This is a genomic window from Roseofilum sp. Guam, assembly GCF_017746735.1.
GTDB lineage: Bacteria > Cyanobacteriota > Cyanobacteriia > Cyanobacteriales > Desertifilaceae > Roseofilum > Roseofilum reptotaenium.
Genome location: NZ_JAGHZN010000058.1, coordinates 1 through 41453, shown reverse-complemented (window position 1 = coordinate 41453; position 41453 = coordinate 1). Strand labels below are relative to the sequence as shown.

At 45.0% G+C, this 41453-nt stretch carries 37 protein-coding genes; 14 read left to right on the top strand and 23 right to left on the bottom strand.

The features are described from left to right. Window positions 1-212: 212 nt before the first annotated feature. From J7529_RS20190 to clpS, 4 genes are all read right to left on the bottom strand, one after another. Window positions 213-1292 carry a hypothetical protein gene (locus J7529_RS20190; RefSeq protein ID WP_318730455.1) on the bottom strand — a complete coding sequence of 360 codons (1080 nt, stop codon included), beginning with the start codon at window positions 1290-1292 and terminating at the stop codon, window positions 213-215. 33 nt (window positions 1293-1325) lie between these two features. Further along, on the bottom strand, window positions 1326-2306 hold the full coding sequence (locus J7529_RS20185) for a hypothetical protein (protein WP_318730454.1): 981 nt from the start codon (window positions 2304-2306) through the stop codon (window positions 1326-1328). Window positions 2307-2456: 150 nt separating this feature from the next. Further along, window positions 2457-2792: a DUF2103 domain-containing protein gene (locus J7529_RS20180; protein ID WP_318730453.1), complete on the bottom strand. Its 336-nt coding sequence runs from the start codon at window positions 2790-2792 to the stop codon at window positions 2457-2459. A gap of 19 nt (window positions 2793-2811) precedes the next feature. Next, the gene (clpS, locus tag J7529_RS20175) at window positions 2812-3138 is read right to left on the bottom strand and encodes an ATP-dependent Clp protease adapter ClpS (RefSeq protein ID WP_278003107.1); all 327 of its coding nucleotides are present in this window, start codon (window positions 3136-3138) and stop codon (window positions 2812-2814) included. A 164-nt stretch (window positions 3139-3302) separates the two neighbouring features. On the opposite strand from clpS, the gene J7529_RS20170 reads away from it, so the two are divergent. The 6 genes from J7529_RS20170 (at window position 3303) to J7529_RS20145 (ending at window position 10205) form a co-directional block, all read left to right on the top strand. Beyond that, window positions 3303-3545: a hypothetical protein gene (locus J7529_RS20170; protein ID WP_271940571.1), complete on the top strand. Its 243-nt coding sequence runs from the start codon at window positions 3303-3305 to the stop codon at window positions 3543-3545. Between the two features lie 17 nt (window positions 3546-3562). Further along, window positions 3563-4144, top strand: a complete 582-nt coding sequence (locus tag J7529_RS20165; protein ID WP_318730452.1) for a hypothetical protein — start codon at window positions 3563-3565, stop codon at window positions 4142-4144. Between the two features lie 163 nt (window positions 4145-4307). Further along, the gene (locus J7529_RS20160; RefSeq protein ID WP_318730451.1) at window positions 4308-5969 is read left to right on the top strand and encodes an ABC transporter substrate-binding protein; all 1662 of its coding nucleotides are present in this window, start codon (window positions 4308-4310) and stop codon (window positions 5967-5969) included. 230 nt (window positions 5970-6199) lie between these two features. After that, a complete protein-coding gene (locus J7529_RS20155; RefSeq protein WP_318730450.1) occupies window positions 6200-7018 on the top strand; it encodes a TlyA family RNA methyltransferase in 819 nt (272 codons plus the stop codon). Between the two features lie 26 nt (window positions 7019-7044). Continuing rightward, window positions 7045-7752, top strand: coding sequence for a hypothetical protein (locus tag J7529_RS20150; protein WP_318730449.1), 708 nt, complete (start codon window positions 7045-7047; stop codon window positions 7750-7752). Window positions 7753-8552: 800 nt separating this feature from the next. Further along, complete coding sequence (locus J7529_RS20145) at window positions 8553-10205, top strand: glycoside hydrolase family 10 protein (RefSeq protein ID WP_318730448.1); 1653 nt, start codon at window positions 8553-8555, stop codon at window positions 10203-10205. Window positions 10206-10537: 332 nt separating this feature from the next. Here the strand turns inward: J7529_RS20145 and J7529_RS20140 are convergent, their stop codons facing one another. After that, window positions 10538-11641 carry a quinone-dependent dihydroorotate dehydrogenase gene (locus J7529_RS20140; protein ID WP_413038943.1) on the bottom strand — a complete coding sequence of 368 codons (1104 nt, stop codon included), beginning with the start codon at window positions 11639-11641 and terminating at the stop codon, window positions 10538-10540. A gap of 150 nt (window positions 11642-11791) precedes the next feature. Here J7529_RS20140 and J7529_RS20135 point away from each other — a divergent pair, with 150 nt between their 5' ends. Continuing rightward, entirely contained in the window at window positions 11792-14662 is a 2871-nt protein-coding gene (locus J7529_RS20135) for a GAF domain-containing protein (RefSeq protein WP_318730446.1), read from the top strand. On the opposite strand, the gene J7529_RS20130 is transcribed toward J7529_RS20135, so the two are convergent. The 6 genes from J7529_RS20130 to J7529_RS20105 all read right to left on the bottom strand — a co-directional run bounded on the left by J7529_RS20130 (window position 14659) and on the right by J7529_RS20105 (window position 22408). Then, on the bottom strand, window positions 14659-15825 hold the full coding sequence (locus tag J7529_RS20130) for a nucleotidyltransferase family protein (protein ID WP_318730445.1): 1167 nt from the start codon (window positions 15823-15825) through the stop codon (window positions 14659-14661). The two genes, J7529_RS20135 and J7529_RS20130, sit on opposite strands and share 4 nt — an antisense overlap. Window positions 15826-15843: 18 nt before the next feature. Continuing rightward, window positions 15844-17658, bottom strand: a complete 1815-nt coding sequence (locus tag J7529_RS20125) for an ABC transporter ATP-binding protein (protein ID WP_318730444.1) — start codon at window positions 17656-17658, stop codon at window positions 15844-15846. Window positions 17659-17662: 4 nt separating this feature from the next. Beyond that, window positions 17663-18811 (bottom strand): 50S ribosomal protein L11 methyltransferase, encoded by a 1149-nt coding sequence (locus J7529_RS20120; protein WP_271940543.1) that lies wholly within the window; start codon window positions 18809-18811, stop codon window positions 17663-17665. Continuing rightward, on the bottom strand, window positions 18804-19790 hold the full coding sequence (locus tag J7529_RS20115) for a hypothetical protein (protein ID WP_318730443.1): 987 nt from the start codon (window positions 19788-19790) through the stop codon (window positions 18804-18806). The genes J7529_RS20120 and J7529_RS20115 overlap by 8 nt, the downstream gene beginning before the upstream one ends. Window positions 19791-20006: 216 nt before the next feature. Continuing rightward, window positions 20007-21893 (bottom strand): asparagine synthetase B family protein, encoded by a 1887-nt coding sequence (locus tag J7529_RS20110; protein ID WP_318730442.1) that lies wholly within the window; start codon window positions 21891-21893, stop codon window positions 20007-20009. Between the two features lie 224 nt (window positions 21894-22117). Beyond that, window positions 22118-22408 carry a PqqD family protein gene (locus J7529_RS20105; protein ID WP_318730441.1) on the bottom strand — a complete coding sequence of 97 codons (291 nt, stop codon included), beginning with the start codon at window positions 22406-22408 and terminating at the stop codon, window positions 22118-22120. A gap of 185 nt (window positions 22409-22593) precedes the next feature. Here J7529_RS20105 and J7529_RS20100 point away from each other — a divergent pair, with 185 nt between their 5' ends. Further along, complete coding sequence (locus J7529_RS20100; protein ID WP_318730440.1) at window positions 22594-23232, top strand: restriction endonuclease subunit R; 639 nt, start codon at window positions 22594-22596, stop codon at window positions 23230-23232. A gap of 126 nt (window positions 23233-23358) precedes the next feature. Here J7529_RS20100 and J7529_RS20095 read toward each other — a convergent pair whose 3' ends face one another. After that, window positions 23359-25086, bottom strand: a complete 1728-nt coding sequence (locus J7529_RS20095) for a diflavin flavoprotein (RefSeq protein ID WP_318730439.1) — start codon at window positions 25084-25086, stop codon at window positions 23359-23361. Window positions 25087-25301: 215 nt separating this feature from the next. Between J7529_RS20095 and cobO the strand changes: the two genes are divergently transcribed. After that, window positions 25302-25925 carry a cob(I)yrinic acid a,c-diamide adenosyltransferase gene (gene cobO / locus J7529_RS20090; protein ID WP_271940527.1) on the top strand — a complete coding sequence of 208 codons (624 nt, stop codon included), beginning with the start codon at window positions 25302-25304 and terminating at the stop codon, window positions 25923-25925. A gap of 234 nt (window positions 25926-26159) precedes the next feature. On the opposite strand, the gene J7529_RS20085 is transcribed toward cobO, so the two are convergent. Beyond that, entirely contained in the window at window positions 26160-28541 is a 2382-nt protein-coding gene (locus J7529_RS20085) for a CHAT domain-containing protein (RefSeq protein ID WP_318730438.1), read from the bottom strand. A 50-nt stretch (window positions 28542-28591) separates the two neighbouring features. Next, window positions 28592-28822, bottom strand: coding sequence for a hypothetical protein (locus tag J7529_RS20080; RefSeq protein WP_318730437.1), 231 nt, complete (start codon window positions 28820-28822; stop codon window positions 28592-28594). Window positions 28823-28998: 176 nt separating this feature from the next. Here J7529_RS20080 and J7529_RS20075 point away from each other — a divergent pair, with 176 nt between their 5' ends. The 3 genes from J7529_RS20075 (at window position 28999) to J7529_RS20065 (ending at window position 33012) form a co-directional block, all read left to right on the top strand. Then, window positions 28999-29208, top strand: coding sequence for a hypothetical protein (locus tag J7529_RS20075; RefSeq protein WP_318730436.1), 210 nt, complete (start codon window positions 28999-29001; stop codon window positions 29206-29208). Further along, window positions 29180-29950: a DUF928 domain-containing protein gene (locus J7529_RS20070; RefSeq protein ID WP_318730435.1), complete on the top strand. Its 771-nt coding sequence runs from the start codon at window positions 29180-29182 to the stop codon at window positions 29948-29950. The genes J7529_RS20075 and J7529_RS20070 overlap by 29 nt, the downstream gene beginning before the upstream one ends. A gap of 275 nt (window positions 29951-30225) precedes the next feature. Then, window positions 30226-33012: a CHASE2 domain-containing protein gene (locus tag J7529_RS20065; protein ID WP_318730434.1), complete on the top strand. Its 2787-nt coding sequence runs from the start codon at window positions 30226-30228 to the stop codon at window positions 33010-33012. 225 nt (window positions 33013-33237) lie between these two features. Here the strand turns inward: J7529_RS20065 and J7529_RS20060 are convergent, their stop codons facing one another. Continuing rightward, the gene (locus J7529_RS20060) at window positions 33238-34047 is read right to left on the bottom strand and encodes a pentapeptide repeat-containing protein (RefSeq protein WP_318730433.1); all 810 of its coding nucleotides are present in this window, start codon (window positions 34045-34047) and stop codon (window positions 33238-33240) included. Between the two features lie 132 nt (window positions 34048-34179). Between J7529_RS20060 and J7529_RS20055 the strand changes: the two genes are divergently transcribed. Then, the gene (locus J7529_RS20055; protein WP_271940517.1) at window positions 34180-34764 is read left to right on the top strand and encodes a phycobiliprotein lyase; all 585 of its coding nucleotides are present in this window, start codon (window positions 34180-34182) and stop codon (window positions 34762-34764) included. A 36-nt stretch (window positions 34765-34800) separates the two neighbouring features. On the opposite strand, the gene J7529_RS20050 is transcribed toward J7529_RS20055, so the two are convergent. The 8 genes from J7529_RS20050 to J7529_RS20015 all read right to left on the bottom strand — a co-directional run bounded on the left by J7529_RS20050 (window position 34801) and on the right by J7529_RS20015 (window position 40591). After that, the gene (locus J7529_RS20050) at window positions 34801-35775 is read right to left on the bottom strand and encodes a hypothetical protein (protein WP_271940515.1); all 975 of its coding nucleotides are present in this window, start codon (window positions 35773-35775) and stop codon (window positions 34801-34803) included. Window positions 35776-35843: 68 nt separating this feature from the next. Beyond that, window positions 35844-36467, bottom strand: coding sequence for a chromophore lyase CpcT/CpeT (locus tag J7529_RS20045; RefSeq protein ID WP_271940513.1), 624 nt, complete (start codon window positions 36465-36467; stop codon window positions 35844-35846). A 189-nt stretch (window positions 36468-36656) separates the two neighbouring features. Beyond that, a complete protein-coding gene (locus J7529_RS20040; RefSeq protein WP_271940512.1) occupies window positions 36657-37220 on the bottom strand; it encodes a phycobiliprotein lyase in 564 nt (187 codons plus the stop codon). A gap of 29 nt (window positions 37221-37249) precedes the next feature. Then, entirely contained in the window at window positions 37250-37822 is a 573-nt protein-coding gene (locus tag J7529_RS20035) for a phycobilisome linker polypeptide (RefSeq protein ID WP_318730432.1), read from the bottom strand. A gap of 164 nt (window positions 37823-37986) precedes the next feature. Continuing rightward, a complete protein-coding gene (locus J7529_RS20030) occupies window positions 37987-38859 on the bottom strand; it encodes a phycobilisome linker polypeptide (RefSeq protein ID WP_318719102.1) in 873 nt (290 codons plus the stop codon). 297 nt (window positions 38860-39156) lie between these two features. Continuing rightward, window positions 39157-39702 (bottom strand): phycobiliprotein lyase, encoded by a 546-nt coding sequence (locus tag J7529_RS20025; RefSeq protein WP_271940506.1) that lies wholly within the window; start codon window positions 39700-39702, stop codon window positions 39157-39159. Between the two features lie 19 nt (window positions 39703-39721). Then, window positions 39722-40303, bottom strand: a complete 582-nt coding sequence (locus J7529_RS20020; protein ID WP_271940505.1) for a phycobilisome protein — start codon at window positions 40301-40303, stop codon at window positions 39722-39724. Between the two features lie 72 nt (window positions 40304-40375). Continuing rightward, window positions 40376-40591: an acetyltransferase gene (locus J7529_RS20015; protein WP_271940504.1), complete on the bottom strand. Its 216-nt coding sequence runs from the start codon at window positions 40589-40591 to the stop codon at window positions 40376-40378. Between the two features lie 120 nt (window positions 40592-40711). Here J7529_RS20015 and J7529_RS20010 point away from each other — a divergent pair, with 120 nt between their 5' ends. Continuing rightward, window positions 40712-41371, top strand: coding sequence for a HEAT repeat domain-containing protein (locus J7529_RS20010; RefSeq protein WP_271940503.1), 660 nt, complete (start codon window positions 40712-40714; stop codon window positions 41369-41371). Window positions 41372-41453 lie beyond the last annotated feature (82 nt).

The window sequence follows — 41453 nt, the reverse complement described above, 5'->3', positions numbered from 1 at the left end:
CACTCATTTGGCAACATTTCTTAACCTTGCCAGCCTTCCCTTGAGTACAAGTACCCAATTTAGGCTGAACGGGTCGCACAGCGCGAAGCACTATGAAGCACTATATGGTGTGAAATCAAAAAATTGGGAATTGCTTTGCATCCACCCGCAATTGTGCAATTCCCAAACTACTCCCAAATCTGTAATCGTGAGGGTAAATACCCCCATCAAACTTATTTCCCTTTCATTTGTTTCGCTTGTTCCAGGGCAATTTCTTTGAGCGCCTCAGAAGATTTAAGATTTGAGGCTCCTTCAATGGCTTTGACAGCTAAATCTTGTACCTGTTTCAAGGCGGAATCCAATTGTTGGGAGAGATTTTGAATCCGGTTTTCTTGATTCTGAATGGTTTCGGATAAGCCTTGTAAGCGCAACTCATAGATTTTCTTCTGGCTTTCCATTTCTTGAGTGCGCAGATCGGCTTTAATTTTGACTTGATAGTGACCAATATTGCGACCGTTGTCCTTACCGCGTTTGGTGTTCTCTTGTAATTCTTCCGGAAAGGCTTCTACTTTGGCTTTTGCTTCAGTATAGGCTTTTTCCCGTTCGGCGATCGCCTTCTCTCGCTCTTGCCAGGTTTGCTCTTGGGTTTCCCGCAACTCCAAAAGCTCTTGCTCTAGCTGCTCTCGCGTTTGCTGATAGGTTTCTGTATTCAACTTGCGTTGGAGTTGCAAATTATAGTCATAGGTTTGTCCATCCCGGTCTTGGTGCGTCTGACTGGTGCGATCGCGCTCTTGAATGTCCCGTTGATGGGTTTGGCGTGCTTTGTCCCAAGCTTGTTGGGCTTCCGCTAAACTTTGCTCTAGGGTTTCTCGTTGCTCTTCCCATTCGAGTTCAAAGGTTTTTGCCTGGGTTTGATATTGTTCAATCAATTCGTCTAAGGTGGTTTCAGCCACTTCTAAATCATGTAACTGTTGCAATTGTTCTTGTTCTAAACGCACCTGTTCCTCAACTTCTTCGAGTTCACTCGCTTCTTTTAAAAGTTGATCGGAAAGCTCATTTAAGGCTCCGCCAAAGGTGGCTTGAATTTGTTCTAAATCTTGCAAGACTTTTTTCATAGGTTCTGTCACTCGGTGTACTGAGTTCTGGGCGCTGGGATGTTCAATTACGGGAGTCGGTTTTACCAAAGGTTGTGCTTGTTTTAGCTCGGCGGTTTGGGCGATTTTGTTTTCTAGATCTTTTTTCTCTTGCAGCAATTCTTGATAAGAGGCAAGAATTTCTGATTTTGTATTGCGACTTGTCAGTTTTTTAGCCATGGTTAAAATTCATCAATCGTGGGGACAGAGAAATTAATTATTATTGCCGGAACTAGAAAAGGCTCGCATCGCCAGTTCTTTAGCTTGATTAACGGCAGCTTGTAGTTGTTCAGAAAGAGCGGTGATTTGTTCAGTTTGCCGTTCAATGGTTGTTTCTAGGGATTGAACTTGCAATTCGTATCCCTGTTGAATGCCTGTCCATTCTTTTTCTAAAAGATCGGACTTGACTTTGCCTTCACGGTTGGCCTCTTGAATGGCTTCTTCTTTGGCTGTAGTGTAAGCTTGTTTGAGTTCTTCTTCGTAACCGGCAATTGTTTGACAAGATTCGGTGTATTCTGCTTCTTGATCGTTGAGGACTTTTTCGCGCTGTTGCCAGTCTTTATCGAGTTGTTGTTGACGCTGACGAAGTTCGTGTTCGAGTTGCCGTTTGCGCTCTTCATAGTCGTCTGATTCCATTTGCCGCAAGCGCTCTAATTCATATTGAAAATCGGTTTCTTCATGCTGGCGATCGCGGTTAATCTGTTCCGTTTTTTCCGAGAGAACACCCTCATATTCTTGTTGCTCTTTTGACCAGAATTTACGCACTGATTCCTGTTGCTTTTGTAAGGCTTCTTGCTGACTGGTAATTTGAGCCTCGAATGTATTCAGTTTGGCATTATGTTCTTGAGTCAAAAGATGCAGAGCATCGGCAACAATACGGACATTTTTGAGATCTTGTAATTGTTCCTGTTTAACGGCGATCGCCTGATTGATTTCCTTGAGCTTATCGGTTTCTGTGGATAACTTCTCGGTTAACTGCTCAATGGTATTGCCTAAATCTAAGTGAAGAGTGGCGAGTCCCGTAATCAGGCGATCGCGGCTATAACTCGAAACCTTAGCCAACACCTGCTGATTCTGTTCTCGTTGCGCTTCTTGTTCCTTCGTTTCTACCCGCGCATTCGGGGATTTCCTCTCATTGACAATCTTCTCAAACGCTTGCATTAAGTGACTTTTACTCGATGGTGTAGGGGTCATTACATCTGGCCTCACAGACTTGATATTTTCATCAACACCATCACTATAACCAGGATTGAATTTTAAGTCAACCCCATTTTTGATAGATTATGGGGACACTGGGAATAGCTCGATCTGATGGAATGAACCTTCTGGCTCAGAACGTATTCCTTATAAGATTGTAGCGATCGCCTCTTCCAGGTCTGCTTGAGATAAAGTCGTTACAATAAACACCTCCTGCACCGTCTTCCCTTGGCGAGCAATCAGCTTAAACCCTCCCCGAATAGGAACCGAAACCTTTAACTTCATATGGGGCATATGGCTTTTCACCCGACCAATAACCCCTGGCGTAATCGTAGAAATGCCTTCATAGGTCGTCAACTTCTCCAAAATTGGAATCAACCCCTCCAAATGAGTTGAATGATTCCACACCAAGCGACCCGATGATTCAGTAGACTTTGATGGAGCCTCAGAGCATTCTGACTTCTTTTTCTTCTTCTTGCCCATGCTCGTTGCTCCCCACCCCTTAAGCCTTTTCCAGGGGAGCCATCGTTAAACCCGCCCGACTTAACTGTTGATGATATAGTTCAGCCGGCTCTTGGGGGCCAACCCAAACCGTGGCTTGTCCTTCATAGTGAACTTGATTGGTTAACTCCCAAGCCAGATCGGTTGTCATGCCAGGAATATACTTCACCAGGCAATCATGAACATGCTGGAACGTATTGAAATCATCATTAAGAACAATGACTTTGTAATTCGGATAAGGCTTACGGATAACTTGGCCCGACTTTTCAGGGGCCTGGGTAGGAGCGGCTGCCATATTGCGAATCGGAGGCGAAAGTACCGGATGCATAAACCCTAATTTGCCAACTGATCGACAAAAGAGATCAAAATTTCTTGCACTATTTTATTATAGCAATTATAGGGTATCCAGGGCAAGAGTTGTAGAAGCAAATCCGATGTCCCTTCTCTTGTCCACCCTCACCCCTAACTCTTCCCTATTCCTCATTCTCTCACATGAAACCCTCCTCCTTTTTAATCAGTTTATTGGTCGTGATGACCGTTATTTTAGGCCTACTCTCATTGCCCAGTTTCGGACAGTCCGATCCACCCGAACCCCTTAATCGAGATATCCGTCCTAGTGAGGTACAAATATTGTCTCAAGAACTGCGTCTGCTCGATCAACAAGTCCGTCAGCTAGAATCCAAGGTACGATCTTTAGACTCGAAGGTGCGATCTTTAGAATTTTCCATCCGTTAAAATTCTGATTTGCGATTATGAATACGCCCAGCCACGCCATTTTAAACTTGACTGCTTTGGGAAAATCGAATTTCCCAGAGTACAATCTCTTAATCCTGTTGTCTGGAATTGTGCCAGATGTGCCAATTTTCCTATTTTACGGTTGGGCAAAACTGATCCAAAAGCTCCCTGAAGCTACCATTTGGTCAGAAGCTTATTATGCTCAAGGGTGGCAAACGGCGATCGCCCTTTTCCATTCCATCCCCTTAGCAGCAATTCTTCTTCTCATAGGCTATTGGCTCAATTGGCAACCCTTAGAAATCTTTGCCCTCGGTTTAATCGGTCATTCTCTCCTCGATTTACCCGTCCATCATGACGATGCCCATCGTCATTTCTTCCCCTTCAGCAATTATCGCTTCATTAGTCCCTTTTCCTATTGGAATCCTGCCCATTATGGAGTTTGGGTTTCAGCTCTAGAAATACTTTTAGTGATGGGAGGAACCGTGTATTGCTGGTCTTTTGTCCAATCGTGGCTCGGTAAAATCCTGATGGTTTTAGTCAATAGTGCCTATGTGATTTTGTGGTTTTTATTTTATTTTAGGTTAATTATTTTCTTGTAAACCTCTTATTATTGCAACGTTTGAGTTAAATGTGCCAAGCGATCGCCCGAATTGCTATCTTGTACAGCAACCCCCAAAGCGGTAGAGTAAAACGAGGTTTTCCCGATTTCTAGAATGCCTATTGCCTTCCTCTAGCGCACTGCACTGTACTATGATGAGAGCCATGGTCACGCAAGGAAGAGAGAAGTTGCTATTTACTTGGTTAAAACAATCGCAGCGTTTCGGTCAATTTTTGGCGATCGCGCTAGTTTGTTGTTTCATAGCGATCGCCTGCAATCCCCAGTCGAATAATACCCAAACTCCGAAGGGAGAAAATGAACCAGTAATTCTAGGCACTACACTCAAACTCCGTACCCTCGATCCAGCCGATGCCTATGAAATTCCCTCTCTCAACGTTCTCTACAATATCGGCGATCGCCTTTATACTTACCAGGATGGCACGTCAGACTTAATACCACAGTTGGCAACAGAATTACCGATTATAGGCGGCGATCGGCTCACCTACACGATTCCCTTGCGTCAAGGAGTCATATTCCACGATGGCACACCCTTCAATGCTGAAGCCATGGTATTTTCCCTCAAGCGGTTTATGGAAAACCAGGGCAGACCCTCTTTTTTACTCTCCGATATCGTGGAATCCATTGAAGCGACTGGAGAATATGAAATCGCGATCAAACTCAACCAACCCTTTGCGGGCTTTACCTCTCTTCTAGCATTTGCAGGACTTTGCCCCATTTCACCCCAATCCTATCAGATCGGTAGTGCTCAATTTCAGCCCGATACCTTTGTGGGAACCGGCCCTTATAAAGTAGCTAAAGTCACTCCCGATGTCCTCCGATTAGAACCCTTTGCTGACTATTGGGGAGATGTAGCACAAAATGAAGGCATTGACATTCAAGTATTTTCTTCTCCTGCCAACTTATTTAACGCCTTTCGTACGGGAGCGATTGACGTAAGTCTCGGTGCATTAGACAGCAATCAAATTGATAGTTTAGAGAAAGAAATGGATAAAGAAGGATGGCAAGAAATTGCTGCTGAAGGTAACACATTGAACTATATTATTGTTAATGTTCAATCCGATCCGCTCAATCAACTCCCCGTTCGCCAAGCCTTAGCCGCAATCACTGATCGCCCCACCATTAACAATCGCGTTTTGCAAGGGCAAGCAGAAATTGCGTATACCTTAATACCCAAAACCTTTGCCGCTTCAGAACCGGTTTTTAAAACTCTCTATGGCGATGGAAACGTGGAACTGGCGAAAAAACTGTTAACCGAAGCCGGTTATTCCGTCGATAAACCGGCAGTTGTGGAGATTTGGTATCCCTCCAGCTCCACCAAACGGGGATTAATTGCGAGTACCCTGAAGGCGATCGCCGATACTCAACTGGAAGGGCTTTTAGATATACAACCCAACTCCGTCGAATCCGCCACCGCATTCCAAAACCTAGATAAAGGCGTTTATCCCACATTTATGCTCGATTGGTACGCCGATTTCCTCGATCCAGATAACTATATACAACCCTTTCTCGAATGTACTGAAGGCTCAGAAACCGATGGCTGTAAAGCTGGCGCAAGTCAATATCACGGCTCCTTTTACTATAATCCCCGCGTCAATGACTTAATTGCCCAACAACGGCAAGAACAAGATCCAGAAAAACGTCGCTTGCTCCTCGTCGAAATTCAAGAGCGATTAGCAGAAGAAGTCCCCTATATTCCCCTCTGGTTTGATAAAGATTATATATTCGCCCAGAAAAACATTGGAGGCGTGATTATTGAAGCCAATCAATCCATTCCCTATGGGAAAATTACGCGAGTTAAAAGTTAGAGCTTATTTATAGTGCTTCGCGCTAGGGAATAGGGAATAAGGAATAGGATTGTCGTACAGGGCTTTGAGGATTCAACACTGTACTCCATAACATCGCCAAGCGCTGTATAAAGGATCAGAAACCCTAATTCTCAGTACAGTTTTTTTGTCCTGTACTGAGAATTAGGGCAGGAAAAGGACATTTCTAGTGTTAAAATAAATCCATTTTTAAGGTTTGGTGTTGAATAAAATTGGCTAAACAACGACTCGATATTTTACTGGTAGAACAGTCTCTGTGTAACTCTCGACAACTAGCCCAACGCTTGATCCGTGCGGGTGAGGTGATGGTGGATCGGGTGGTGATGGATAAACCCGGGACGTTGGTTTCTACGGAGGCAACCCTAACGGTTAAGGAGCGATCGCCCTTTGTCTCTAGAGGAGGAGAAAAGTTAGCCCATGCTCTTCACTATTTTCACTTAAATGTTGCTGGACGAATTGCCCTCGATGGTGGAATTTCCACGGGAGGGTTTACGGACTGTTTACTGCAAAATGGCGTAAAACAGGTTTACGGGGTGGATGTGGGATATGGCCAAGTAGATTGGCGTATTCGCACCGATCCGAGGGTGATTTTGAAAGAGAGAACCAATTTACGCTATTTGAGTCCCGAAGAGTTATATAGTGGGGAAGACCCCGCAACCCTATCAGTAGTTGACGTGTCTTTTATTTCTTTGACAAAAGTGTTACCGGCCTTATGGACCTTGTTAGCTCCTCCCAGGGAGTTAGTTGCGTTGGTCAAACCCCAGTTTGAAGTTGGGCGATCGCGGGTCGGTAAAAAGGGAGTCGTCCGCGATCCCAAAGACCATAGTCAGGCGATCGCCACAGTTTACCAAAGCGCGTGTAGTCTGGGATGGTCCTATCGAGGCTTAACTCATTCTCCCATCACCGGGCCAGCGGGAAACATTGAATATCTACTCTGGTTACACATGGCTTCAGAAGATCCCGATAGCTGTGGGGGACTAGATTTGTCTATGATTGATCAATGCACCCTAGCAGCAAAAAATGCTTTCTGAATCTTGAATTCCTTACCCCCACTCCCATGGATCGGTTAAAACTTCTTTTCCGAATTGTCCTTTATATCCTGATCGTTCCTTTAGTGATCAGTTTAGTCGTCTTAAGTAAATTACTGTTTATTTTTCTGGCCGATCAGCATATCTATTCCCTACCGATCATTGGCGATATTTTTCGCATGTTAGACTTGAGCGAACTGTCTAACTTGATTTCCTTTGCCATTTTAGGCTTGGGTTTTGGACTCTCCACCATTTTTTTACCCCCTCGTATTCGCAAACAAGTGAGTCTAGTCTTACTCATTCCTACTATTCCCTTTATTCTCAGCATTCCCACAGTAGTTCGCTATAACAACTGGCTCAATGATATTGCCGAAAATACTCAGTTATCGTCTGGGGAAATTGTGCAAAAAACGGATGCGTTTCTGGAAGAGAAAACTGGAAAAACAGGGATGTTAGGCTTTTATCTCTATACGGCTAAATTTCCCATTCTACCCACCCAAATCGATCGCCTTAACCAATTAGAAGCCGAAGATAGCCGCTTAAAGTCGCTTTTAGCCGGTTTCCTCGGCGATCGCGCCCAATGGCTCGATTGGGTCTTTGCCGTTCAAGGATGGTTGTTGCGCGGGGTTTATGGGGCGATCGCGATCGTGACGACCCTGATCCATTTCCAAGAAGGATCTCAGCAATTACAGCGGTTTTCTAGTCGTAATAAGCCCAAAAAAGGGAGTGGGGAGTAGGGAGCAGACGTTATTTATTCTGAAGAATTCATTTAAAACGACAACAGCACCCGGATGACTTACTTCCTGAGTGACTTCCCTGTATTATTCGAGCCTATTTGGAGTCCAACTTTCTTCACTAAAATGGGCGTGAATACCGGTTGATTTTCCTCCCTGCTACTTCAGTTTAGGAAGTTTCAAGTTTCAGTGGGGGTGCTGCCGTACTCTCTTGAGACAGATAACAGTTAGTCAGCGATTTACCTCTTAACTTCTAATTGGGTTGTGTACAAAATGGCTGTTAATCTGCCAGCGAAGCTTTACTTGCTTCATGCTTTTACTATAAAGACTTCTTCGACTCAGATCAAGTGATTGTAACTAAACTTTACTCAATAAATTCCCGTTCAAAACTATTTCCTTTAAAACGACAACAGCACCCGGATGACTTACTTCCTGAGTAACTTCCTTTCATTATTTGAGCCTATCTGGAGTTCAACTCTCTTCACCAAAATGGGCGTGAATACCGGTTGATTTTTCTCCCTGCTATTTCAGTTTAGGAAGTTTCAAGTTTCAGTAGGGGTGCTGCCGTGCTATCTTGAGACAGACAACAGTTAATCAGCGATTTACCTCTTAACTTTTAATTGGGTTGTGTACAAAATGGCTGTTAATCTGCCAGCGAAGCTTTACTTGCTTCATGTTTTTACTATAAACATTTGTTGGGGTCAGATCAAGCTATTGCAACTAAACTTTACGCAAGAAAAAGTATCTGATTACAAATATAATGATTTACTGTTACATCAACCTCAATCTGAGGGCAACCGTTTATGGCTAAATTCACTGATATTACAAACCATTGGGCCCAAGCGGTCATTGAACAACTGGCGGATCAAAAGATTTTTAGCGGCTATCTCAACGGTCAATTTAAGCCCGATGCACCCATGAACCGGGCAGAATTTGCGGCTGTACTCTCCCGCGCCTTTCCCCATCATCCGAAAACGGGACAAACTGGAGTTGAATTCAGGGATGTACCTCCTTCCTATTGGGCATATGGGGTAATTCGCCGTGCCTATGCATCGGGATTTCTGCGCGGTTTTCCCAATCAACGCTTTCAGCCAACGGATCGGCTCTCCCGTCTGCAAGCCTTACTGGCTTTAAGTAATGGCTTAAACTATGAACCACAAAACTTGGTGGAGATGACCTTAAACGAAACCTTTGAGGATGCCGATCGCATTCCCGAATATGCTAGATTGGCGATCGCCGCTGCTGCGGAACATGAATTGGTCGTCAACTATCCGGATGTGAACCAACTGCGTCCCGATGCGATCGCCACCCGCGCCGAAATTGCCGCTATGATTGCCCAAGCCCTACAAACGGGGAATAGTGTCTCTCCAGTTCCCGATCAATATATTGCTAAAGTCAACCTTGCGCCCCCAGTTCAGCTTACCGGAGAACTGCGGGGACTTTGGTTAACCCAACTGAGTCCCAACTCGCACTTCTTTCCCAACAATACGGAAACGGCGATCGACTATTTATCCCAATTTAATTTCAATACTTTCTATCCCAGTCTATGGAATCAGGGTCAAACGCCCTACCCCAGCCCCCTGCTGCAACAGCTTACAAGAGTTGCTCAACCCTCTGACGATCCCCTAACAGAATTACTCAAAGCCTCTGGGCGCAACCGGATCAGCATCATTGGCTGGTGGCAAGGAGGGCTGAAACTTCCCGCGAACTCTCCCTTACTCGAAAACCGTCGCCATTGGATCGCTACCCGTCAAGATGGAGTCCAATTTGGCACAGGAGAATCCAGTTATGTTTGGCTTAACCCCTTCCATCCCGAAGTACAAGCCTTTATCCTCAATTTAGTGGGAGAAATGGTCAGTCAGTATGAAATTGAAGGCATTCAACTCGACTCCTCCTTCTGTCCGCCCGTTGAATTAGGCTATGATGCCGTTACCAAGCAACTCTATCAGCAAGACCATTCCGGAAAACAGCCCCCTTCTAACCCCCAAGATCCAGCCTGGGTGAAATGGAGACGCGATTGCCTCACAGACTTCCTCAAACAGATTTCTGTCCGCATCAAAGCGCAAAAACCCTACTGTATTCTCAGCTTTGTCGCCGATCTTCACCGTACCGATACGCTCCAAGATCCCCAACTTTGGGCAACCGATAAGGTTATTGAAGAACTCATTGTTTACTCAGACTCTAAACCTTCCTTAGAGCATCCGGCGATCGCCCTAGCGAAACATAAAATTCCCGTCAGTCTCGGTCTATCGACTCAGAATACATCTCTACTGCAAATTAAACAGGAAGCTCAAGAAGTGCGCGATCGCAACTTAGCCGGAATCTGTTTCTTTTCCTATACCACTCTCATGACCTTACTCGCTCAAAAGCAAGCCGAACAAGAATTTAGCGCCCTCTTTCCTGAATTAGTCGAACGAGCGCAAATCATTCCTTCTCCATCATTATCATTTAATTAATCCCATACTCTGTTTTTTTACCGGAAATGCTAATTTAAGCGATCGCGTAAAGATTCTCAATATCAGAAGCCGATCAGTATGGCAAGTGCTTGGGAGATAACCATTAAACAAAGTCAGTAAAAATTGACATTGCCTATGACTGCTGCTGATTATATTCAGGAGAAAATTCAATGGGCGGATTTTAGTTTTAGCGAAACAAAAAAGGAAAAACTGACGAACAATAAATGAATAGAATAATTACAGAACAAAGTGCTGTTATGAAACACAAGCTTGAATGCTTTCTCTCCATGTACCACAATCCTATTCCCTATTCCCTAGCGCAAAGCGCTATATTAATTATTTCGCCCGATCGCATCGGCCAAAGTATCCAAACCTTCCTCCTCCAACTTGTCCAACAATCCCTGTAAAATCCGCTTCACCATCCAGGGGCCTTCATAAACCCAACCCGTATAGACTTGAATTAAACTCGCGCCAGCGGTGATTTTCTCCCAAGCATCCTCTGGAGTGAAAATTCCTCCCACGCCAATAATCGGTAATTGCCCTTGAGTTTGTTCCCAAATCAAGCGGATTACCTCCGTAGATCGATCGCCCAAGGGAACCCCACTAATTCCCCCCTGCTCTTCCTCCATCAGAGCGCCAGTTTTGGGATTCACTTTAGTTTTCAGGGAGCGTTTGTTAATCGTAGTATTAGTGGCAATAATCCCAGATAACTGGTAGGTCTGTGCCAAATTCACCACATCAGCGATCGCCCCATCCTCCAGATCCGGAGCAATTTTCACCAAGAGGGGTTTGTGCCCTTGGTTTTCCTGTTGAATAGCCTCTAAAATAATACTCAGTTGGCTGGCATCTTGGAGCGATCGCAAGCCAGGAGTATTGGGTGAAGAGACATTGACCACAAAATAATCTCCCCAATCCCTGAGTATACGGAAGCTCTGGCCATAATCGGCCGCCGCATTTTCTAGGGGTGTTATCTTTGACTTACCCAAATTAATTCCAATCGGAATTCGATGGGGGGTAGGGCAATGCTGGCCATCTTTCAACCGTTCTGCCATAGCTTCAGCGCCCTCGTTATTAAATCCCATACGGTTTAAAACCGCTCGATCTTGAGTTAAGCGAAATAAACGGGGACGGGGATTACCGGGTTGCGGATAGAAGGTGACTGTACCGAGTTCCACTGCTCCAAAGCCTAAACGATCCCACATGCCCACCGCCAGGCCATCTTTATCATATCCGGCAGCTAATCCCACTGGATTGGGGAAGGTTAATCCCCAGAGAGTTTGTCCGAGGCGATCGTCCGTTAATCCTAACGTCCGATCAATAAAGGTGGCATAGCTGACGATCCGTTGGTGACTTAACCAGCCTAAAGCGCCCATAACCCAGTGATGGAGATCTTCTGGATCGACTTTAAGTCCTGCAAAGATAAATTGCTCAAGCATGGGGAATGGTTCCAATTGAACGGGTGAATAATGGATATTTAATCGGTGTTTGTCCAGATTCAAGTTACCCATTATTCCCGATCGACACTAAGCTTGTCTATTATTGATTCGTCATTCGCCCTTATTCACTATCCCTAGAAGCCTCGGTCTATGCCTCAGCAGTCAATACCGAAACAAAGCGAAAAACAACTGGTTACCCTGGGTCGGACTCTTCAAACCTTACGAGAAGAGGAAAGCCTAGATGTGTTGGTTGACACGACTATTGAATATATTGAAACGGAATTTGAATATGATTTAATCTGGATCGGTTTGTATGACCGACGAGAACATCGCTTATTTGGCAAAGGGGGGATTCTACCTTCGGGAGGCGATCGCTCCATCCTCAAACAGACGTTTGCCTTGAGTCCTGGAGATTTGTTCGAGCAAGTGGTGATTCAGCAAAAACCGGCAGGGGTTCCCGACTTGCGGGAAGAGCGACGAGCTGGGGAATGGCGGAAGTTAGCCGTAAAATTGAATATTCAAGGCACAATTGTATTTCCCCTGCGCTATCGGGCCCTGTGTTTTGGGGTGGTGATTTTGGGATCGAAATTGTGGGGAATTTCGCCCCGCTCGGATGAAAAGGCTCGTCTATCGATGATTTTTGGCGAATTGGCGGCCAGTTTAAATGAGATGGAAGCCAATTGGCGCAGGAATTTGGAGAAACGGCCGGATAAGCCGTTATTAGATATTTTGGATCGGTTGCGATCGCTCTCCGATTTTCGCCAGCGGTTAGATGCAGTCGTGGCCAAAACCCATGAGTTTTTAGGCCCGGATCGCACCAATATTTATTGGTTTGAGCGGGAGAGGCGCTATTTTTGGCGCAGAACGACCAATCTTCAGAAAACCCCCGCTCAAGGGGTGGGAAACCAAGCCTCCTCTGGCATTACGGTGCAGGAGGTGATTGGCTTTTATAAAGCCCTAGTGGCTGATCAGGTGGTGTCTGTGGGAGAAGCTCGCAGTTCCCTAAAAGCCGATACCACCAGTCGCCTCATGCAGCAAATTAAGGCTCGTTCCCTGTTAGCCGCTCCGATTATCTATCAAAATGAGTTACTGGGCTTTTTGGCGATCGAAGGGAATGAACCGCGTATTTGGGAGGATGCAGAACGGAAGTATGTGCGGGGTGTGGCTCAGTTAATTGCCATGATGGCTCCCCTAGAAGAGATGGAGGAAGCGGTGGAGCGCACCAAAAAAGACCAGGCATTGACGGCTGATTTGGTGCGATCGATTTATTCTGAGGATGATTGGCGACAGACCTTAGATCATTGTGCCCATTTGGTGTGCGATCGCCTAGGGGTAGAGCGGTTTTTGGTCTTACTCTACGATCGCGATAAGAATCATTTTGAGGTGGTTTGTCAAAGTCAACCCGCGAATCGTCGTTCCCTTCCTTCCCTCCTACCGGTTCCTGCGGATGACGAATGGCAGCAGCTTGAACAGTCGAGAGCGGCAATCCCGATTGAAAATTGGGATCAAGATCAGGAACTAACCAGTTGGCGCTCCCTATTTACTCAGGTGGGAATTAAGAGTGTTTTACTCTGTAATACGGCAATTGGCCATGAGATGGAAGGGGTGCTCATGGTTGCCCATGATGTGGCTCGCACTTGGGAGGGTACGGAATTAGAATTGGTACGGGTAGTGGCGCAACAGTTGGGGTTAATTCTCCACCAATGGCAACTGCATAGCCAGCAACAACAACAGGAAAAGCTCCAATCTTTGATTCAATGGGGACAAACGGCCATTCAATCGGCGATCAACAATTCGGACATCCTAGAAGAGGAAACCCTCAAGCAAATTGTCCAGGTATTTAAGGTTCCTTTAGCGTTGAACATCAGTTGGTCTTTGGAGAAACCAGAGGTCGGTTATATTACCAGTGCCCAGGTCACTAGCCCTGAGTTTAATATACAGACGAAAGGCAAGATTGATGTGGCCCACGATCCCTTGATAGAAGGAGTTTTGGCTAGCTCAGGGGTTTATCAGCTCTCCAGCGAATACCTTTCTCCACTGACACGCCAATGGTTGACTGGATCTGGAATTGGGGAAATTGTGGCGATCGCCTTTCGGGCCGATGAACAGGCAACGGCGACGGGAATCATTGTCTTAGCCGATGCTCCAGGACGGTTATGGGCCGATCCGTACCTGACGGCTTTAGGAATTATGGTTCGACAACTGGCTTGGTCTGAGCGGATGACGAAGCTGCAAAGTTACTTTGAACTCCAGCAGGATCGGGCGCAAAAGTTGAATTGGTATAAGCAACGTCGGAGTGAGATGGCCTATCGTAAGCTGACAATGGAACTGAAAAAATTGAGTAATTTGGGGACTCCCAAGGATGCTCTGACGGTTACCCGTTATCAGCAAGGATTGCGATCGATGAATTCTACCTTGGGTCATCTAGCGCAAATGCTCAAAGATGAGCAATGGGAATTGCAATGGTATCAGATGCATTTGCCTTTAGTCAGTTTAATTAAACGGGCGATCGAACGGGTGGATGTACTGGTGAAAAAGCGAGAACAATTTATCCGTGTCCAAGGACAACCGGGAGCTATGAATTTGGTGGGTGATGTGATGAAGTTGGAGTTGATTTTCCATGAAATTTTAGGCATTGCCTGTAAAATGGCCCAGTCGAAAGCACAAGTGGATATTTGGTGTAATGGCCTCTGGGAAACGGAACTCCCCACTGCTCCGGAGAAACTTGCCCAGCGCTTGCGCCAGAACCCCAATCCGTCGAGTCAACTTGAACCTCTTTTATTATTTGATGTCTCGATTGTTTGTGCCACGTTATTAGAACCGAGTTTAATCATTGAACTCCAGCAAGGGCGATCGCCCGATCTCCTTGCTCCATCTTTGCTGGATAAACCCCCCGGTTTACATTTGCTCATTTGCCAATCTCTGATTCAAAGTGTTGGGGGATATTTTAATACTTACTCTCTGGAAAATAATCAGATTATGTTCCAGTTATTGTTACCTGTTGAATCGAGTCAAGATTAATCCTTCCGCGACTGAGGCCGATATTTCCAGAGCAAACGTAGCAGGCGAAAAGGATAATAAAAGAAAAACAACCCGGAGGGTAAGGGGAGTATTTCCCACTCTAGAGGGGTAGGGGTTGCTACATAGTCAAACCAATACCAGAGGCGATCGCGCCATGAATCCATAGTTTGCACATAAATCTGTCCCATTAACTTGAGACTATCTGTATCAGATCTGAGGTTAAACCATTGTTCCTCTACTAATCTGGCTAAGTCCTGAATCTTGCGATTATTGGCTAAGTGAGTCCTCCACTGTTCAGGAATCGGAGCATCTAAATAATCGTAGGCTAACCATAAGCCTAGCTCTAACATGGTTTGAGTACCCAAATGACCCATTTGGCGATCGATCCACTGCCAATCTAAATCCCGATATCGATTTAAGAGTTCCGCAATATCACAAACCCAAGATAAATGAGACCAATCATGTTTAGCCCCATGAACACATAAAAATAACAATAAGGCTTCTGGAGAGAGGGTAAGAAGGGTTTGATTCGCCAATTGCACTCGATCTTGATAGTTTTCATCTTCCCAAATCAATTGGGGATTTTCATGAAATGAGAGCGCCGAAGAAATCAAAGACCAATGCAAATCCAGATGCACCTCTTTTTTGGGGGAATAGAAATTATGCTCTGGGCGAATTTGGGTATACTGATGTTCTTGCCATCCCTTAAACTCGAATTGGGGTAAATACCCCTGTTTAATCAGGGTTTGTGAGGCTTGAGCTACCGCCTCTTCAGGAATTAGAATATCCAAATCCAAAAACTGCCTCAATCCCAAATTTTGATAAGCAATTTCAGCCAAAACGGGACCTTTAAATGCCAAAACTGGGATATTTTGTCTCTCAAAAAGTCGAATGATTTTAATCAGTTCTTGTGTTAGGGATAAGTTGCGGCAGGCATTTTGCTTAAACTCGCTATGGATGACTTCAAAAAAAGCAATATCAACTCGATCTTTAAGCTCTTTAATCGTCCAGTAAAACAAAGGGATTAATCCATGATAGCTAACTGAATAGAGAATATCATCCCAATTTAAATTCCTTGACAGTAGCTCTAGAATTTTCTCTTGATTTTCGCCAGAATGATACGTGCGAGCGCAGTTCAAGATGAGTTCATGTTCAAGACGCATGTTTAGGAAGAAGAAGCGTTATCGATAATAGTGAGCTTGAGTATTAAACAGTGTTGCATAAATCCCAGATTTTTCCATTAATTGCCTGTGATTTCCTGTCTCCATAATTCTACCCTCTTTTAAAACGAGAATTCGGTCAGCAAATTTCACGGTTGAGAGACGATGACTAATGATAATAGACGTTCGCTTTTGCGTCAATTGATTCAACTGTTCTAAGATTTCTGCTTCTGCTTGCGGATCTAAGGCGCTAGTGGGTTCATCTAAGATTAAAATGGGGTGATTTTGACGCAGGAAAGACCGCGCGATCGCCACTTTCTGCCATTCACCAATACTCAGTTCTTCTCCATTAATCAATTGCTTGCCTAAAATCGTATCATATCCTTGGGGCAATTGCATAATAACATCCTGAATCTTAGCTAATTCAGCCGCTCGCTTAATTAGGGCTAAATTATCCCAGTGCTGAATATCCCCAACACCAATATTCTCTTGTACCGTTAAATGGTAATGGGCATAATCTTGAAAGACAATGCTAATCTGCTTTCTTACCTGTGTGGGGGATAAATCGCGCAGATCAACCCCATCTAAGCGAATTGTGCCAGCAGTCGGATCGTACAGGCGACACAACAGTTTAATCAGCGTGGTTTTTCCTGCCCCATTTTCCCCCACAATAGCGATTGTTTCTCCGGGTTCAATCGTAAAGTGAACATCTTCTAGAACGGAGCGTTGACTCCGGGGATAGGAAAAACTGACCTGCTCAAATTCTATTTTGCCTTCAATCATAGCCGGCAGTCGAACGGGGTGAGATGGCTCTCTAATAGTTGTCGTTAAGTCAAGAAATTGATAAAACGTGGAGAGGAATAAACTATTCTCATACAAAGAAGCTAAATAACTTAAGCTCTCCCTCAGTAAGGTTTGTCCTCGCTGAAACGCTTGATAGTACATTACTAAAGAGCCAATGGTAATTGCACCCGTTAATGCCCGATCTGCCATCAGGGCAAAGGCGGTAAAAACGGCTAGGGTTGCACTACTTTGGGTGATACTTTCGGCAAATGAACGACGCGCAGATAGGGAAATACGTTGCTGACGAATGCCTTGACGGAGCGTGTTAAAACGTCGTTGAAATAGTTTTCCTAAGTCAAATAAGCGAAGTTCTTTGGCATGATCGACTTGGGTGATTAGTGTACTATAATAATACGCCATGCGTTCTTGGGGAGTCCATTGCTGCCATTGGTGATAAAGCTGTTGAGAAAATTTTAGCCGAACCAGAAAAACGGGGATAGCAGCTATTACGAGGATAAGGGCGATCGCCCAATCCAAAGAAAACAGTAGAATGCCGATACCTACCAGAGATAAACTACTATTGCCTAATTGGATGAGTCGGTTTAAAATCAAAGGTGGACGGTAAGATGCCTCGGTCTGTACCTGATGAAGTACATCATAATATTGGGCATTTTCGTAGTACTCCAAATCTACTTCAATGGACTTGGCATGAAGCAGATTCTGCACGTAGTCAGTAACGATTTGAGATTGGGCTTCACTTACCCATCCGGCTAAGGATCTCAGTCCGTCAGCAAGAATCGCCACCAATGCAGCAATGGCAATTAGCACAAGTACCGGTTTTAGGGAGGTTTGGGCAGTGGAAATGCCTTCGGTGATGCGATCGATAATGAGTTTGGTGAGGTATAGGGAAATAAGGGGTAAAACGGATTGGAGACCAACTAAGGCGATATTCGTCAGTGTTAACTTGGGAGTACTCTCCCAAACCAACTGTACCGCTTTTCTGAGATAGAGTAACCGTTGAAAGCGGGAGGCGATCGCAGCGATAATCGCCATTATTCTATTCACTGTACACTGTTGATAATTGCCCTACCCGCGTTAGAGCCTCTTTCGGCGTAGAAAATGCTCCTGGAAACTGCTCCATTAACATTTGTGCAATCTCGCTCACCGATTTTCCTTGCCCCATAGACTCTAAAACCAATTGCACTATCTTACCCTCTTGATTCAACTGGGGGACAAAAGTCCCTGCCTGCTTCCGTAACTGCTGAGGAGAAAGGGATTGGGCAAAAAAGGTAGATTGCTTAAACTGAGCCTTACACTGGCTTTCCTTTCCTTGTTCCCATACCTGGGTATCCCAACGGAAGATATAGCTATTGTTTACTAAATTGGCTTGTAAATTAACGGAAATTGTATCGCCTAAACGAATTTCAACCGGCTCTAAAAATGGGAAAAACCCTGTCCCATAAATCAATTCTGGCATTCCTGGAGCCGTCGAAAATCCAACTCCCTCAATCAACGTTGCATCAAACCATACACTCAATCCGTGGGCTGTCCCACTCCGAGAGGGTTCAAAAATCATTTGATTGCCCACATTAGGATTTTCAATGGTTCTATAATCTAACGTTGCCCAAAGTTGCGGTTGTACCAATAATTGAGAAGGCATAACCCAGCCTTTCCCCCAAATATTATTGACGTTTTTTTTCGCTGCATCCATGTTGAAACTATAACAATATTTATCCCAAGGATCGTTAATTGTGTTCCACCAATTGGGTGCTTCTACCACACTCACCCAAATGTTATCCTGTTGGGGAATTAACACACCTCCGGGACGCAACAACCGCGTTCTCGCATCAGCTAATGAGCCAATATGTTGCTGAAATAAAGGTAAAACTCCCCGCAAGTCAGAGATAATGACATCAGCTAATTCGGGTAATTTAACGTTAGTCGATAGGTCTTGGATGAACTCAATTTTATCCCTATAGCCATTAGCAACTGCGGCCTGTTTGCCGACTTCAATTGCTGGATTCGTTTCAATGGCGTAAACTTTTTTTGCGCCTAGCTGACACGCAAGGAGGGCAAAGATTCCGGTTCCCGTTCCTATATCGAGAACTACTGAATCCGGAGTAACCGATTGTTTCATAGCTCGATTATAAGCTTCCATGCGAGTGCGATCGCCAATCATGGAGCCATAACTCGATATACTATACATGGGATAAGTTCTCTAAAATCACAGGTGGAATGTTGAATAAATGCTCAGAATTAGGGTGAGCATTCAGTTGATACACGGGGATTTGATTAACCGTATGGCTGAGAAAGTGAAACTCCTGTTCGCGCATGGTCTTATCAAGGAGTAAGTTAGCATAGGTATTGGCAATCAGATCAATTAGAGCTTTATTTTTGGGGAGTTGTGTTAACTCAGGCATGGGAGAAGAACTGGTGCGATCGCCTAATATATAAATACCAACGAGAGGTAGAGGAGTATCTTGGAACTTGTACTGGTCTTGATTGAGGTCTAAATAGGTTTTATCCCAACTGGGGTTAGTGGGAACAAGGCGAGGAAGTGCATCAGGATTGTTATAGAGAATTTCTACAGAAGAGGGCCAAAGTCTGAGTCGGGGATAAGCTGGCTGAACTAGAATCTGATGGTCTTGGTCTACTAAAGCTACGATATCGTCAGAAAGGATAGGATATCCAAGTTCGGCAAATGCTGCTGCAGTGGTGGATTTTCCTGCACCAGAATGACCGACCAGTGCGATCACGCAATTACCGACGGCGATCGCACTGGCATGAAGACAGGTTACTCCCCGCAAACGCAAAATCAATCCCATCACTGGGCCGAGCAAATAGGTCGCTGTATCCTCCAATGTTAACTCGTCCGGCCAAGTTCCCCATACCTCTGTACCCTTGCAGTCTAGGATAAACTGAGTGCGATCGGCATAGACCAATCTTAAGTAAGAACCATTAAGAAGCTGCTGAACTGTCCACAAGGGTTCTCCCGTATTAGTGGGGATCGAACTCACACTTTGAGTTGATGAAACGTTGAGTAAGGCTTGGCTTAACCATAGGGGTTCGATTCCCAGCCTTACTTCTACGTCACAACTTTTTGCTGGGGAAGGTAAAGGAACTAAACCAGATATGGGACAGTTACAGTTTAGTAAAAGACCAAATGCAGAAGAACAAAATGCCACAAGTCGGGATTTTTTTTAGTCTTGATCGATCCATTCAGTTAGCAAGAGGAGAGTCTTGCCAACTGAATCTAAAATCCAGTTTTATTGTTTGGGGCCGCCGGCATACCAGTATAGTTGTCTAAAACATTGGAGTTAATACTTGAGGCCTTGGTTAACTGACTGACATCACCGTACCTGATCAGATTTGGACTGTGATAGTTTCTTTTGATAGTTTTCTTATTTTCCGAGTACATAGCGAGCCTCCTGAGTTGATTTTGAATCAATTTTAATTGATGATAGCTGATGCAGCCAGTAGTTCAAGCTTATTGGACGAAGGTCGATCAGAGCTTCACCGTTCTGAGCTGTCATTCCGCAAAGGCGTGGGATAACCGCCTTATTTACATAGTTAGACAGTCGAGGAGTTTCATCAAACTCATCAACCCATTTGTCCTCCAATTGTTGGAGTCTTAGTTTAATAGAATTACCCATTGCAGGAGCTTTTGGACGACACCTTACAGGTTCCGGTAGTTTTCCCACCATAGACACCCTTAATATTTCTTTGAACAAAATCCATGAAATCACTGGGATCGAAAATAAAAACTCTATTAATCGTAGATCAAAATATGGATATCTAACTTCGGTGGGGAACCCTGTCACACTTGAGTCATAACTCTCAAATAGATAAGAGCCAAATGGCTCTACTAACATGGCATAGGCTTCAGGACGAAAACTAACTATGGGTTTAAGTTTTCCTTGATGGTAAACATTTTTCCATCTTGCTTTTAAGTTTAGCTGTTTCTCTAGACTTGGATTCAGCCATGCCGGATAGGAAGGGGTCCATGATGATATTCCTAAAGCCTCTTTCAATCGAGCGCGTATACCTGGCTGAGGAATATGTTTATGAGATTGCCAATATTTCCATATCTCTAGTATCAGTGTTCCGATTTTCCCCTTTCTAATCATAGATACGCCATAATAATAAGACCCTTCTGAGTGAAATACTCCATCTCCACCTTCACCACTGAGAGTCACCCTACTATGGGAGGTCATTGCTTGGTAGTATTCTTTATTGCTTTTTACTAAAGGAATTAAGGTCGGTTCTGGCGCACATCCTTCTATATCTTCCCCTCCTTTACACAACTCTAGGTCATCAGCGACTTGGTAGTGGATGGGAATATCCAGATGTTCGGCAACTAAACCGGAGTAGTAGCGCTCTTCGTCGGGGAGGAGACGATCGAAGACGGTGGTGTATGCTCTGAGGTCGTAGGAGGGGTAAGTTTGAGAGAGGAGTTCTTTGGCGATCGCCACTGCACTGGTAGAATCTAATCCTCCACTCATATAAACTGCAACTTTATTGGTTCTCAGTCGATCGCCGACCGATACCCGCATTAAGTCTAAAAACTGCTCTACATACTCTTCGTCTCGTTTATACCGGATATAGCCATCGGTTGGCAATGTCCAGTATCTCTCAACTTTAAAGTTCTCTGGAGTCCAGATTAACCGATGAGCGGCAGGTAGCCGTTGGATATCCGCAAAGGCGCTGGTATCGATTTCTTGGTTGTACCCGAATAGGAGGAAATCGGCGATCGCCAAATCATTAAGCTTCTCCGATACAGACGGATGCAGTCTCACACAATTGAGCGTATTACTGAACACAAATTCTTTGCCCAAATGAGCGTAGAAAAATGGTTTTACCCCAAAATGATCTCTGGCGCAAAATAAACGCTGTTCCCGGCTATCCCAGATAGCGAATGCAAAATCCCCAATCAGGTGATCCAAACAATTTATACCCCAAATCTGATAGGCATGGAGGATTAGATTGGGATCGGGAGTATCTAAGTCAACCGATTCTCCTCGGTCTTGAAGACTTCGGATCAACTCTCTGCGACCATCGACCCGTGCATCCGCTACAATCCATACCCGCTGATCCACTGTTAGAGGCTGGGTTTCATTTGCAGATTCGTCAGTTGTCCTCAGCAGGGTATGCCCAAAACCGACGGAACCCTCTGCCCAGATTCTCTGGACATCCGGCCCCCGGAAGGTCATATATCCTGTCATCTTTGCCAATCGCTCCCGGTCAACGGGAGACTGATCGGCATTGACGATTCCTACGATTCCGCTCACTCTCTTCACCTCTATATGGTGTTTAGATGGAGTAATTAGCTGATTTTTAAATCAGTCTGGCCACTTAAAACGAGCTGATTATACTCCACCTATGCCTGAACTGTAAACCGATCTGCCTTGATTTTTCCAGAGTGTACTATAGCTCAACTGAAGGATTTTCCTGAATTATTTTTATGGCATATTGAAAAAAAATTGGCGATCGCCCCCGATCCCTGAAGCCACTTTTACGCTGGACTCACAGTAACCAGGTCATGATCAACCATATTTTCAATCAGTTCAATTAAATCTTGGTGCAGTTTTTCCGGCTCTACCTCATACTCTTCCAAGAGGCGATCGCTCGCTTCTTGAATCGAAGCAGAACCCGTCAACAGGGATAACATCCGTGAACCCACCTCATCCAAGCCGAAGTATTCCTCACTGTTTAGGTTTAGTAATACTGATTCTCCAGAAAGTTCCTGAACTAGGACATCTGGAGCTAGAGTAATGTTTTGTTGATTAGAAATAGAGATTTCCACCTTAGTTTTGGGTTAATTAGTGAGTGATCGGTTAATTGAGCTATCGTGCGAATTGGATTCAGCTCATAGTATAGCGATTCCGTAAAACTTAGCAAGGCCCGTTTATCCCGGCTTATGCATCTTGCCTTTAAGGGTTACACTCAAAGCATACACTTAAATTAATCCGATCTCCACATTTACCCTCCATGCCAACGCTGACTGCTAGAACCGTTTCTCTAAGTGAACTCGAAGATCGTTTTCAACTGCACTTGACAAATGACCCTGATGCTTTCTCAGAATGGCACACAGCGCTACCAGAATTGACCGATACAGAGCAAGAGCGCTGCGATCGCATTAAAACCAGCTATACTTATCTCCTGCGCTATCCTCCACTGCTGGAAAACACGGTAAAAATGGTCGTTCTTTCTCCTCTGTTAGATATGGCAGGTTTCTTTTTACCTCCCTTCCGCATTCGCTCGGAAGTCTCTACAGAAATCACTGACCAAGATGGAGAATTGAAAGTTACGGGCAACTTAGATGTATTGGTGTTGGGTGAGAAGTTTTGGGTATTGGCGATCGAGTCTAAGCAAGCGGCTTTTTCCCTAGAAGTAGGCAGATCTCAACTACTTTCTTATCTCCTTGCTAGTCCTCATGCCGCCACATCTGCCACCTATGGACTCCTCACCAATGGAGCTAATTTTACCTTTGTGAAACTTATACCTGATGTGAACGGGTTTATTTATGATCTCTCAGATGAGTTCAACCTTCGCAACCGCCAGAATGGTTTATATCCCGTGCTGCAAATTCTCAAGCGTCTGGCTAGTGTATTCACCCAAAGGGTCTAAAATTGCTGGGAGGTTCCGTGGGGGTTAAGTGCTGTTAACCCCTACAGGATTATTCTGAATTATAATCCTCAAGGACAAAGGGAAAACCAGGTTTTCCCTATTGCCTGTTGCCCATTGCCTCCCTCTTTAATAATGGTTGCCCACCTTTCGATGGTGAACGGCGGTTAGAGCATCTACATTACTCACTCGTCCAGTATCAATGGTGGAATAGACTAACCAATGATCGGAAAGCTCCATCCGACTAGCCACTTCACATTCCAGATAAGCAAGAGCATCTGTCAAAATGGGGCTGCCATTGGCGGCTGTTTGGGTTTTTACCCCTTCAAAGCGGTCTGCACCAGGGCCAAAGCGCTTGAGGAAGTGGCGCATTAAGCCTTGATAGTTATCTTCACTGAGGATATTGAGAACAAAAGTATCGCCTACATGCATCAGGGATTCGATCGCCCGATCTTTGGCTACAGCAATGGTAATCCCTAGGGGCTTAAAACTTGCTTGAGTGACCCAAGACGCGAGCATAGCGCTTTTGAGTTCACCTTTTTGGGCGGTAATGATATAAAGTCCGCCACTTAAGCGACCCAAGGCTCGGTCTAGATCATTATCCAGGGACTTCATCTGTTTAATGGCATCTTTGAGTCCCAAAAGTTGCCCCATATCCGTTCCCGCTTCTTCACAGACTTGATAGGTGGCTTCTGTGGGAGCTTCTTTGATCAAAATAGCGGGAAAGGCTTCTTTAAGTCCCAGTTCTTGGAATTGGTTCCGCAGGGGATATATGGAGAGATCGTCCCCTCCACCAGACTCAAACAGACCGATCGCCTGTTTATCGTTGGCAGCGACTAAAATGGTACTCAAGGCCGCTTCTGCTTCTTTGCCGACATCTCCGGACTGGGGAGTCGCTCCAATGACGAGGGCTGATGCCATTTCCACCAGTTCCCGGACTTCCTGAGGATCGGACGCTCGCAAGTCCATCATTTCTACAGCGATCCCGGTTTTGGTGATTCCGTGGGAAATTGCTTGCGAGAGGCGATCGCTATAGCCATAATCTGAAGTATAGAAAACGGCAACGGTTTTTTCGGCTTTGGTTTTCTCCTTACTCCAGCGATCGTAACGGCCCGTGAGTTCCTCTAAGTTATGCCACAATAGGGGGCCATGGCCGGTGGCAATCAGGTTAATCTCTGGGAGTTTGGCCATCCGTTTCATGGCGTTAACAACAGAGCGGGCATTGGGAGCCATTAAGCATTCATAGTAAAAGCGAAAGTCTGCTTCGATATCGCTTAAGTTTTCATCATAGGTGCGATCGGAGCAATAGTGCATTCCGAAGGCATCGCAGGTATAAAGAACAGAAGTTTTATGGTCGTAGGTAAAGATGGTATCGGGCCAATGGAGATTCGGAGCGCTAACGAATTCTAAAATATGGCCTTGACCCAAATCTAGGGTATCGCCATTTTTCACCAATTGGCTTTCAAAGGGTTTATGAATTAGGTTTTGGAGAAATTGAACGGCAATTTTAGCCCCAACCACGACTGCATGAGGCGCGAGTTCGAGGACATCTTTGACCAAGGCACTATGATCGGGTTCTGTATGACTGATAATAATGTAGTCAATGGTGGCGGGGTCGATTTGTCCTTTGAGGGTGTCGAGATAGAGTTGCTCAAATTTACGATGGGACGTATCGACCAGAGCGGTTTTTTCACCTTGGATAATGAAGGAGTTGTAGGTGGTGCCATTTTGTAGTCCGAACTCGATGTCAAAGCGATCGCGATCCCAGTCGAGGGAGCGGATCGTTGTTGTATTTTCGGCGATCGAAGCGGTTTCTATTGTTAGTCTTTTTTGAGGGCGATCGGTCAGTGCTACCATAGTTTTCTGTCCTGTATGGGAGGTGAGGGACGACGGCGATCGTCGTTATCTATATTGTTACAAAATCCTGGGATTTCGGGAAGGTCAGTGCAGTAAGAAGAATTAATCAAACGGGTTAATTACGGATATACCCCATAGAGAGCAGGTTTTTATCATGTCTGCCGACTCCCCACTCCCTGATAAACTGTAAACAGAATGTTAACCGTGTTTCTGCTATGCATACCCAATCTTCATCTCTGAGCGCCGAGCAACACCAGAAAAAAATGAAACGTCGCCAAGAGGTGCAAAAAGAGCGCGTTAGCAAAGCCGATAAGGAAAAGGGTTTGATTATTGTCCATACGGGAAATGGGAAAGGCAAAACTACAGCCGCGTTAGGGATAGTATTGCGATCGCTCGGTCAGGGCTATAAAGTGGCGATTGTGCAATTTATCAAAGGCGCATGGGAACCAGCAGAGAAAGCCGTTTTACAACCTTGGGTTCCCCAACAACTGGAATTTAAGGCTATGGGAGAAGGCTTTACTTGGGATACTCAAGATCGCGATCGCGACATCGCCAAAGCCACAGAAGCTTGGCAACAGGGATTAGCCTATTTGCAAAACCCGGAATTTCGCCTCGTATTACTCGATGAAATTAATGTGGCGCTTAAATTGGGATATTTGCAGGTTGAAGACATTATTGCCGGTTTAAGCACAAAACCCCAAGATTCCCACGTCATCCTCACGGGCAGAGGTGCGCCAGAAGCCCTAATTGAAGCGGCAGATTTGGTTACTGAAATGAAGTTACTTAAACATCCTTTCCGCGAGCAAGGAGTCAAAGCACAACCCGGAATTGAGTATTAGTATTCATTAGTAGACTTCTGGTAGACGTTAGAGAATAGGGAATAGGGAATAGGATTGTGGTACATGGCTTTGGGGATTCAATAGTGTACTCCGTAACAGCACAAAGTCCTGTATGCAAGAGGTCTAATAATTAGACTTCTTCTGTCACTTTCTCAAAAAGTAGGAAGTAGACAGTCGAGAAAACTCGGTTTTCTCTATTGCCTGTTGCCTATTGCCTATTGCCTATTGCCTTCCCTAATTGTTTTTCTCTGCAACTCTAGGTAAACGATCACCCAAAAAACTCCATTGAGAGATCGCCTCATTGGTCCATAACCAATCGTCTTTTCCTAGAGATAGAGGTTGAAATGCCAAGGGAGCGCGAACCATTACAGCCTCATAGAACTCAAATGCTTTTTGCTCTTGATTTTCCTGGGCAAAAACTAAGGCTAATCCAGCATAAGCCGTTAATAATTCTGGGGAAGTCTCACTCTCAGTATGCTGAGTTGCCAGCTCAAAATTCTTCTTGGCTTGATCTAAATCCTTGTAGGCATAATAAGCAAATCCTAAAGCATTGTAATATTTTGCTTGTTGAAACCCTTTTTTTATCGGAATTCCCCAATAGCGGATGGCATCATCCACACTATAATTGCGATTTCCCTGTTGTAGAGCTTGCCAAACTAAGCGTCCCCAAATATAACTCAACTCTGGCTCATTGTTCAACTCACGGGGAGCGGTTTCTAAGGCTTGCTTTGCATAGGAAATAACTCCACTGTCAAGCAAATCTTCTACATGGATAATTCCTTGCTCCACATTACCTTGATTAAACTCAGCGATCGCCTGAATGACCAAATTCTGATTGGCATTTTCTGTATTGGGCTGATCTGTAGGCAGAGGAGAAGGACGCACGACAACAGAATCTTCCCAAGGATTGACAAACGTAATATATCCCTGGGAAATACTAAATATTAATAGAGCAACTCCCCCCAAAAGGCTCGTCCCTATCATCCCAAAACGCCTAAGATCTAAGGGAAAAGACGAGAGTTTCACCCATCGCTTAGGTGATCGCCTCTTGTCCGGTAATGCCTTGTCTTCGCGTCTCTCTACAGGTAAAGAGGAAATCGCTTGAGTGTGCGCCAAAGCTTGATTCAAGGCGATATTCCCTTGGGGATGTTCTGGATCGAGATCGAGCAATTGACGATAGAGATCAATGGCTTCTTGGACTCGGCCTTGTTCATATAAAATACAGCCTAAATGGTAATAAGCGTCGGTATAATGGGCATCAGTTAATACAGCCATCTGATGGGCAGAAATAGCATCTTCAATTTGACCTTCTTGATAAAAAATGACTCCTAAGCGATCGTAGGCTTCTACATCCTGGGCATTTTCTTGAATCCGTTGCTGATAGTAGGTTTTATCCTTCTTGATGGAAAGCTGAGGAACTTGTGGAGACGCAACAGCAGGCACAGGACGAGAGACAGAATGGGGGCGCTTCTCTGGAGGCAAAAATTGCTCAAATCCAGGTTGTAAATAGAGAATGGGCAAGGCAAAATAGAGAGCGTCGGAACCATAGGCAGCAATCAGACCTTGACGAGTCCGATTTAAGCTTAAATCAATGGCATATTCTCGCTTCAGGTTGCGATAGAATAATTGACTAAAGGTGATGGCGACTTGATCGGGGATGCGATCGCCCATTGCCAAGACACTGGGAATCCCTCGTTTGAGCAAACTTTCGGCTAAACTGGTATCTCCGGTTCCGGCACTGGAACAGGAATTAAACAGGGCCATTAAAATCCCATTATTGACTAATAAACCGGCTAGATCTTCTCCATGGAGTTGTTCAGTTAAGCCCGTGTGTCGATTTTTGAGATAGATTTCGCCTCCCAAGGCATTGGCTTGACTGTGACCGGAATAATGGAAAATATGATATTGTCCTTGTTCTAGGGTTCGGGTTAATTGTTCGCGATCGGGAAAGGTGAGAATATCCAGATGGACATCTAAACCTCTGCTTTCGTGATTTTGCAGTTCCCCTTGTAAGCGATACATTTCTTGATCGAGAGCTAATCCTTGTTGATCGCTGGGCGCTGAAAGCACCATCAAGATGTTCAACGGTTCTACAATTGGATCGGAGTTTAAAGGTCGGACTCTGGGATTGAGATGGTAGCGAGAAAAGAGAATTTCCGTATTGGTGGTGAGAGGGCGATCTCCAGCATGAAGAATCTCCCAAGGAAGTTGGGCGACTAGGGGATCTTTCAAGTGTAAGCGCAACCGTAGGGGTTCGGTGCGGTTATGGGCAATTCCTTGGGCAGTATGCCAACTTTGGGCGATCATTCCTTGAAAGAGGGAGCTATACAAGCTTTTGCCAAAACTGACTAAATCTACAGATTCGGAGGAAAGGGGAGTCGGAAATAGAGGATTGCCGATCAGATATTCGGTTAATTCTAGCCAATCGGCGATCGGCCATTCCACCTGTTCTTCCGCTAGAGGAACTCCAGGAGCGACTAATTCGGTTCGCACTAAGTAAGTTTTACGCAAGGGGAGATTCCCACTGGCGCTTTCCCTGACATAACCCACTGGCGTGACGGACAAATGAAATTCTTGAGTCACCGCTTCACCTGCACCTTTTCCCGATTCGGACAAAAAGCCCTGCTGACTACTTGGCTCTGACTTTCTTTACAGGAGTTAGAGCCTCAAGTCAGGGAAGTTTCTAGATTGCGGAAGTCGGGAGTGGGAAGTTGAAAGAGAATCAAAACAATCAGAAATAATTGGCGATCGCCTTGTATCCTCTCTGCAATTGTTTTAAAATGAGGTTGCAGAAGGTAAGCTTTGTATACTAAAATACTTTTATATAAAATAGCTAAAAATGCTAAAACGATTGGGTTGGGTAAAAGAGGCTCAATCCAAGATCCCGATCGCAGCATCGCAGCACTGCAACAATGAAACCCTAAGAAACGGTAAGGGCACTCTAAGTTGAAGCACCACGGAACTTTAAGTTAACGTTAGATTATAACTATCTCCAATCAAAATTTATTTCTTATTTCTCAAGTCTGCTCAACTTAACTTATCCCTATCACCCAAAATCCGTGAGGCCAAACCTATGAAACTTAAGAAACACGCTATACAAGCAGCAAGCTTGTCTCTAGTGACGATCGTAACGCTCTCGATAGCAATAGAAACGGTTCAAGCTGCTATGTTTACCCCTCCTTCAGATAATAGCGCACCCCGTCAATCCACAGGAGGAGCATCAAGGAGTAGTTTCTTACCTCCTTCAGACAATAGTGCCCACAGGAGGAGCATCAAGGAGTAGTTTCTTACCTCCTTCAGACAATAGTGCACCTAGTCAATCCACAGGAGGAGCATCTCGTCAGAGCTTTACCCCTCCTTCAGATAATAGCGCTCCAAGCCAAGCAGCAGGGGGAGCATCAAGAGGTAGTTTTATTCCTCCTTCAGATAATAGTTCTCCCAGTCAAGCAGCAGGGGGCGCAGCTCGCAGTGAGCAGAACTATCTTGAGCAATCAGCTATGGTGGCCGTGTTACCCGAGAATTTCTACGGTACGACTCTATCAAGCCATCCTATGATTTTGGTTTATGTGCCTGAGTCCCCAGGAGGAGAAGGAATCTTTTCTCTCAAAGATGAGGACAAAACTCTTCTGTACACTACGTCAATTCCGGTCTCTGGAAAAGGTGGAATTCTTGCCATTCAACTTCCTGAAGATGCGCCTGGATTGGAAGTGGGTAAACTCTATCAGTGGTATTTTGCCCTTAAGTTGGAGCCAGGATTATCTCCCAACACTCCGTTTGTTGATGGTTTGGTGAAAAGAATTGCTCCAAGTTCTCAGTTGGCGAGATCGCTCGAAGGCAAAACCCGTTTACAGCAGTCCTCAATCCTCGCAGAGAATGGAGTCTGGTATGACTGTGCTGCTATCCTCGCAGCCTTACAAGTGGTTGATCCCACGAATCCTGAATTGGTGGCAGAATGGACAGAGTTGTTAGACTCAGTAAACTTATCCAAACTAACTAAAGCCTCTCTGATTCCAACAGCTTACTAAATCTAAATGCCCAGATTCAGGAGTTACAGTAAGAAGATTACGCCAGATCTGAATGCTCCTAAACCCTGAATAAAGAGCAAGACTCAAGCGACAGTTTGAGAAATATTTTCTTGTCTATAACACCACAATTAAATATTTACAGCAGCAAGAAAAAAAGCGCATTAGTTGGCAATCAAAGGAGAAATCCTCAGAGGAAAGTGCCGACTAAAGGAAGCACTGTCCAAAAAATCAGTGAGGGTCAGGTAACCTTTGCTTAATTAATAATGAATTGAACTATGTTGCCAAGATTCCAAGCATCAATCAGACCTTACCTTTGCCTGATCATCATTGCTTCTAGTGTATCGGCGAGTGCGATCGCGATTAATCTCTTAGGCATGTTCAATCTGTTGGAATGGGGCATACGGGATCTGTTTTTTCGCTTGCGGCCACAGGAATCTATGGAGGAGACCATTGTTATTGTCACCATTGATGAAGAAGATATTAAATTTGCGGGCAACTGGCCGATTCCCGATCGCCTGTTAGCCCAAGCCATCCAACAAATTAGCTCCCAGGAACCGGCGATGATTGGGTTGGATATCTATCGCAATATTCCCGAAGAACCAGGACATGCGGAACTCAAAGAGGTTTTTGGTAGCACTCCCAACCTCATCGGAGTGGAAAAAATTATTGGAGATCGCGTCGAACCCCCTCCAATTTTACAAGCCCTAGATCGAGTTGCCCTTGCCGATCTGATGTTGGATGGAGATGGAAACATCCGCCGTGCGTTACTCTCTACAACTGATAACCAAGAAGAAGGGGCAATTAAAGATGGGTTGGCTGCCAATATTGCGATCCAATATCTGGAGCAACGGGACATTACCTTAAATATGCTTAATCCAGAACAGCTCAAATTCCAACTGGGTTTTACCACCTTTACTCCCCTGCAAAATCGAGAGGCCGGCTATTCCAAAAAAGCCCTCGGTGGCTATCAGATTTTACTCAATTGGCGAGGACCAACGACCATGTTTCCGACGATCGCTTTGCGGGATGTGGTCCAAGGTCAGATTGCACCTGACTTAATGCACGATCGCATTGTTCTCATTGGATCAACCGCTCCAAGTACCAATGATTTCTTTGCTACGCCCTATAGTACCAGTTGGTTAGAAACCAAAGAACTGACTCCAGGCGTGGTGGTTCATGCCAATATTATCAGTCAAATCATTCGCAGCGCCTTAGAGGGTCGTCCCTCGATTAAGGGATGGACAGGGAGTATGCAAGCACTTTGGATCGGACTTTGGGCCTCGTTGGGAAGTGCGGGACTCTGGTTGGTGATCGTTTGGGGTGAGCAGAAAAACCGGACTCTTCCTGGAGGGAATGTCTTGTGGAGTGTCATTCTGTGGAGTGCAGGGTTGTTGGTGGGAGCCTATGGGGCCTTCTTGGTCGGCATCCTGATTCCAGTGATGTCTCCCCTGGCCGCTTTTGTACTCAGTTCAATCATAACGACGAATACTTATAAGCAGCAAAAACTGGCGATCGCTAATCAACAACTCTTCATTGCCAACCAACATCTCTCCGACTACTCGAAAAACCTAGAAGCTAAAGTAGAGAAGCGCACTCAACAATTAGTACAGGCTAAAGAAGCGGCCGATGTTGCCAATCAAGCCAAAAGTGAATTCCTCGCCAACATGAGTCACGAGTTGCGAACTCCCCTCAATGGCATCTTGGGGTATGCCCAAATTCTCAAGCGCTCTGCGACTGTCCACTCCTTCGATAAAAAAAGTGTCTCTGTTATTCAACAAAGTGGAGAACACTTACTCAAATTAATTAATGATATTCTTGACCTTTCCAAAATTGAGGCTCGAAAACTCGACTTATTCCCCGAACCGATTCATTTTTCCACCCTACTCTTTGGGGTTACCGAAATTTGCCAGATCAAAGCCACAGAAAAGAATTTACCGTTTAAATGGAATTTCTCCAACGATCTCCCAGAAGAAGTTGTGGTTGATGAAAAGCGATTGCGCCAAGTTTTGCTCAATCTGCTCAATAATGCCATTAAGTTTACCGATCGCGGCTCTGTTACCCTGTCCGTCCAAAAGCAAGCAGAAAGCCACACTCAAAATAACGCTCAATCTGAGTCAACAGCAACTATCCGCTTTGAAGTAATCGATACGGGTGCAGGAATGACCCCTGAACAAATGGAAAAGATTTTCCAACCCTTTGAGCAAGTTGGAGAAGCGAAACGAAAGGCAAAAGGAACCGGACTAGGATTGGCTATTTCTCAACAATTAGTAGAGATGATGGGGTCTCAATTGCAAGTCGTATCGGTATATGGGGAAGGAAGTACATTCTGCTTTGACCTAGATCTGCTTTTAGGAGAAGGAGAAGGAACTGTACTCACGCCAAAAACCTCGGCTGACCACATTACTGGCTATTCTAATCACCAACCCGTGAGTATTTTGGTTGTTGACGATCACTTGGATAATCTGGATATTTTTACGAAATTGCTCGAACCTTTGGGCTTTAAGATCTTTGCAGCTCAACAGGGTGAAACAGCTCTGAGAAAAGCCAGTGAGCTACATCCTGATGTGATGATTGTTGACTTAATGATGCCGATTCTAGATGGATGGGCGGTCATTTCCCAGTTGCGACAAAACCCAGAGTTTCAAGAGATGATCGTGATTGCTACTTCAGCTAATGTATATGAGCAAAATCGCGATCGTGCCATAGAACTCGGCAGTAATGATTTTCTACCCCAACCGATTCAATTCTCCCAGTTATTAGAACAATTACAGCATCATTTGCAACTGGAGTGGGTGTATGAAGGGGCAAAAGATGGAGAAGAATCTGAACATGAGGAAATGATCTTTCCTACTTCAGAGGAATTAGAAGGAATTTTGAAAGCAGCAAGGATTGGTGATATTGAAGTAGTAGAACAAAAAGCCAAGAATTTAATGGAACGGCATCCTACATACAAGGTGTTTGCCGAAAAAGTTTTGACTCTCGCTGAGGAGTTTAATGATTTGGCGATCGTAAAACTGATTAAGTCGGGCAAGGAGAGTCAGGAGGAAAATAACGAATCATAAAGAATCATTCATTATCAAGGGAATAGGGCGTGGGCAATGGGCACTCAGGGACTACTGGTATAGCAGAAAAGGAGTTGTAGGTGATGGTTTAAGGCACTCTAGCAACAGGCACGAATCGCAATAGAAAATGTCCTAACTCTCCCTTTCTCTGCTATATAGCACTTTGCGCTCATGTGCTGGAAAAACCTGTAGGGGCGAACAGCCGTCCACCTCTACATGCCCCATTCATCCAAATGTAATGCCTAAACTCTCAGCCGTACTACGGCGTGTAAAAGGGTTCCAAGTACCTAATTCTTGAGCTTGTCGTCCACGCAGAAGGCTCTGAGCTTGTTCGGTTAAACCTTTGACCTGACTAAAGTCGGCTCCGGCAATATTCTGTACTTGGTCAAAACTGGCTCCCGTGAGATCGGCGCAGCGAAAGTCTACCCCTTGCAATTCTGTATTATTCAAGCGAGCGTTACGCAAATTAGCGCCGGTTAAAAAGGCTTTTTGTAAATTGGCTCCACTCAAGGCTGCATCTTCTAAATTGGCTTCGGTTAGGTCTGTTCCACTCAGATAAGCACCGCGCAAATTAGCACCCTGTAGATCGGCTCCTCGAAGATTAGCGGTATTTAGAAATACTCCAGCTAAACTTGCTTTTGGTCCGAGTGCTCCTGATTTCCGATAGTCGAAACCTTCTGGCCAAAGGGTTTCACTGTTGTAGAGAGACAGTTTTAGCCTAGTCTCTTCTAAAACTGCGGCGGTTAAATTGGCACTTTGCAGTTGGGATCGATTTAAGTATGCTCCTTTGAGGTTCGCCCCCTGTAAGTTGGCTCCTCGTAGATCTGCCCCTCGTAGATCTGCCCCTTCTAGGTTGACTCCATTCAAGGAAGCTCTGCTCAGGTTTGTGCCAATCAAGTTAGCAGTGGCTAAATTAGCTTGATTTAAGTCTATGCCGGATAAATCCATTTGCATAGCGTCTATTCCAGGTCGATCTGCTCCGGGATGCAGTCCGAGTTGCTCTGGAGTGCGATCGCCATTTTCTGTATACACCATGTTGAATGAACGAATATGAACCAATTTGATTTATCCTAAAATTTTAGGGCACATGACTTAGAGTTTTGTTAACTTTTCTTAATTAAAAACCACATCTGCCGATTGATCTGACAACAGAAGGTTTGACTATTCATGTTACTTCAGCATCCTATGACGATGATGGACTTCTTTCGCAAAAGTGAAGGAGTTTGGTATTCGGAGCGCACTGTCCATCATTTTGACTCTACGATTAATGAGTCTGGACTTTCTAATCTCATTGTCCAAGTTTTTGGCCCCAATGATCCCAAAGTGGTAGAGCTTTGTGAGATCAATAAGACCGATCCGGCTACAGCGTCTGGGGGAGCAAGTTTTATGTGGCAAGACAACTTAGATACTGACCAAGAACCTAATCCCAATTATGCTGCGGTTTTGGTGGATATTCCTAATTCAGATAATCCTCGCCAAGGCTATTTTTTGCGAAATCGAGGGTATGTTGAGGGTATCCCGGTGATTGGACGATACCATTTTGCGACGGATGGGGTATTAACCATTGAGACGGAGTATGAGCGCAATCAAGGACAAGAAAGGGCTTGGTTTATTACGGATAATTTCCGCGTGCGTGTGAGTACCGTGAAAATGCTCAATGGGGTCAATTTAATGAGTTATGCCTCAGAACGCCGGTGTGTCCTTCCAACCCAGTTGGAAGAGATGGACAAGAAATATCAAGCGATCATTTAGCAGAATAGGGGCGAAAAATTCTTCGCCCCTACTGGTTTAAAAGCTATGAGTGCGCCACCGGTTTAGGTGATATTCACCGATCGCCGAAACTTGTTGCAAGCGATGTACTTTTTCCTCTAAGGATTGGATCGTTTCCTGCTGGAGATGCAATTGCGATCGCAATTGACTTTCCTTTGCATGGGGCGTTTTCACACTTTGTAATTGTGCCTGTAGACTCTCCACAATCTGGTACTGTTGTTGCAGTTTATATTCTAGGGCTTCATACTCTTGGTCGGAGATAGACTGATTCTGACTCTGATGGTCTTGCTGTTGTTGAGCTTCTAATAACTGGGCTTGAATCGCTTCGTAATGCTCTTTGGGAACCGTAGTATTTTTCAGGACATCATGGGTTTGCTGAAGTTGGTTAACTTGAGCTTGTAACTGCGCAATCGTTTGTCCTTGTTCAGTTATTTTTTGCTGCCAAGCGGCGATCGCTTCTTGATTTTCCTCTTCACTCCTGCTTTGATGAGCCTCCTGATCCTGAAGCTGTTTCACTTGAGCTTGCAATTCAGAAATCTGGTATTCTTTTTCAGCAATAGTTTGCTTGAGTACGGACTCCGTAGATTTGTGTTTCTGATAAGCGGTCAGCTTTTCCTGTAGGGTCGCAATGTTTTGCTCTTTTTCTGCCAAAGCTTGGTTCAGTTCGGCAACTTCGGCTGAAGTTGGAGGCGCTTCTGCTGATGAAACTTGACTAACGGCAATATTTTTCAGTGCCGGAAACTTGGACTCGTTTTTTGAACCATTGGCATCCCCTGATTTAGTCTCAAAGTCTAAAGTTAGAATCGTATTCGTCAGCTCACTTTTAATGCTGATATACCCCCTAGAAAGCCGCTCTACCAATTCCGAACGGGATAGTTTCGTGGTTTTAGCCATCTCGCTCAGTAGCTCTTTTCCAGTGGGGGTAATAGAAATTCCTAACTTCATTTTTGACTCTGAATATTGGGTACGATTGTTTGATGTATCTTTAGCCATTTTAGCAAATTTTGGATTAAGGTTGATTTTTTGTTACACTCGTTTATCCTTCATCATTTTCAAGAGGTTTACAGTCCTAAATTTTCGGTGGGGACTTCTTGGGCAAAACTGGTTATCTTTTCAAATTCCAAGGCTCCCTCTGTTGACCCCCAAATCTGTTCATGGGTCTTGACATCCATCCCCCGATCCAGACTTTTCCACGTGTTTTCTGTCAGTTCTACTTCACTAACCAAGTAGGTTTGGTGTCCCTTGCGATGAATGAGACATTGATTTCCGGGTTCTACCGATCCCCGATAGCACGTTCCATCCCATTGGAAAACCATGGAGCAGTTATAGCGCCGTTGGATGACCTGGGGGGTAATGGTCTGGAGAATGCTTAATTCTCGTGCTGAACCCGCATAAAGGATGGAGTCTTGTAAGCTATAGTTTTCGATATAAATGCGATCGCCTTGATCGACTAACCGATGTACGCCTTGACGGTATGGACTCCAGAGATCATAGTCATAGACTTGCTCCGAATAAAACCCAATACCTTGAAAAAATTCCCAGGGCAGGGGTCGCCACAAGACATGAATATGGGCATATAATGTGGGGTGGTTATAGGCTTGCTGATGATTGCTAAAATCTCCAGCTAACCAATGAGCGAATCTAATCAGTTCCTGAGAAGAGGATACAGATACACTAGAGGTCATGGAACAGTTTGCTATTCTAGGGGTTGGGGACAATTAGCCAGGGACAGAAATTGTGATTGGCTAGGGGTATACCTGGCAATTGATGACCATAACAAGTTTTTTACGATCCCCAAATTATATCTTAAATTGTGGTTTTTATCTATATGGGGATCGCGGATAAATTGACGGTTTGCCCAACAGTCTCAAGCTTTAGGAGGATAGAGACCGGATTTCAGAAGAAAAAGAAGCAGTGGTTACGCCTTGGCCATCACGGGTTTTAATTTGGGAAACCCGAAAACGTAAATTAGGGGTAGCAAACCAAATCCGCTCTTCGGCTGCTGCCCGATCGTATTCAGTGATTAAGGTAAAGATGCCTTCAGTATTGAGAGAATAGTGACCGATCGCTGGAATGGTTTCGGCATAACCGCGATCGCGCAGGAGTTGGCCATTCTGGGGAGACTCCGGGTCAGGAATGGGGACTAAAATACACGATCCCTTGAGTTCCTGTTCTTCTTCTTCTTCCTCTTCTTTATCCCAATCATCTTCATCCCAATCCGATTCTCCTTCCCAAGTCATCCTAAATGGGGATTCCATGCTGGCTGGATCGATCTTATATAATTCACACACCTCTAGGACTCCCGGATCTTGGGGGTCTAGGGCCATAATGTCTATGGTCGATCGCACTTTTTCAAAATGGGCGAAGGCTAAATGATGGGCACTGCGTTGCGATCTCCATCGCCCAATTGACTGTTTTACAAATTGTTTCAGATCCATAATCTCAACTTAAAATATCACCCTTACCGTCACCGCCGTCTTTTCAAAGGTTGACAGCGGAAAAATCGCCGTCTTTGCTTTCCTGGAGATAAGGTTCGGTATAGCTGTTTACGCTTTAGAGAATTTTTCATGCGCTGACGACGCACAGGGGGTATCCTCGACCGGTCAACTTTTCGCTGCGGAAATAAGGAATAATAAATGGGAGAGAAAGGTTTCGGCTCTGCAACTGCACGTGCTTGAGGTTGAAAGGTTTGAGCGATTGGAGGATCGAGTTCGACTTCCACAGGTTCAGGATTTTGGGATGCTTCGCGATCTAAAATCCGATCTGTCTGGTCGCTTAATGATGCTTCTGTCCTCACGGACTCGAAAGATTGTGAGATCGCCTGATGCTCAGTTGTGGTCTCAGCCTTCTCTAGCTTTTGAGTGACCCGTTGAACCTCTAGGATTTTACCTCCTGAACGGTGAATCCGCTGTATCGCCTGAGATAATTGACTTTGGCGCACAGTTAACCCAGACCGGACGCGACGCTGATGGGGGGAGTTACCTCCCTCAATTTGCAGGCGCACCATTGGTTCATGTAAGGCTTTTCCCTCTAGTCCCATAAGATCCAATTATTTTTTCGTTTTTTAGGCGATCGCCCTATTGTCCCTATCTACTACCCTTGCACATTGTCGAAAGCATTTTCGTTGCCTAGGCTACTCCATAGAAAGCCGGCAGTAGAACGGTCTCTGTCCTACTGCCACCTATCGATCACACAAAGACAGGATTAATTGACAGCACTAATGCTGGCAATCTTACCTCCTTGTTTGTGGATTTGCTGATAGGTCTTAGAGAGTTCATCAAAGGAAACCAAGAACACTTTGTTGCTGCGACGGAATTTAGACACCCGATTAACTGCTCCTGGGGAACCATAACCCGTGACTTCAATCCGGTAAACTTTTCCACCTTCAGTCGCGCCTACTCCCAGACGAGTCCGAGCGCTAGAAGTAGAATCTTGGAAAGACCAACCTCCAACACCACCCGAAGGAGGAACAACGGCGGTTGGTGTTCCTTGAATCACCAGTTTATTCAACCGAGGACGATTGCCAGCCAAACTACCTTTGAAGTCGCTGCTGCTGGGCCCGCGCATCAGTTGGAACATATGGGTAAAGCCCACCATGTTTTTACCGGTTTGGGTTTTGTAGCCCCGCACATAGGGGACAATATTTTCCCCAAATGTATCTTGATATTCGTCACTATCAATGTAGGAATCAATATCTGCTTCAAAACCTTCGCGATCCAAAATATCACTATGAGCTTTCATTTCTTCATAGCTATTAGGAGCGCGGCCTAAAAGATGTTTGAAGTTTAACTCCGTTGCACGATAGCGAGGGCAAGACTCGAAGAAACGAGTGCGATATAAGCCAGATTTTGCCACTTGACGTACGAATTCACGAACGCTGAGTTCTCCCCGCTTGAATTGAGATTCAGCGATACTCAAGCGTTCGCTGTCCATGACATAGGCATTGCCTAAGACTTGGCGGTAGACTGCGCAAATGACGGCTTCTACTTCCTCATCCGATCGTCCTGGCCAGACTTCAATGGGATCGGTTTCTTCGTATAAAGAAACTCCTAATTCCGACGCGGGTCCAAAAGGCATTTATTCTAATCTCCTTTCAAAAGAGGGTCTACAAAAGGGTGAATTCCTGGGAAGGACGTTTAAAAACGCTAAGAAACTTAACATTTCTGTGCAGAAAACGCTTACTCCTCGGACTAAGCTGATGTTCTGACTTTATGCCAATTTCTTCCAGTTTCTTTCCGGTTTCCATCTCCTCATTTATATCCTGAGGGTCGGCCCGGAAACTATGAAGAATTGTAAAGTTTCAGCCCCTTAATGTGACTAATCTGTTTGATTTTCTCAGAATATGAGTCATTTGACTATCCTATTCGGAGGACACTATTTTTTTTGTTCTACTCCAAACCCTACAAGAGCCAATTGATCGAGGGGGTGTCCTTCTGCCGGGCGATGGTAATTAAAAATGCGCCGAATTCTGAGAGTGGGGTTAATTAGGGCGATCGAATCTACGGAAATTATACGCGTATAATTTGTGGTCATTAATAATTCCAAGGTTTGGGGATCAAAGCGGAATTGGGCGACCTTGGGTGCGGCTTCTTCATAGGCGCGATCGCGCAAATAATCCCCTGTCAACACTCCAGAGGTCTCTTCCTGGGGAACAAACAGCATATTAAGTTTCTGGGAAACCCGTTCCCCTTTTTCCGAGACCGTATCAAATCCTAAATGAAACCCACATAAAGATTCGATATTATCGAGTTCTGGACGTTGGTTATCTTTAAGAACTTGGGTTTTGGCTGCAGTTGATAGGGGAGCGATCGCGAATTCTGTGTGCGATCGTTCCACCTCCTGAACCGTTAAATAGTGATAGGTCCGCTCTGTCACCCATTCTCCCACACAACAATCAAAGAAATACCGAAATCGATCCATGGACACTGCCTTTCCTCCTTTACTTCCTATAACCATCAAATCCTTTAAGCCGATCGATCAAATGATCGAAATAGGGCAACAACTCAGTCTTCTTATCCCCACCACACTGTTCAATGCCAATTTGTTTCATCGATTCCAAACCCATCACCATGGCATCTAAAGGAACTGCTAACTCCTGATACAATAAATCCATATAGTGCAATCCCTCTGGATTAGTATACTGGGGCGATTGGCCAGCGATTCCATAATGAATACAGCGCAAAAAATGCCAAAAATCCCGCCAGCAATTTTCCGCCCGCTTTTCCGGATATAATGCCCCTCCTGGTTCCGTAATCTGGGGAAACTGCTCTAAAACCTCAGATCTAGCCCGATCGATAATCTCTGGTGCGCGATCGCGCAATTCCTTGGCTATATCCAACCATTCTCCCTTTTCCCCTGCTTGACTGGCTAAATACTTTAACTGATCGTCCGTTAAATATTGGCGCTCTTGATTAGCCTGTTCAAACACCTGAATCACATCCGGCTTTTCGGCCGAGATCCAACTCTCAAAACTAACAATTTGGGCTTTAGTAATTAATTCTTGAACAGCAGGACTTAACATGATCTCTTTCTGACAATTAAACGGGCAAACACTAAAGAGGGGAGTTTCGTTATTTATCCCCTCTAAATTCGATTAATTTTGATTCCCACGCAATTCCTGAAGTGCCCGATCGATTTTAAGGATTTCCTGATGATTAGCCAAATCGTCTAAAGCTTGCTTTTTAGAGAACTTAGCCTTGCGAGAAGCGCCCAAGAAATCATTGACCAGACGTTCACGATATTGCTCTAATTCACGAATCACTTCTTCAATTTCTTGAGGAGAGGCTTGAGTAGAGTTTGATTCAGACATAGGGATTCAATTAGGGTATTAACACTCAATTTGGCATTTTGTAACACCTATCATCTTCCCAAATATTGGAGTCTGTGGTTAAAATTTTAAGAAACGTAACACAAGACCTCGCCAACCCCCATGGAACTGCATCAAATCCAAACTGCCCTCAACAGCTCCAATTCCCAAGACCGACTCAAAGCCGTCACCGCCCTCAAAGACTATAGCAGTGAAGATGCAGTCCCCTTGCTGATGAGTAAAATCAACGACCCCGATTTTCTCGTCCGTTCCTTTGTTGCCATGGGACTAGGGCGCAAACAATCCCCCGACTCTTTTCCTGCCCTGCTGGAACTGCTCAAACGAGACCCAGACCCCAATGTGCGATCGGAAGCTGCCAACTCTCTCTCCTACGCCGGTCAAGTCGCCATCTCCCATTTGGTGATCGCCTTTCATCAAGATAACCATTGGTTGCTCCGTCGCAGCATCATTGCTGCTCTTGCTGACCTCGGTCATCCAGAAGCCTTATTAGAAGTTTGTCTGTGTGGCTTAGACGGCGAAGATATTACGGTTATTGAAGCTTCCATCGAAGGACTCGCTTGCTTAGTCAATACCCACAAACAACAAGCAGCCCTAGAAACCCTATTACCGGCGATCGCCTCACCCGAATGGCGCATCCGTCGCAAAGTCGCTTGGGCGCTACAACAGTTTGCTGACTCAGAAGCAGCTCAGGAAGCCCTACAAGCCCTCTCCCAAGATGAGGATCATCGCGTGGTGGCTGCTGTTTTGGAAAATCGGTTATAGCATGTTTTAACTTGCCGGTCTTACATTGAAGGGGCTATAATGTAAACAAGAGTCAAATAGTCTTTTATGGAAAGAGCATTCA

Bases quoted from the DNA above. Each gene is read 5' to 3' on its own strand.
- J7529_RS20190 (WP_318730455.1), bottom strand. From the start codon at position 1,292: ATGGCTAAAAAACTGACAAGTCGCAATACAAAATCAGAAATTCTTGCC.
- J7529_RS20185 (WP_318730454.1), bottom strand. From the start codon at position 2,306: ATGACCCCTACACCATCGAGTAAAAGTCACTTAATGCAAGCGTTTGAG.
- J7529_RS20180 (WP_318730453.1), bottom strand. From the start codon at position 2,792: ATGGGCAAGAAGAAGAAAAAGAAGTCAGAATGCTCTGAGGCTCCATCA.
- clpS (WP_278003107.1), bottom strand. From the start codon at position 3,138: ATGCATCCGGTACTTTCGCCTCCGATTCGCAATATGGCAGCCGCTCCT.
- J7529_RS20170 (WP_271940571.1), top strand. From the start codon at position 3,303: ATGAAACCCTCCTCCTTTTTAATCAGTTTATTGGTCGTGATGACCGTT.
- J7529_RS20165 (WP_318730452.1), top strand. From the start codon at position 3,563: ATGAATACGCCCAGCCACGCCATTTTAAACTTGACTGCTTTGGGAAAA.
- J7529_RS20160 (WP_318730451.1), top strand. From the start codon at position 4,308: ATGGTCACGCAAGGAAGAGAGAAGTTGCTATTTACTTGGTTAAAACAA.
- J7529_RS20150 (WP_318730449.1), top strand. From the start codon at position 7,045: ATGGATCGGTTAAAACTTCTTTTCCGAATTGTCCTTTATATCCTGATC.
- J7529_RS20145 (WP_318730448.1), top strand. From the start codon at position 8,553: ATGGCTAAATTCACTGATATTACAAACCATTGGGCCCAAGCGGTCATT.
- J7529_RS20140 (WP_413038943.1), bottom strand. From the start codon at position 11,641: ATGCTTGAGCAATTTATCTTTGCAGGACTTAAAGTCGATCCAGAAGAT.
- J7529_RS20135 (WP_318730446.1), top strand. From the start codon at position 11,792: ATGCCTCAGCAGTCAATACCGAAACAAAGCGAAAAACAACTGGTTACC.
- J7529_RS20130 (WP_318730445.1), bottom strand. From the start codon at position 15,825: ATGCGTCTTGAACATGAACTCATCTTGAACTGCGCTCGCACGTATCAT.
- J7529_RS20125 (WP_318730444.1), bottom strand. From the start codon at position 17,658: ATGGCGATTATCGCTGCGATCGCCTCCCGCTTTCAACGGTTACTCTAT.
- J7529_RS20120 (WP_271940543.1), bottom strand. From the start codon at position 18,811: ATGTATAGTATATCGAGTTATGGCTCCATGATTGGCGATCGCACTCGC.
- J7529_RS20100 (WP_318730440.1), top strand. From the start codon at position 22,594: ATGCCAACGCTGACTGCTAGAACCGTTTCTCTAAGTGAACTCGAAGAT.
- J7529_RS20095 (WP_318730439.1), bottom strand. From the start codon at position 25,086: ATGGTAGCACTGACCGATCGCCCTCAAAAAAGACTAACAATAGAAACC.
- cobO (WP_271940527.1), top strand. From the start codon at position 25,302: ATGCATACCCAATCTTCATCTCTGAGCGCCGAGCAACACCAGAAAAAA.
- J7529_RS20080 (WP_318730437.1), bottom strand. From the start codon at position 28,822: ATGCTGCGATCGGGATCTTGGATTGAGCCTCTTTTACCCAACCCAATC.
- J7529_RS20075 (WP_318730436.1), top strand. From the start codon at position 28,999: ATGAAACTTAAGAAACACGCTATACAAGCAGCAAGCTTGTCTCTAGTG.
- J7529_RS20065 (WP_318730434.1), top strand. From the start codon at position 30,226: ATGTTGCCAAGATTCCAAGCATCAATCAGACCTTACCTTTGCCTGATC.
- J7529_RS20060 (WP_318730433.1), bottom strand. From the start codon at position 34,047: ATGGTGTATACAGAAAATGGCGATCGCACTCCAGAGCAACTCGGACTG.
- J7529_RS20055 (WP_271940517.1), top strand. From the start codon at position 34,180: ATGTTACTTCAGCATCCTATGACGATGATGGACTTCTTTCGCAAAAGT.
- J7529_RS20050 (WP_271940515.1), bottom strand. From the start codon at position 35,775: ATGGCTAAAGATACATCAAACAATCGTACCCAATATTCAGAGTCAAAA.
- J7529_RS20045 (WP_271940513.1), bottom strand. From the start codon at position 36,467: ATGACCTCTAGTGTATCTGTATCCTCTTCTCAGGAACTGATTAGATTC.
- J7529_RS20040 (WP_271940512.1), bottom strand. From the start codon at position 37,220: ATGGATCTGAAACAATTTGTAAAACAGTCAATTGGGCGATGGAGATCG.
- J7529_RS20035 (WP_318730432.1), bottom strand. From the start codon at position 37,822: ATGGGACTAGAGGGAAAAGCCTTACATGAACCAATGGTGCGCCTGCAA.
- J7529_RS20030 (WP_318719102.1), bottom strand. From the start codon at position 38,859: ATGCCTTTTGGACCCGCGTCGGAATTAGGAGTTTCTTTATACGAAGAA.
- J7529_RS20025 (WP_271940506.1), bottom strand. From the start codon at position 39,702: ATGGATCGATTTCGGTATTTCTTTGATTGTTGTGTGGGAGAATGGGTG.
- J7529_RS20020 (WP_271940505.1), bottom strand. From the start codon at position 40,303: ATGTTAAGTCCTGCTGTTCAAGAATTAATTACTAAAGCCCAAATTGTT.
- J7529_RS20015 (WP_271940504.1), bottom strand. From the start codon at position 40,591: ATGTCTGAATCAAACTCTACTCAAGCCTCTCCTCAAGAAATTGAAGAA.
- J7529_RS20010 (WP_271940503.1), top strand. From the start codon at position 40,712: ATGGAACTGCATCAAATCCAAACTGCCCTCAACAGCTCCAATTCCCAA.